Annotated in this window: 58 protein-coding genes and 1 pseudogene (1 of these 59 running past the window's edge); 49 read left to right on the forward strand and 10 right to left on the reverse strand. The window is 38.3% G+C overall.

All coding sequences use genetic code 11. The features are described 5' to 3' along the window. Positions 1–316: 316 nt before the first annotated feature. Positions 317–1066 (reverse strand): type 2 periplasmic-binding domain-containing protein, encoded by a 750-nt coding sequence (locus tag FC89_RS00655; protein WP_057870621.1) that lies wholly within the window; start codon positions 1064–1066, stop codon positions 317–319. Between the two features lie 77 nt (positions 1067–1143). Between FC89_RS00655 and FC89_RS00660 the strand changes: the two genes are divergently transcribed. The 9 genes from FC89_RS00660 (at position 1144) to ispE (ending at position 9827) form a co-directional block, all read left to right on the forward strand. Continuing rightward, the gene (locus tag FC89_RS00660) at positions 1144–2415 is read left to right on the forward strand and encodes a hydroxymethylglutaryl-CoA reductase, degradative (RefSeq protein ID WP_057870622.1); all 1272 of its coding nucleotides are present in this window, start codon (positions 1144–1146) and stop codon (positions 2413–2415) included. Between the two features lies 1 nt (position 2416). Next, complete coding sequence (locus tag FC89_RS00665) at positions 2417–3367, forward strand: hypothetical protein (RefSeq protein ID WP_057870623.1); 951 nt, start codon at positions 2417–2419, stop codon at positions 3365–3367. A 30-nt stretch (positions 3368–3397) separates the two neighbouring features. Continuing rightward, positions 3398–4093 (forward strand): NAD-dependent protein deacylase, encoded by a 696-nt coding sequence (locus tag FC89_RS00670; protein ID WP_057870624.1) that lies wholly within the window; start codon positions 3398–3400, stop codon positions 4091–4093. 95 nt (positions 4094–4188) lie between these two features. Continuing rightward, on the forward strand, positions 4189–6186 hold the full coding sequence (metG, locus tag FC89_RS00675) for a methionine--tRNA ligase (RefSeq protein WP_057870677.1): 1998 nt from the start codon (positions 4189–4191) through the stop codon (positions 6184–6186). Positions 6187–6267: 81 nt separating this feature from the next. Continuing rightward, positions 6268–7032, forward strand: a complete 765-nt coding sequence (locus FC89_RS00680; RefSeq protein ID WP_057870678.1) for a TatD family hydrolase — start codon at positions 6268–6270, stop codon at positions 7030–7032. Positions 7033–7035: 3 nt separating this feature from the next. Next, complete coding sequence (rnmV, locus tag FC89_RS00685; RefSeq protein WP_057870625.1) at positions 7036–7605, forward strand: ribonuclease M5; 570 nt, start codon at positions 7036–7038, stop codon at positions 7603–7605. Further along, positions 7595–8485, forward strand: a complete 891-nt coding sequence (rsmA, locus tag FC89_RS00690; protein ID WP_057870626.1) for a 16S rRNA (adenine(1518)-N(6)/adenine(1519)-N(6))-dimethyltransferase RsmA — start codon at positions 7595–7597, stop codon at positions 8483–8485. The genes rnmV and rsmA overlap by 11 nt, the downstream gene beginning before the upstream one ends. A 91-nt stretch (positions 8486–8576) precedes the next feature. Continuing rightward, positions 8577–8813 (forward strand): Veg family protein, encoded by a 237-nt coding sequence (locus FC89_RS00695; RefSeq protein WP_057870627.1) that lies wholly within the window; start codon positions 8577–8579, stop codon positions 8811–8813. Between the two features lie 132 nt (positions 8814–8945). Next, positions 8946–9827, forward strand: a complete 882-nt coding sequence (gene ispE, locus FC89_RS00700; RefSeq protein ID WP_057870628.1) for a 4-(cytidine 5'-diphospho)-2-C-methyl-D-erythritol kinase — start codon at positions 8946–8948, stop codon at positions 9825–9827. A gap of 272 nt (positions 9828–10099) precedes the next feature. Here the strand turns inward: ispE and argH are convergent, their stop codons facing one another. Beyond that, positions 10100–11497: an argininosuccinate lyase gene (argH, locus tag FC89_RS00705; protein WP_057870629.1), complete on the reverse strand. Its 1398-nt coding sequence runs from the start codon at positions 11495–11497 to the stop codon at positions 10100–10102. Beyond that, on the reverse strand, positions 11494–12726 hold the full coding sequence (locus tag FC89_RS00710; RefSeq protein ID WP_057870630.1) for an argininosuccinate synthase: 1233 nt from the start codon (positions 12724–12726) through the stop codon (positions 11494–11496). The genes argH and FC89_RS00710 overlap by 4 nt, the downstream gene beginning before the upstream one ends. 489 nt (positions 12727–13215) lie before the next feature. Here FC89_RS00710 and FC89_RS00715 point away from each other — a divergent pair, with 489 nt between their 5' ends. The 5 genes from FC89_RS00715 to FC89_RS00735 all read left to right on the forward strand — a co-directional run bounded on the left by FC89_RS00715 (position 13216) and on the right by FC89_RS00735 (position 19197). After that, complete coding sequence (locus FC89_RS00715; protein ID WP_083485371.1) at positions 13216–14391, forward strand: aminotransferase class I/II-fold pyridoxal phosphate-dependent enzyme; 1176 nt, start codon at positions 13216–13218, stop codon at positions 14389–14391. 31 nt (positions 14392–14422) lie between these two features. Further along, positions 14423–15412 (forward strand): D-2-hydroxyacid dehydrogenase, encoded by a 990-nt coding sequence (locus FC89_RS00720; RefSeq protein ID WP_057870631.1) that lies wholly within the window; start codon positions 14423–14425, stop codon positions 15410–15412. 349 nt (positions 15413–15761) lie between these two features. After that, entirely contained in the window at positions 15762–16592 is an 831-nt protein-coding gene (purR, locus tag FC89_RS00725) for a pur operon repressor (protein ID WP_057870632.1), read from the forward strand. A gap of 133 nt (positions 16593–16725) precedes the next feature. Further along, on the forward strand, positions 16726–18138 hold the full coding sequence (gene glmU / locus FC89_RS00730; RefSeq protein WP_057870633.1) for a bifunctional UDP-N-acetylglucosamine diphosphorylase/glucosamine-1-phosphate N-acetyltransferase GlmU: 1413 nt from the start codon (positions 16726–16728) through the stop codon (positions 18136–18138). Between the two features lie 84 nt (positions 18139–18222). Beyond that, positions 18223–19197, forward strand: coding sequence for a ribose-phosphate diphosphokinase (locus FC89_RS00735; RefSeq protein ID WP_057870634.1), 975 nt, complete (start codon positions 18223–18225; stop codon positions 19195–19197). Positions 19198–19282: 85 nt separating this feature from the next. Here the strand turns inward: FC89_RS00735 and FC89_RS00740 are convergent, their stop codons facing one another. Both FC89_RS00740 and FC89_RS00745 read right to left on the reverse strand, forming a co-directional pair. After that, complete coding sequence (locus FC89_RS00740) at positions 19283–20125, reverse strand: aldo/keto reductase (protein ID WP_057870635.1); 843 nt, start codon at positions 20123–20125, stop codon at positions 19283–19285. Between the two features lie 19 nt (positions 20126–20144). Beyond that, positions 20145–20369: a hypothetical protein gene (locus FC89_RS00745; RefSeq protein WP_057870636.1), complete on the reverse strand. Its 225-nt coding sequence runs from the start codon at positions 20367–20369 to the stop codon at positions 20145–20147. Between the two features lie 131 nt (positions 20370–20500). On the opposite strand from FC89_RS00745, the gene FC89_RS00750 reads away from it, so the two are divergent. Further along, positions 20501–21181 carry a DUF6198 family protein gene (locus tag FC89_RS00750; protein ID WP_057870637.1) on the forward strand — a complete coding sequence of 227 codons (681 nt, stop codon included), beginning with the start codon at positions 20501–20503 and terminating at the stop codon, positions 21179–21181. A 167-nt stretch (positions 21182–21348) separates the two neighbouring features. Continuing rightward, entirely contained in the window at positions 21349–22056 is a 708-nt protein-coding gene (gene nagB / locus FC89_RS00755; RefSeq protein ID WP_057870638.1) for a glucosamine-6-phosphate deaminase, read from the forward strand. Positions 22057–22184: 128 nt separating this feature from the next. Here the strand turns inward: nagB and FC89_RS00760 are convergent, their stop codons facing one another. Further along, a complete protein-coding gene (locus FC89_RS00760) occupies positions 22185–23156 on the reverse strand; it encodes a biotin--[acetyl-CoA-carboxylase] ligase (RefSeq protein WP_057870639.1) in 972 nt (323 codons plus the stop codon). 154 nt (positions 23157–23310) lie between these two features. Here FC89_RS00760 and FC89_RS00765 point away from each other — a divergent pair, with 154 nt between their 5' ends. The 4 genes from FC89_RS00765 (at position 23311) to FC89_RS00780 (ending at position 26597) form a co-directional block, all read left to right on the forward strand. After that, positions 23311–24429, forward strand: coding sequence for a YibE/F family protein (locus FC89_RS00765; protein ID WP_420864997.1), 1119 nt, complete (start codon positions 23311–23313; stop codon positions 24427–24429). Next, positions 24416–25174: a YibE/F family protein gene (locus FC89_RS00770; protein ID WP_057870641.1), complete on the forward strand. Its 759-nt coding sequence runs from the start codon at positions 24416–24418 to the stop codon at positions 25172–25174. The genes FC89_RS00765 and FC89_RS00770 overlap by 14 nt, the downstream gene beginning before the upstream one ends. Before the next feature lie 63 nt (positions 25175–25237). Next, positions 25238–26221: a hypothetical protein gene (locus FC89_RS00775; RefSeq protein WP_057870642.1), complete on the forward strand. Its 984-nt coding sequence runs from the start codon at positions 25238–25240 to the stop codon at positions 26219–26221. 10 nt (positions 26222–26231) lie between these two features. Continuing rightward, positions 26232–26597, forward strand: a complete 366-nt coding sequence (locus FC89_RS00780) for a DUF3899 domain-containing protein (protein ID WP_057870643.1) — start codon at positions 26232–26234, stop codon at positions 26595–26597. Here the strand turns inward: FC89_RS00780 and FC89_RS00785 are convergent, their stop codons facing one another. Next, positions 26598–27980 carry an HD domain-containing protein gene (locus tag FC89_RS00785; RefSeq protein ID WP_083485372.1) on the reverse strand — a complete coding sequence of 461 codons (1383 nt, stop codon included), beginning with the start codon at positions 27978–27980 and terminating at the stop codon, positions 26598–26600. Between the two features lie 97 nt (positions 27981–28077). On the opposite strand from FC89_RS00785, the gene FC89_RS00790 reads away from it, so the two are divergent. From FC89_RS00790 to FC89_RS00830, 9 genes are all read left to right on the forward strand, one after another. Next, positions 28078–28515: a YwiB family protein gene (locus tag FC89_RS00790; RefSeq protein WP_235804355.1), complete on the forward strand. Its 438-nt coding sequence runs from the start codon at positions 28078–28080 to the stop codon at positions 28513–28515. Positions 28516–28559: 44 nt separating this feature from the next. Next, positions 28560–29129, forward strand: a complete 570-nt coding sequence (gene rpoE / locus FC89_RS00795; protein WP_057870645.1) for a DNA-directed RNA polymerase subunit delta — start codon at positions 28560–28562, stop codon at positions 29127–29129. A 175-nt stretch (positions 29130–29304) separates the two neighbouring features. Continuing rightward, on the forward strand, positions 29305–30903 hold the full coding sequence (locus tag FC89_RS00800; RefSeq protein WP_057870646.1) for a CTP synthase: 1599 nt from the start codon (positions 29305–29307) through the stop codon (positions 30901–30903). 106 nt (positions 30904–31009) lie between these two features. Then, complete coding sequence (locus tag FC89_RS00805) at positions 31010–31210, forward strand: LBP_cg2779 family protein (RefSeq protein WP_057870647.1); 201 nt, start codon at positions 31010–31012, stop codon at positions 31208–31210. Between the two features lie 302 nt (positions 31211–31512). Beyond that, positions 31513–32790: a UDP-N-acetylglucosamine 1-carboxyvinyltransferase gene (locus FC89_RS00810; protein ID WP_057870648.1), complete on the forward strand. Its 1278-nt coding sequence runs from the start codon at positions 31513–31515 to the stop codon at positions 32788–32790. Positions 32791–32825: 35 nt separating this feature from the next. Next, complete coding sequence (gene rho / locus FC89_RS00815; protein WP_057870649.1) at positions 32826–34097, forward strand: transcription termination factor Rho; 1272 nt, start codon at positions 32826–32828, stop codon at positions 34095–34097. A 103-nt stretch (positions 34098–34200) separates the two neighbouring features. After that, a complete protein-coding gene (locus FC89_RS00820) occupies positions 34201–34452 on the forward strand; it encodes a type B 50S ribosomal protein L31 (RefSeq protein WP_057870650.1) in 252 nt (83 codons plus the stop codon). Between the two features lie 346 nt (positions 34453–34798). After that, on the forward strand, positions 34799–36106 hold the full coding sequence (locus FC89_RS00825; protein ID WP_057870651.1) for an NCS2 family permease: 1308 nt from the start codon (positions 34799–34801) through the stop codon (positions 36104–36106). 255 nt (positions 36107–36361) lie between these two features. Beyond that, a complete protein-coding gene (locus FC89_RS00830) occupies positions 36362–37168 on the forward strand; it encodes a TIGR02452 family protein (protein WP_057870652.1) in 807 nt (268 codons plus the stop codon). 97 nt (positions 37169–37265) lie between these two features. On the opposite strand, the gene FC89_RS12730 is transcribed toward FC89_RS00830, so the two are convergent. After that, positions 37266–37403 carry a hypothetical protein gene (locus FC89_RS12730; protein ID WP_169787468.1) on the reverse strand — a complete coding sequence of 46 codons (138 nt, stop codon included), beginning with the start codon at positions 37401–37403 and terminating at the stop codon, positions 37266–37268. Between the two features lie 133 nt (positions 37404–37536). Here FC89_RS12730 and FC89_RS00835 point away from each other — a divergent pair, with 133 nt between their 5' ends. From FC89_RS00835 to FC89_RS00885, 11 genes are all read left to right on the forward strand, one after another. Then, positions 37537–37986, forward strand: coding sequence for a GNAT family N-acetyltransferase (locus tag FC89_RS00835; RefSeq protein ID WP_057870653.1), 450 nt, complete (start codon positions 37537–37539; stop codon positions 37984–37986). A gap of 59 nt (positions 37987–38045) precedes the next feature. Then, entirely contained in the window at positions 38046–38186 is a 141-nt protein-coding gene (locus FC89_RS12480) for a hypothetical protein (RefSeq protein ID WP_157060621.1), read from the forward strand. A gap of 198 nt (positions 38187–38384) precedes the next feature. Next, complete coding sequence (locus FC89_RS00845; protein WP_057870655.1) at positions 38385–38936, forward strand: LemA family protein; 552 nt, start codon at positions 38385–38387, stop codon at positions 38934–38936. 25 nt (positions 38937–38961) lie between these two features. After that, a complete protein-coding gene (gene htpX, locus FC89_RS00850; RefSeq protein WP_057870656.1) occupies positions 38962–39849 on the forward strand; it encodes a zinc metalloprotease HtpX in 888 nt (295 codons plus the stop codon). A 30-nt stretch (positions 39850–39879) separates the two neighbouring features. Continuing rightward, entirely contained in the window at positions 39880–40662 is a 783-nt protein-coding gene (locus FC89_RS00855; RefSeq protein ID WP_057870657.1) for a hypothetical protein, read from the forward strand. A gap of 198 nt (positions 40663–40860) precedes the next feature. Then, positions 40861–42228, forward strand: coding sequence for a UDP-N-acetylmuramoyl-tripeptide--D-alanyl-D-alanine ligase (locus FC89_RS00860; protein WP_057870658.1), 1368 nt, complete (start codon positions 40861–40863; stop codon positions 42226–42228). A 40-nt stretch (positions 42229–42268) separates the two neighbouring features. Beyond that, positions 42269–43762, forward strand: coding sequence for a degradosome RNA helicase CshA (gene cshA, locus FC89_RS00865; RefSeq protein WP_057870659.1), 1494 nt, complete (start codon positions 42269–42271; stop codon positions 43760–43762). Positions 43763–43908: 146 nt separating this feature from the next. Continuing rightward, the gene (acpS, locus tag FC89_RS00870) at positions 43909–44289 is read left to right on the forward strand and encodes a holo-ACP synthase (protein ID WP_057870660.1); all 381 of its coding nucleotides are present in this window, start codon (positions 43909–43911) and stop codon (positions 44287–44289) included. Further along, positions 44282–45400, forward strand: coding sequence for an alanine racemase (gene alr, locus FC89_RS00875; RefSeq protein WP_057870661.1), 1119 nt, complete (start codon positions 44282–44284; stop codon positions 45398–45400). The genes acpS and alr overlap by 8 nt, the downstream gene beginning before the upstream one ends. 52 nt (positions 45401–45452) lie before the next feature. Beyond that, entirely contained in the window at positions 45453–45710 is a 258-nt protein-coding gene (locus FC89_RS00880; protein ID WP_057870662.1) for a hypothetical protein, read from the forward strand. Positions 45711–45719: 9 nt separating this feature from the next. Then, positions 45720–46088, forward strand: coding sequence for a type II toxin-antitoxin system PemK/MazF family toxin (locus FC89_RS00885; protein WP_057870663.1), 369 nt, complete (start codon positions 45720–45722; stop codon positions 46086–46088). A 113-nt stretch (positions 46089–46201) separates the two neighbouring features. On the opposite strand, the gene cbpA is transcribed toward FC89_RS00885, so the two are convergent. Together cbpA and FC89_RS00895 are read right to left on the reverse strand one after the other, a co-directional pair. Further along, complete coding sequence (cbpA, locus tag FC89_RS00890; protein ID WP_057870664.1) at positions 46202–46837, reverse strand: cyclic di-AMP binding protein CbpA; 636 nt, start codon at positions 46835–46837, stop codon at positions 46202–46204. 139 nt (positions 46838–46976) lie between these two features. Next, on the reverse strand, positions 46977–47939 hold the full coding sequence (locus FC89_RS00895) for an L-lactate dehydrogenase (RefSeq protein ID WP_057870665.1): 963 nt from the start codon (positions 47937–47939) through the stop codon (positions 46977–46979). A 260-nt stretch (positions 47940–48199) separates the two neighbouring features. Between FC89_RS00895 and pth the strand changes: the two genes are divergently transcribed. From pth to ftsH, 9 genes and pseudogenes are all read left to right on the forward strand, one after another. Continuing rightward, positions 48200–48769, forward strand: a complete 570-nt coding sequence (gene pth / locus FC89_RS00900) for an aminoacyl-tRNA hydrolase (RefSeq protein ID WP_057870666.1) — start codon at positions 48200–48202, stop codon at positions 48767–48769. A 12-nt stretch (positions 48770–48781) separates the two neighbouring features. Continuing rightward, on the forward strand, positions 48782–52327 hold the full coding sequence (gene mfd / locus FC89_RS00905) for a transcription-repair coupling factor (RefSeq protein WP_057870667.1): 3546 nt from the start codon (positions 48782–48784) through the stop codon (positions 52325–52327). Then, complete coding sequence (locus tag FC89_RS00910; RefSeq protein WP_057870668.1) at positions 52308–53843, forward strand: putative polysaccharide biosynthesis protein; 1536 nt, start codon at positions 52308–52310, stop codon at positions 53841–53843. Before mfd ends, FC89_RS00910 begins: the two co-directional genes overlap by 20 nt. A 21-nt stretch (positions 53844–53864) precedes the next feature. Beyond that, positions 53865–54122: an RNA-binding S4 domain-containing protein gene (locus tag FC89_RS00915; RefSeq protein ID WP_057870669.1), complete on the forward strand. Its 258-nt coding sequence runs from the start codon at positions 53865–53867 to the stop codon at positions 54120–54122. Positions 54123–54196: 74 nt separating this feature from the next. Further along, on the forward strand, positions 54197–54601 hold the full coding sequence (locus FC89_RS00920) for an FtsB family cell division protein (RefSeq protein WP_057870670.1): 405 nt from the start codon (positions 54197–54199) through the stop codon (positions 54599–54601). Positions 54602–54850: 249 nt separating this feature from the next. Beyond that, complete coding sequence (locus FC89_RS00925) at positions 54851–55357, forward strand: S1 domain-containing RNA-binding protein (RefSeq protein ID WP_057870671.1); 507 nt, start codon at positions 54851–54853, stop codon at positions 55355–55357. Positions 55358–55407: 50 nt separating this feature from the next. Next, positions 55408–56778 carry a tRNA lysidine(34) synthetase TilS gene (gene tilS / locus FC89_RS00930; RefSeq protein WP_057870672.1) on the forward strand — a complete coding sequence of 457 codons (1371 nt, stop codon included), beginning with the start codon at positions 55408–55410 and terminating at the stop codon, positions 56776–56778. Next, positions 56775–57319, forward strand: a pseudogene (gene hpt / locus FC89_RS00935) (hypoxanthine phosphoribosyltransferase). Before tilS ends, hpt begins: the two are co-directional and overlap by 4 nt. A gap of 87 nt (positions 57320–57406) precedes the next feature. After that, positions 57407–57671 carry the beginning of an ATP-dependent zinc metalloprotease FtsH gene (ftsH, locus tag FC89_RS00940; RefSeq protein ID WP_057870673.1) on the forward strand. Its footprint extends 1787 nt past the window's final position, so the window shows 265 of its 2052 coding nt (coding positions 1–265); the start codon lies at positions 57407–57409; its stop codon lies beyond the right edge, outside the window.

The following is a 57671-nucleotide window of genomic DNA, read 5'->3' on the forward strand; positions in this document are numbered from 1 at the left end:
AGGAAGCTGCCGTGCTTAAATAAGACAGTAAAAGCAGTTGACATTTTAAAGTGTCAGCTGCTTTTTGTTTTTTATAAGATTTAGTTGATTTTGTTTGTGTACAAAATGAGTGCCCATTTTGCCAAGAGGTATCCAAAGAATTAAACTCATGATGTGTTAAGGTTCATTATTAAAAATCAAGAGGTATAAATAGGAACTTTTTATAAAATTAGCAATGTCCATGGTGTGGATTCAAAAATAGTTGATGATTAAAATCAAATGTTGCAGAAGATAAAATATCTTTTGAATACAGGTTAATAAAATTCAACTGGTAATTTTATTCTTGAGTGTAATCTTGCAAAAAGTATTTAACAGATAATTCTGCCAATTGACCATTTAATTGCATTTTTTTAAACTTGTTATTAATGGTTGTTCGATATTTCTGGTCTACCATTGCTCCGCTAACACTAGCAGTCAATGGAGGAAAAGCAGCTTGGGTTTCAGTAGTTGATAATAATTCCGGTTGCTTTTTAGTTAAGTAATTGTATTCTAAACTGCTCATGATTCCGGCATGAATCTGGGATTGATCAATCGCTGTTAATAACTTTTTTTCATTAGCATATTTTTTTTGCTTAAGGTGCAGATCACTTAAACTGCTAGGTAAGGCAGTGTGTGCTAGCCCTAATTGATGATGGTATTTGGTTAAATCTTTAGTAACATGTTTTTGATTGACAACTAGAACATTTGGTAAGAACAAGTAATTGATTTTGCTGGTGGTTGTTTGTTGACTTGAAACTCCCAATAATAGTTGTAATTGATGATGGCGAAACTGTTTTTTTAAAGCTTGAGCAGTTCCAGTAACAATGATTGTCTGGTGTTTAGCAAATTTAAATTTTTTGGCTAAGTGGTAATTGAAAGCGAATTGCTGTCTTTGAGTGTAATTTTTAGTTTCGTGAACAACTCCAATTTTGAAGTTAGTTGAGCTGGGATGGTTAGCAAATGAAGAATGGTTAAAAAATAGCCAGCTGCCGCTTAGCAGTGCTAAAATTATAATTGCAATTGTAAGTTGTTTTGCGTGCTTATTCATACCTGTAAATTCCTCCAGAAACTGGCTAGTTAACTTTATTTTTAAGTATAGCAATAATTGATTAAGGATGTATAAAAATGACAAATTTAAGTAAATTTTATCAAAAAACGTGGATGCAGCGACTGCAAGCCTTAATGGATCAGCAATTAATTTCGGTTGAACAACGACAATTATTGGAAAAATCAGCTACTGATCCGGCAGTCGGTGATCAGCAGATTGAAAATTATTTGACACATTACGGATTACCCGAAGGCTTGGCTTTTCATTATTTAATTGATCAACGGCGCTATTTAGTACCAATGGTAACCGAAGAGCCATCAGTTATAGCTGCCAGCAGTCATGGTGCGGCAATTGTTGAAAAGAGTGGTGGCTTTTATACAAAAGTTACTGATCACTTATTATGGGGACAAATTGTTTTTGAACAGGTAGCGAACGCTGAAAAATTAAAGTCGTTGCTTGAACAACAACAAGAAAAGTTACTTCAGATTGCTAATCAAGCTCATCCGTCATTGCAACAGCGCGGTGGCGGAGCGCGGTATCTACGAGTCCGAATCTTAGCTTCAGATCTGGTTTCGCTTGATTTGGCAATTGACACCCAACAGGCGATGGGAGCTAATATGGTTAATTCGATGCTGGAGGCCGTTGCAGATTACTTGAGGGAACAAGTTTCAACACCGGTGTTATTGAGTGTACTGAGCAACTTAGCTGATCAGGCGTTAGCTACGGCTGTTTGCCGAATTCCGGTAGAACTTTTAGCACGACCACAGATAACTGGCCAGCAAGTTGCGCAAAAAATGGCAGCTGCTTCAAGACTAGCACAACTAGATCCGTATCGGGCTGCAACGCATAATAAGGGCATCATGAATGGCGTTGATGCAGTGGCAATTGCTATGGGTAATGATTGGCGGGCAATTGAAAGTGCTGCACATGCTTTTGCTGTAAAAAAAGGCAACTATCGCGGATTAAGTCAATGGCAATTAAAAAGCGATGAGTCAGTACTTGAAGGAACTTTGACGTTACCATTGCCGGTCGGATTTGTTGGTGGTTCAACTAAAATTGTGCCTTTAGTTCAGCTTAATCACCATTTAACAGCAATCAAATCAGTAGGTGAGTTGGAAAAAGTGATGGTCAGCGTCGGTTTAGCACAAAATTTAGCTGCGCTTCAAGCACTTGTTAGTGAGGGTATTCAGCAAGGACATATGCGTTTGCAATTGCGGGCAACCGTTTTAGCTGCGGGAGCACAACCAGCCGAGGTAGCAACTATTGTAACCAAAATGCAGCAATTGCAGCGAACAGATTTGGCAACCGCCCAGAATTTATTGGCAAAAGAACATGAAGGTGAGCATTGAGATGACAGAATTGGATTTACGACCACAAGTACAATCGTTATTAGCAGAAACAAAAGAAAAAATTAAAATACCGATTATCGTTGAAGCAACTGATGCGAAAGTTGATTATGTTCGCCATGATCAAGCAGAACATTTTTTACGAGGCGGTAAAATGATTATTACATTAAAAAATAATCAAGCAGCAGATTTTCTGGTGACGCATGAACTACTGCACATCCAACAATTTAGTGAAAATTTACCGCAGTTACAATTCAATTTAACTAGTGGAGATCTTGATTTAGATAATAAAATTATGGCTGCTGGTTTGGAATTGTATGATACTGTTATGCATTTTCAAGTTTATGCTCAGCAGCGAAAATTAGGAGTTGTAGATCAATCATTGGCTGAAATGTTTTTCCAGGGCTTGTTGGCAACCTTGAAACCTGAGCAGAAAACAGCTGATCAATGGATGGTTTTGCGGACACTCAGTATTTTGGATGGCTTGGTTTTCTTTCAGGGTGATGAGCAGGTTACTGCTAAACTACAAAAATTATATCCGCAGTCCACGCAAGCTGCGCAACAAATGTATCAGCAATTAACAACTAAAAAGATGATCGGGCCGTTAGCTATTCGCCGAGGTATTGTCAAATTATTTCAAGAATTTGATCAGGCGTTGACAATATGGCAGTTGCCGGCAATGCAATTGAATCAGTTTTTAACAATTACACCGGTTTTGAGTTCACGCCAGCTTAAACTACAATTGCGTCAATTGTTTGCATTATATCATGTAGATTTTAAAGAAAATCTACACAACACACCAGCCTATCTAGGTGTTTATCGTCAAGATGACCAAAATTCATTTGTCCTGCCGACACCGACAGTTGAAAAACCAGATGAATTTTTTAAAGCGATTTATCGCTTAACTGTTGCTGATTTTATGAAAAAATATAATTTTGTGTATCAAAAAAGGTAAGTAACTTATTTTTTATTAAGGAGGTAAAAAATGTCGCTGACTACTGAAATCAATAAAGCTGCCAAGATCGTTTTTCTAACTGGTGCTGGAGTCTCTACTCCTTCGGGAATTCCAGATTATCGTTCAAAAGGTGGAATCTACGATAATGGGCAGGAACAACCCGAATATTTGTTAAGTAAAACGTGTTTGGAACAAGAACCAGAAAAGTTTTATCAGTTTGTAACAACTCAAATGTATTATCCGCAAGCTCAGCCGAATATTATTCATCAAAAAATGTCACTGATAACACAAAAAAAATCAGCAATCATTATTACTCAAAATGTCGATGGATTACATGTTAAAGCCGGCGCTAAACGAGTGATTGAATTCCATGGCAGTCTTTATCGAGTTTATTGCCAGCGTTGTGGTCAACGAGTAGATTACCGGCAATATTTACAAAGTATGTATCATATCAATTGTGGCGGCATTTTACGCCCAGATATTGTGTTATATGAAGAACCGATTGCTGCTAAGACATTAGAAAAGGCAGTTGCTGCTATTATTGCAGCTGACTTGTTGATCGTTTGCGGTACATCTCTACGAGTTTATCCTTTTGCGGGCTTATTAGCGTATCGGCAGCCACAAGCTGGTTTAATTGCAATTAATCGTGAGAAACTTGATTTACCAGTGGGCGCTGAACAATTAACAATGGATGCAACTACGGCATTTGAACAATTGCAGATTTGAGTTTTTGTTCGATTGATGGGCAAAATATGCTATACTTACGATAACTATCAATTGAATTCAATAAGGGAATTTAGGAGTGAAAGGACTTGACATCGATGGCTTCGCAGGAAACATTTTATATTACTACCCCGATTTATTATCCTTCGGGTAAATTACATATTGGCAACTCGTATACAACAATTGCCTGTGATGTAATGGCACGTTATAAACGGTTACAAGGATACGATGTTTTTTTCTTAACGGGAACCGATGAGCACGGCTTAAAAATTGAGAAAAAGGCTGAAGAATTAGGGATGTCTCCACAAGCGTATGTTGATCAGATGGCTGCTGGCATCAAACGGTTGTGGAAGTTACTGGAGATTTCCAATGATAAATTTATTCGAACAACTGATGATTATCATGAAAAAGCAATTCAAAAGATCTTTGAACATTTACTTAAAAAAGGTGATATTTATTTAGGCGAGTATCAGGGATGGTATTCAGTTTCAGATGAAGAATATTTTACGGAATCACAGTTGGCTGAGGTTTATCGTGATGAACAGGGCAAAGTAGTTGGTGGCAAGGCCCCATCTGGACACGAGGTTGAATTAGTTCGAGAAGAATGTTATTTCTTCAAAATGAGCAAGTACGCTGATCGATTGGTTAAATATTATCAGGATCACCCGGATTTTATTATTCCTGCGACACGTAAAAATGAAATGCTTAATAACTTTATTAAACCTGGCTTGGAAGATTTGGCGATTACGCGGACAACTTTTAATTGGGGGGTCAAGGTTCCTGACAATCCTAAACACGTAGTCTATGTCTGGATTGATGCACTATGCAACTATATTACGGCGCTAGGCTATGGGACAGACGACGACAGTTTATTTAAAAAGTACTGGCCGGCAGATATCCATATGGTTGGAAAAGAAATTGTCCGTTTTCATACAATTTACTGGCCGATTATTTTAATGGCTTTAGATTTGCCATTACCAAAACATGTAATTGGTCATGGCTGGCTGTTAATGAAAGATGGAAAAATGTCAAAATCCAAGGGAAATGTTGTTTATCCAGAAATGCTGGTTGAACGATATGGTCTTGACGCACTTCGTTATTATTTGATGCGAGCTGTTCCTTTTGGAAATGATGGTGTCTTTACTCCAGAAGATTTTGTCGGACGAGTTAACTATGATCTGGCTAATGATTTGGGGAATTTGCTTAACCGGACAGTAGCAATGATCAATAAATATACTGGTGGAACAATTCCGGCTTTAAGCCGACAAACAGCTTTTGATGAAGACTTGGAAACAGCAGCGACAGCGGCCTTGGAAAAATATCAACAAGAAATGGATCAAGTTCGTTTTTCTAATGCTTTGGAAGCTGTTTGGCAGTTAGTCAGTCGGACTAATAAATATATTGATGAAACCGAGCCATGGAATTTAGCTAAAGATCCAGCAAAGCAAGCTCAGCTTGACAGTGTATTAGCGCATTTGGCAGCTAGTCTGCGAGTGATAGCTGTTCTTTTGCAGCCGGTTATGACTCACGCACCAAAAGAAATTTTTGCTCAGTTGGGAATCAGTGGAACTGAAAGTACAATCGCTGATTTGGATTATGCTGATTTGCCAGCTGGGGCTCAGGTAGCTGCTAAACCAACTCCAATTTTTCCACGACTAGACGTTAAACAAGAAATTGCTTATATTAAATCGAAAATGACTAAAAATGAGAAAGTTAAGGGTCGCAAAGCAATGGCCGCTGCTAAAGAAAAAGCTGTTTTTAATAAAAAAGAAATCCGGTTTGATAAGTTTGACAAAGTTGAATTACGGGTTGCAGAAATTCTGGCAGTTGAACATGTTACCGGTGCTGATAAATTGTTGAAATTTACATTGGATGCTGGTGATCCGGCTCCACGACAAATTTTGTCAGGAATTGCTCAATGGTACCCGCAACCATCAGAGTTAGTTGGTAAAAAAGTAATTGCCGTTGCCAACTTGCAGCCGCGGAAGATGCGGGGAGAGGTTAGTCAAGGAATGTTATTATCCGCTGAATATGGTGATCAAGTTGAATTAATTACTGTTAATTCAGCAATTCCGAATGGTTCATTGCTCAGTTAGCTGATAGTGAAAGATCTTTTCTCTGAGAAAATTCAGAAAAAGGTCTTTTCTTATGAATAAATAGAAAAGATGGTGTAAATGCTGACAATCTTTGACTCGCATACGCATATCAATGATTTAGCTTTTGCTGCGGATTTACCGGATGTTATTGTGCGTGCTCATGCGTGGGGCGTTCAAAAAATGCTGGTTTTAGCCGGCGATTCGGCTAGTTTCAGCCGCTTACAAAAATTGTGGCAGTTGGACCCCAATATTTACGGAGCTGCCGGCTGTCACCCTGAAGATGCTGCAAGATTCAATGAAGCTGAGTTGCTCGATTTAACACAAAAACTCCAGTTACCGCAAATGAAAGCTCTTGGTGAAATTGGATTGGACTATCATTGTTCAGTTGCACCTGAATTGCAGCAGCAGGTTTTTTGGCAGCAGTTGCAATTGGCTAAAGAGCTTAAGTTGCCAGTTAGTATTCATAATCGGGATGCGTTTGCCGATACCTATCAAATTTTGAAAGATGCGCAAATAAGTGATATTGGTGGAGTAATGCATAGTTTCAATGGTAATGCAGCTTGGGCTGAAAAGTTTTTGCACTTGGGAATGTATTTATCATTCAGTGGTGTGGTAACTTTTAAAAACGCAGCAGAAGTTCGAGAAGCTTTTTTAGCAACACCATTAGATCGAATTCTAGTTGAAACAGATGCACCCTATCTTGCCCCATTGCCATATCGCGGTCAGCAAAATGAACCCGGATTTACCCGTATGACAGTGGAATATTTGGCAAAATTGCGGCAATTGCCGGTTGAGCAGTTAGCCGACCAGACCTATCAAAATACATTAAAATTATTAAGGATTTAGATTGTGAAAAAAATAAAAGAAGTGATTGTCGTTGAAGGCAAAGATGACACCAAAAGAATTAAACAAGCAGTTAATGCTGATACTTTAGAAACTAACGGATCAGCTATCAGTTCGCAAACGATCGAGCAAATCAAAGTGTTGCAGGCACGTCGCGGTGTAATTGTTTTTACTGATCCTGATTTTTCAGGTGAAAAAATTCGCCAAACAATTTCGCAACAAGTTTCCGGGGTAAAACACGCTTTTTTGACCAAAGCACAGGCTGTTCCCAAGTTTAAGGGCAGTTTAGGTGTCGAACATGCAACACCGGCAGCGATTTGTGCGGCTCTGGAACATTTATATACGGAAGTACCGGCGGCTGAGCCAGTGGTTTCGCGTGAGTTTTTATGGCAGGCGGGTTTATTATCAGGACCGAGAGCAAAAGAAAAAAGAGCTAAATTAGGTGAAATTTTGAAAATTGGCTATACAAATGGGAAACGGCTGTATGAACGGTTAAATCTATTTCAGATTGATATGCAACAGTTGCAGCAAGCCTTGAAACAAATTCAACAAATGGAGGAAAAGCATGGAAAATAAACGTCCAGCAATTGCTTCACCAACGAGAACAAGGGCGATCATGACGGCCTATGGATTAAATTTCAAAAAAAGTTTAGGCCAAAATTTCTTGACCAATGAAGAATTGCTCAAACAAATGGTTGCCGTTGCTGATATTTCAGCAAATGACGATGTAATTGAAATTGGTCCTGGAATTGGAGCTTTGACCGAGCAGCTGGCATCGAAAGCTCACCAAGTAGTTGCTTTAGAAGTTGATCAGCGGTTATTGCCAGTCTTGGCGGAAACTTTGGCAGACTATGCAAATGTCAAAGTAATTGAGCAAGACGTGTTGCAGGCTGATTTACCAGCTTTGATTGCAGCAAATTTTACTGGTCAGCAGCAACTCAAAGTAGTCGCAAATTTGCCATACTATATAACTAGCCCAATTATTAAATTCTTACTGCAGCAGCCGATTCCTTTAAAAACAATGGTCGTTATGATGCAAAAAGAAGTAGCTGAACGATTAAGCGCCGTCCCGCGCACCAAGTCCTATGGAGCATTATCGGTGCTGGTTCAGTATCAGTGTCAAGCAAAATTAGCAATAACGGTGCCTAAATCATTTTTTGTACCGCAACCAAAAGTTGATTCAGCAATCGTTAAGTTGGTGAAACGTGAAAAAATTGCAGTTCCAGTTAACTCTTGGTCACTTTTTGTTAAAGTTGTCCAAGGATGTTTTGCCCATCGGAGAAAAAATTTAGGCAACAATTTATTAAGTATTATCGGTAAAAAGAAGGTTACTAAAGAACAGGTAGCGGCATTTCTAAATGGAATGCAGTTGTCGGATCGAATGCGTGCTGAAGAATTAACCGTAGAACAATTTGTTGAGTTGACTAACAAATTACAAAAATCGGCGATTCTTTAAAAATTTTCATTTGAATTTTGACTAGCAGTTGTGGTATAATTGCAAATTTTGTGAAACTATGATAAGATTGTTTCACAGAGAGGTGAAAAAAATGCCGGTATCGATCGCTACGATCAAAAACAAATTAGATGATTATTTAGGGAAGCCGTTAACCGTTGTTGTTCAAGCAGGGAGAAAAAAAACTGTCAGTCGTCACGGAGTCTTACGTGAAACTTATCCGGCAGTTTTTGTAATCGAGTTGAACCAAGAAGAAAATGCTTTTGAACGCGTTTCGTATAGTTACACTGATATTTTGACTAAGAATATTCGCTTGGATTTTGAAGATTAATTAAACAGTTTAATTGTTGGACAGCTGAGAGCTTACGCTAGGGGAGCGGAGCTTTTTTTTTGGCGATAATTTTTTGTTTTAAGTAATTGTTTTTTAGTATAATGAAAGAAACAACTTCAAGTAGGTGACTGAATGGAGATAATTGAAAAAGCCCCCGCTAAGCTGAATTTATTTTTAGATACGCCTTTTCGTCACCCGGATGGGTTGCCTGAATGGCAAATGGTAATGACGTCAATTGACTTAGCTGATTATGTCAAAGTTAAACCACGTTCAGCCGATCAGCAGATTTTAGTGGATTCAGATCTAGGTTTTTTGCCGCATGATCAAAGAAATTTGGCTTTTCAAGCGGCTAGAATATTACAAAAACAATTTTCGGTTGCACAAGGGGTCGAAATTACGATCTACAAAAAAATTCCAGTTGCGGCTGGTATGGGTGGTGGTTCTGCAGATGCAGCAGCGGTACTGCGAGCACTCAATTGTGTTTGGAATTTAAAATTAAGTTTAGCTGAATTGGCAAAAATTGGACTTAGAATTGATTCAGATGTTCCATTTTGCATTTATAGTCAAACGGCAGCTGTTAGCGGTAAAGGAGAAATAATTTCACCATTACCGGTATTACCGCCTTTTTGGATTATTTTAGCTAAACCACGAGCCAGTGTTTCAACTGCTGGGATCTTAAAAAAGATTCCGTATGCTGAATTGCCGCATGCGGATTTTAAAAAAATGTTGATAGCTGTTGCAAATCAAAATATTGATTTGATGTTGCCAGCAATGACAAATGTTTTGGAAACAGTAACCGCTCAAAATGTACCTGAAATTTTACGGCTTAAACAAAAAATGGCTGCATTTGGAGCACAAGCAGCACAAATGACTGGCAGTGGTCCAACAGTTTTTGGAATCTGTGAGCATTATTCACGTGCTCAGCATGTTTATAATAGTTTGAAGGGCTTTTGCGATACAGTTCATTTAGTACGACCATGTCAATTACACAGTGATTGTTCACATAGAAACTAAATTGCAACTCTTCAAGCAAATGGAACAAGGACAATTTTTGAAATTGATCTTTGTTTTTTTGATTTTATTGGCATGAATGATTATTTATTCATCAGTCTTTTCTGTGGTACAGCTGGTTTAAATTTAGCGATTTTAACAGAATACAATACATATTAAATCACGATGATTTAGCAATAATAGCCGAAAAAACTAAAATACATCAGACAAATAAAGCTGAAGAATCTAGGGCTAATAATGGCTCTAAAATCTCCAGCTTATTAAAAAATTGATTTTCAAATAGTAGTTTTAGCTTGGGCTAATTCAGCTTGGGCAATTGTTAATTGCCTTTTAATTTGGGTGAATCCAGTTCCGCCGGCAGAATTTCGCCGTTTAACAGCTACTTCGGGTTTAAGCGCTTGATAAACATCATTTTGAATCAAAGGGCTTTGCTGCTGCAGTTCAGTTAAAGAAAAATCCTGTAAACTGCGCTTTTCTTTGATGCCCTTGAGCACCAACTCTCCGACCAACCGGTGGGCTTCACGAAATGGCAAACCTTTAGCTGCTAAATAATCAGCTAATTCGGTTGCGTTTGAAAAGTCGTGTTCAGTAGCATGGCTCAACTTGGCTTTGTTCAAAGTCAGTGTTGCTAACATCCCATTGAAGACCTTAAGACTTGGCAAAATGGTCTTAACAGTATCAAAGACACTTTCTTTATCTTCTTGCAGATCTTTATTGTAGGCCAATGGCAACCCTTTTAATGTAGTTAGCAAGCCGAGCAGATGACCATAAACACGTCCACTTTTTCCACGAATTAATTCTGCCATATCGGGATTCTTTTTTTGCGGCATGATTGAACTGCCGGTTGAATAGGCATCACTGAGACTGATGTAATTAAATTCATAAGAACACCATAAAACGATTTCCTCGCAAAATCGGGATAAATGCATCATCAAGATCGATATATTGCTCAGAAATTCTAGGACAAAGTCACGATCAGAAACAGCATCAAGTGAGTTCTCGTAAATTTTTGAAAATCCTAACAACTCAGCAGAATAAGTTCGGTCGATTGGGAAAGTCGTTCCAGCTAAAGCAGCAGCTCCCAGTGGTGAAATATCAATATGTTGTTGATTAAAAGCTAAACGTTCGGCATCACGTTTAAACATCTGGTAATAGGCCAGCAGATAGTGAGCGTAAGAAATCGGCTGAGCATGCTGCAAATGGGTATAACCAGGCATGAGCGTTGTAACATTAGCAGCGGCCTTGGTAACGATCGTTTGTCGCAGCTGAAAAAGAGCTTTTTGAATCTCGGGCAAACGATTTTTTAAATATAAATGCAAGTCAGTTGCTACTTGATCATTACGACTGCGAGCAGTATGCAGTTTGCCGGCAACTGGTCCAATTTCTTTAGTCAGCAGTACTTCAAGGTTCATATGGATATCTTCATACTGGGTATCAAAAGTTAATTTACCTTGCTTGAGTTGCTGCATTAAAGTTTTTAATCCATTGCTAATCTGCTTGGCATCAGCAGCTGGTAAGATTTTCGTGTGTGCTAACATTTGAACGTGGGCCAAGGAACCCTGCAGATCTTCATAGGCCATTTCTTGATCAAAGCTGATAGAAGCTCCGAATTCTTCAGCTAATTGGTCATTTTCTGCTGTAAAGCGCCCACCCCATGGTTTAGCGACGCTCATAAACTGACACCTTCGTGTTCGCTTTTATCGGTTTTATTTTTAGTTTGAACTTGAGCATAGACTTGGGTTGGTAATCCCCAGAGTTTGATAAAGCCAGCAGCAGCAGCCTGATCGAATTCATCAGCTGAGGTATAAGTAGCCAAGTTTTTATCATAAAGTGAATATGGCGATTTCCGTCCTTCACAGATTGCGTTGCCTTTAAACAGCTTTACCCGCACAATTCCGGTAACATTTTTTTGTGATTCTTTCAAGAATGCTTTCAAAGCTTCCATTAATGGTGAGAACCAGAGACCATTATAAATTAATTCACTGAGTTTTTGCTCAATTACCGGTTTGAAATGGGCAAGGTCATGTTCATTGGTAAGATCTTCCAAATCTTTATGCGCCTTGATTAAAACGGTCGCAGCTGGGCATTCGTAAATCTCCCGGGATTTGATTCCAACAAGTCGATTTTCGACATGGTCGATCCGACCGATTCCATGCAAGCCGGCTAACTTATCCAATTGCATAATCAACTCAGCTAATGGATATTCAGTCCCATTAATTGCTGTCGGAATTCCCTGTTTAAATGTAATTTCAATTGTATCTGGCGTATCAGGTGTTTCTTCAAGTGGGCTGGTCCGATCATAAGCATCTTCTGGAGCACTTGCCCATGGATCTTCCAAAATACCACATTCGTTAGCCCGTCCCCAAAGGTTTTCATCAATAGAATAGGGACTGTCTAAGTTAATCGGCACTGGAATATTATGTTCTTGAGCATAATTAATTTCTTCTTCCCGTGACCAATGCCATTCGCGAATCGGATCTTCAATTTTCATTTCTGGTGCTAAGGCATGGATTCCAACCTCAAACCGGACTTGATCGTTTCCTTTGCCGGTACACCCATGAGCAATCGCTGTTGCGCCATATTCTTTAGCAACTTCCACTAATTTAGTAACAATTAATGGCCGCGATAGAGCAGAAACTAGAGGATATTTATTCTCATAATAGGTATGGCCTTGAAGAGCGATTAAGGCATACTCTTGAGCGAATTCTTCCTTAGCATCAATTGTCAAAGAAACGCTGGCACCAACAGCTAAACCTTTTTCCTTGATCTTTTCGAGATCTTTTCCTTCACCAACATCAATACAACAAGCGATCACATCGTAACCTTTATCTTTTAACCAAGCGATTGAAACTGATGTATCAAGTCCACCGGAATATGCTAAAACGACTTTTTCTTTTTCCATAATGAGAACCTCCTGAAAGTTTTGCTTGTTAAAACAATAACACCAGTATACAAAAAATGCAATAATATTATAAAAAAAGGCCTAAAAAACTTGTTTTTAGAATTTTTATTCATAATAAGTTGGATATTCACTTGGGAATGATTAAAATTTACCTAGAAATGAGGTTGACAAAAACCGTTTAATCGGTTAAATTAGATTTATTCAATTTTAAGGAGTTTTTAATTATGAAAAGTTTGGAATTACCTGCAGAATTGAATACTTATTTTTACTTTTGGTTTTTTCATAAGTGTTTGTAGTCCGAATGGGGGTGCAAACACGTAGCAAGTGATTTGCACCTGTGGAGAAGCTGAAAGCTATTTGATAATGGAATCAAAGCCAAGCCGCACAGATGTTAAAAAAATCTGATGGGCTTTGGTAATCAAAGAAAATTTGCTTAAGCCTGAAGATTAATCTTCAGGCTTTTTATTTTAGAAAAGGAGCTGGTTACAAGTGGAATCATTGGCAAAAAACATGAAAAAGGAATTGGCTTTGCTGCAACCGTCAGATATTCGCAGTTTTGATGAGTTTGCTTCAAAAATTCCGGGAATTATTAAATTTACGATGGGTGAACCGGATTTTAATACTCCTGATCATATTAAACAAGCTGCAATTGCAAGTATTGAAGCTAATCAAACTCATTATGCACATTCAAATGGAGATCTGCATTTGCGTCAGGCAGCAGCCGACTTTTTAGCAGAAAAATATCAGCAGCAATATGATCCGGCTAGTGAAGTTATTATTACTAATGGAGCAACGGAGGCAATCTACACCGCCTTAACCTCGATCCTTAATCCAGGGGATAAAGTTATTATCCCAACACCAACTTTTCCACTGTACATTGCCATAACGATTTTAAATCAAGCCGAACCAATTTTAGTGGATACTAGTGCTACTAATTTTAAATTAACGGCTGAACAATTGAAACAAACGTTGGCTGAGCAGGGGGATAAGGTCAAAGCAGTTGTTTTGAATTATCCTTCAAATCCGACTGGGGTCACTTATCAACAAGCCGAACTTGATCAGTTGGCAGCAGTTTTACGTGGCAAACCAATTTTTGCAATTTGCGATGAAATTTACAGTGAATTGAACTATGATCAGCCACATGCTTCTTTGGCGAATGTTTTGCGAGATCAGACGATCTTAATTAATGGCGTTTCTAAATCACATGCCATGACAGGTTGGCGGATCGGCATTTTATGCGCTCCCAAAGAAATTACGGCCGAATTAAGCAAAGTCCATCAATTTACTATTACTACCACTTCAACAATGACTCAAGCCGCGGCATTGGAAGCACTGGTTAATGGTCAAGATGATTCTCACCCAATGAGAGCAGAGTATCAGCGGCGGCGGGATTACTTGATTGAGAAGATGAATGAATGTGGCTTTACATGTGCTAAACCGCAAGGAGCGTTTTATTTATTCGCTAAAATTCCTGCCGGTTTGATTCAAGATGATAAAAAATTTATTTATGATCTAGCTGAAAAAGCCAAAGTAGCTGTTATCAGCGGCAGTAGTTTTGGTCCGGGAGGTGCCGGCTATATTCGGATTAGTTATGCAGCCAGCATGGATGATATCAAAGAAGCTATGCGTCGTGTTAAAAAATATGTAAATGATCAAACCAAGTAATCAGAGAATAATAATACAAGGAGTAAAAAACATGAAAATTTTAATGTATAGTGTCCGTGATGATGAAAAAGCAGCAATTAAGAATTGGGCTGACAAACACCAAGTTCAAATAGATACGATTGCCCAAGCACTGCATTTAACAACGGCTCATCAAGCGGAGGGCTATGACGGAATTGTTATTCAGCAGCGAGCAAAGGTAGAAGATGGCGTGTATCCGATTTTGCAGCAAGCCGGCTTGCAACAGATTGCCTCCCGAACAGCTGGCTATGATGTAATTAATCTGGCTCTGGCCGCGGCAAGTGGACTCAAAGTTACGAATGTGCCGGCTTATTCACCGCATTCAGTAGCTGAGTTGGCCTTGACCCATACTTTGCGATTAATTCGCAATCTTGAACTATTTGATTTTCGTTCAGCTAAACAGGATTTTCGCTGGGAGGGATTACAGGCAAAAGAAATTCACTCGCTGACAGTTGGAATTATTGGAGCCGGTCGGATTGGTGGTACAACTGCAAAGCTTTTTCAAGCCTTGGGTGCTAGAGTAATTGCTTATGATTTAAAAGAACGTGACGAACTAAAAAGTATTTTAACGTACACTAGTAAAGAAGAATTGCTGCAGCAAGCAGATGTTGTTTGCCTGCACGTTGACTTGAACCCGACTAGTGAAAACTTAATGGACGAAGCAGCCTTTGCGTTAATGAAACCGACAGCTTATTTGGTCAATGAATGTCGTGGGCCGGTAGTGAACACACCAGCGTTGATTAAGGCACTTAAAGCACATCAATTGGCAGGAGCAGCATTGGATACTTTAACTGGGGAAGAGAAGTTCTTTAATGTCGATTTGACCGGTAAAGAGTTGCCAAGTAAAGAATTGATTGAATTGCGGGCAATGCCGAACGTTATTATTACACCACACATTGGTTTTTACACTAATATTGCGGTACAAAATATGGTCGATATCAGTTTAGATGATACTTTAGCTATTTTGCAGGGCAAAAAAAGTTCCCATGAAATTACCGCTTAATAACTAGGAACGATAATTTAAGCGATCGCAAAGTAAAACTTTATTCAGTTTGTGAATAAATATAGTTTAATAAAGCAAGGTTCTCCACTTAATACGAACCATTTATATTTTAAATCAATTGCTGGTTAATCATGATTAATTAACTTAAACCATGATCTTAATCATTGAAAGTTGGCCGAACGTTAATTGTTCCTGATTAAATAACAAAAAAATTAAAAGATTAGTAACAATTAATAATTAAAAGCGAACGTTAAGGATGATTTGTCATGCAAAAACCTAAAAAAAAGCGTATAATATGTAGTTAGATTAATTTAACAGTTATTTGATTTTTTTAAGTGGAGGAGTTAGATTGAAAACAAGAAGAAGTGATCGGTTGATCGATATGACAAGATACTTGTTAGAAAGACCGCATACTTTAATATCATTAACCTTTTTTGCCAAACGGTATGAATCGGCTAAATCATCAATTAGTGAAGATTTAGCAATTATTAAACGAACTTTTAAATTTCGTGGAATTGGAATTTTGGAAACAATTCCAGGTGCAGCTGGTGGTGCACGATTTATTCCGTCTATTGATGAGCAAGAAGCCCGAGATTTTATTCAAAACATGACTGAACGTTTATCAGAAAAAGATCGCTTGCTTCCAGGAGGATATGTTTACCTTTCAGATTTGCTTGGACGACCAGACGTTTTACGGCAAGTTGGTCGGGTTATTGCTCGGCAGTATCTTGATAAGCAAATTGATGCGGTGATGACGGTTGCAACTAAAGGTGTGCCGATTGCTCAAAGCGTTTCCAATTATTTGAATGTTCCCTTCGTTATCTTGCGGCGGGACAGTAAAATAACTGAAGGCTCAACAGTTTCTGTCAACTATGTTTCCGGCTCCAGTGAACGAATTGAAAAAATGGAATTATCTAAGCGTAGTTTAAAACGCGGTTCGCATGTATTAGTGGTTGATGACTTCATGAAAGGCGGCGGGACAGTTAACGGTATGAAGAGCATGATCGAGGAATTTGAGTCCGAGATGGTGGGGATTACTGTTTTTGCCGAAGCTGCTTTTGAGGGTCACCGAATGGTCGATGATTATACTTCATTATTAAAAGTTGACCAAGTTAACACATTAAATAAAACAATCCATGTTAGTGCTGGTAATTATTTGGAAAAGGTTTTTGGAAAATAAGCTTCAATAGCAGTTCGCTTTGGGTGAACTGCTATTTTTGGGTTAAAATGATTTGTGTTGGTTGAGTACCTTGCAGTCACAATCGGTGTAAGGTATCATAATTGAGTAATTATAATTTAGAGGAGATTTTAAAATGTCTGCAAACTATGCGGTTGTTTTGGCGGCTGGTCAAGGAACCCGGATGAAATCAAAACTTTATAAAGTACTGCATCCTGTATGTGGTAAATCAATGGTTGAACATGTGATCGGTCAAATTGAACAATTGAATTTGACACAAATTGTCACGATTATCGGTTATGGTGGTAAACAAGTAAAAGAAGTTTTAGGAAAACGGACAGAATTTGCTGTGCAGCAAGAACAGTTGGGAACCGGCCATGCCGTTTTGCAGGCTGAACAAATTTTAGGAGAAAAAAAGGGAACAACGCTGATTATTTGTGGCGATACACCGTTATTTAAAGCTGCTACATTGGCTGATTTATTTGCCTATCATCAACAGCAAAAGGCAGCGGCAACTATTTTAACAGCAAAAGCTCCAGACCCGACTGGCTATGGTCGAATTATTCGTGATCAAGCAGGAAATGTTGCCAAAATTGTTGAACAAAAAGATACAACCCCAGCTGAAGCAGCAATTAACGAGATTAATACCGGCGTCTACTGTTTTGATAACCAGACATTATTTCAAGCATTGCATCAAGTAACCAATGATAATGCTCAGCATGAATATTATTTAACAGATGTGATTGAAATTTGCCAAAAAAGCGGCCAAAAAGTAGCTGCTTTTGCTATGAAAGATTTCAATGAGTCAATGGGGGTCAATGATCGAGTAGCACTTGCCAAGGCAACTTCATTGATGCGCCAGCGAATCAATGAAACTCAAATGCGTAATGGAGTGACTTTGATCGATCCACAAAATACGTATATTGATAGTGATGTGCAGATCGGTGCTGACACAGTGATTGAACCCGGCGTTGTATTGAAGGGAAAAACAATAATTGGCGAGAACTGTTTGATCGGTGCTCATTCACAAATTACCGCTAGTACGATTGCTGATAATGTAACTATTACCGCATCGGTTTTGGAAAACGCTGAAATGGCTGAAGGCAGCAATATTGGACCTTATAGTCATTTGCGTCCGCAAGCTAAGATCGGCCCACGAGTTCATATTGGTAATTTTGTAGAAGTTAAAAAAGCCGAGATTGGTGCGGATACGAAAGTTGGTCATTTGACATATGTAGGTGATGCTACTTTGGGACGGCACATTAATGTTGGCTGTGGCTGTGTCTTTGTTAATTATGACGGAATTAATAAACATCATACGACAGTTGGCGACTATTCATTTATCGGGAGTTCTTCCAATATGGTTGCACCATTACAGATCGCGGATCATGCGTATGTAGCTGCTGGGTCAACAATTACAGGCGATGTAGCTGCACATGATATGGCAATTGCTCGTGGTCGCCAAGTTAATAAAGCTGGTTATTATGATCGTTATCCAGTTGCAAAAGCGGCTCAACAAGCAGAACAGGCAGAAAAAAGTTTCAAATGATCTAAAAACAATTTATAAATGCGCTTGATTTTAAGACTTTTTTTGCATAAGATTATTAGAGAATAAATAAATATGGAGGCTATCATGTCTGGAAAAAATGCTGAGCCTAAGCTTAAATTATTTGCTTTGAATTCTAACAAACCGTTGGCAGAGAAAATTGCGGCGGCAGTCGGAGTACCTTTGGGAAAAACATCAGTGGATCGTTTTAGTGATGGAGAAATTCGGATCAATATCGATGAAAGTATTCGTGGTGATGATGTTTTCATTATTCAATCAACTTCGGCACCGGTAAACGATAATTTAATGGAATTATTGATTATGATCGATGCTTTACGGCGGGCAAGTGCAGCTAATATCAACGTGGTGATTCCATATTACGGCTACGCGCGGCAGGATCGAAAGGTTAGACCGCGGGAACCAATTACAGCAAAATTGGTTGCTGACATGATAGTAAAAGCAGGTGCTGATCGAGTTGTTGCTTTGGATTTACATGCAGCACAAATTCAAGGATTCTTTGACATCCCGGTTGATCATTTGATGGGAGCACCATTACTAGCAGATTATTTTTTGAACAACGGATTGGAAAAAGATGCAGTTGTAGTTTCGCCTGATCATGGTGGTGTAACGCGGGCTCGTAAATTAGCTGAGTTTTTAAAATCACCAATTGCCATTATTGACAAACGGCGTCCAAAAGCAAATGTAGCAGAAGTTATGAATATCATTGGTTCAGTTGATCATAAACGTTGTATTTTGATTGATGATATGATTGACACAGCTGGCACAATTACTTTAGCAGCCCAAGCACTAAAGGATGCCGGTGCTGATGAAGTTTATGCTTGTGCGACTCACCCAGTGCTTTCGGGTCCGGCGATCGAGCGCTTGGAAAATTCACCGATTAAACGGGTGATTATTACTGATTCAATTAAATTGCCTGAAGATAAGAAAATTGACAAATTGTTGCAGGTTTCAGTTGGTGATTTAATTGGCGATGCAATTAAACGGATTTATGAAAACAAATCAGTTAGTCCATTGTTTAAAAATCGCTTTCACAAGGAATAAGGCACATTAAAAAGAATTGATTAGCTAATTATCAAAATTAGTCGATCAATTCTTTTTTTATTATAGCCAAAACTCAAATTAAGAATTAGAATTCTTGATAAACGGCTGGATCTTGATTTTTATTTCGGCCATTTGGTCGGTCAAGTTGATTGATCTGTTCCATTTCAGAATTGGATAATGAAAAATCAAATAGATTCAGATTGTCGCTTTGCCGTTTAGCAGAACTGGATTTAGGAATGATGCCAACGCCTAGTTGTAATTCCCAACGTAAAATTATTTGACCAACTGATTTTTGCTGATTTTTAGCAATTTGTTGGATAACCGGTTCCTGCAAAACAGCACTGGCACGGCCCAATGGACTCCAAGCTTGAGTAAAGATATTTTTATCAGCATCATATTGGCGTTGCTGCTTTTGTGACCAGTAAGGGTGCAGTTCAATTTGGTTTACGGCCGGTAATACGCCGGTTTCTTTTTCCAACCGGTCAATATGTTCCGGCAAGAAATTTGAAACTCCAATGGAACGAATTAAGCCGAATTTTTGGGCAGCAATCAAAGCTTGCCAAGCTTCGACATAATGATCTTCTTTGGGATTTGGCCAGTGAATTAGATAAAGATCAAAATAATCTAACTTCATCCGAAAAAGTGATTCTTGAATAGTTGCAATTGCTGCTTGATATTGATGATGTCGCCCGGGAAGCTTGGAAGTTACGAATAAATTGCTGCGTGGCTGTTGACTGCGCCGAATTGCTTCTCCGACAGCACCTTCATTTTCATAATTTACGGCATCATCCAATAAACGATAACCGCGTTGAATCGCTTGAGTAATGACGTTGCAACCGCTGGCACCATTTAAAAGATATGTGCCAAAGCCGATTACTGGAATTTGATTTCCGTCATTCAAGGTTATTTCAGGTGCAAGTTTTCCCATAAGAATTCCTCCTGAATCTTTATTTTAATCGTTCGACTAACTGGAAATTTTTGGTTGGCTGGCTATCGTCCTTAGCAGCAGTCGCATCAAAGACAAAATATGACTTGCCATTGTTTTTTTCCTGGACTAACAATAGTTCGTGATTGCTTTTTTGGCGATAAATCTTTGCGGCTACATAAGCTTCATGATAATCAAAACTGCTGGCAACCGCTTGACCGGGATTAAAAAAAACATTTTCACTCATAATTAAAGTCCCCCTTAGTTTAAGTTAACTTAATTGTATCACGGAATAAATAACTGCAAAATTATTCCGATTAACGGGAAAAAAGCTGTATATTAGTATACAGATATCTTATTAGATTTTAGGAGAAAAAAATGACTAAACAAATAGCAGTATTCCCAGCTCATAATCGTTCATCTTTGACGTTGATTTATTTTATTATTTCGATTTGTTTAAATAGTCTCGGTAATGCAATTACGGTGTCTTTAAATTTGGGCAGTGCTTTATGGACAGCCGCTGCGGTTAATTTATCGCATGCAACCAGCTTGCCTTTGAGCTGGCTGTTATTTGCAGAAGGCTTTTTTGCGATTGCTTTGAATATTTTATTACTAAAAGCAATTGACTGGCGTCGAATTTTGGGAAATCTGATTTTTATGTCATGTTTTTCATATTTAGTTGGTTTGGCGGTTAAGCTATTAGCTTTTTTGCCGCTAGTTGACTTGAATATTGTGGCTAAGGTGATTTTAGATTGTTTCGGGATCGTTTTAATTGCAACAGCAATTTCAATTTATCAACGGGTTAATTTAATGCTGCATCCCTGCGATGATTTAATGCAAATTATGCGTTTCAAATTGTGCGGTGGCAATTCAACTAAAGCTCAGTTATTATCATTTGCACTTCCGATTGCGGCAATTTGTCTAACAGTTTTGGTAACCCGTCGATTATATGCAATTAACATCGGTACTATATTTTCTTTAGCTTTTCAAGGATATTTAGTTGGTTTGGCAGATCAGCGAATTTTTCCACATTTAAAGCACCGAAATTTGCATATATAAGTAAAAATAATTATTTTATGTGGAAAATCCTTAAAAAATGCGTGTTTCTATTTACAAACGCTTACATGTTTGGTAAAATAAAATTGTCTTCAGGAAAACAAATCAGTTGTTTTTTTGGTATAGTCCATTTACAATAGGTATATACCAATATTGGAGGCTTATTTACGATGAAAATTATAATTGTTAAGGATCAGCAGCAGGGCGGAGAAAAAGCACTTGAAGTTTTTAAACAGGCATTAGATCAAGGAGCGGAAGTTTTTGGACTGGCAACCGGCAGTACGCCACTAACGACTTATACTGAATTAGTTAACAGTGATCTGGATTTTTCCCAGAAAATTTCACTTAATTTGGATGAATACGTTGGTTTAAAAGCAGATGATCCGCAAAGTTATCATGCTTATATGCAGCAACATTTGTTTAAATTTAAACAATTCAAGCAGTCGTATTTACCACAAGGGGATGCGGCCGATGCGCAAGCTGAAATTCAACGTTATAATGAATTATTAACTAAATTCCCGATCGATCTTCAATTACTGGGAATCGGCAAAAATGGTCACATTGGTTTTAATGAACCAGGGTCTTCTTTTACTGAGCAAACGCGAAAAGTAAAATTGACTCCCTCAACAGTTGCTGCTAATGCTCGTTTCTTTGATTCCGCAGCTGATGTTCCTCAGTATGCTTATTCAATGGGAATTGGTTCAATTATGCGAGCAAAAAAAATCCTATTGGAAGCATTTGGATCTGCTAAAGCAACTGCAGCGGCAGCAATGATCGAAGGTCCAGTCACACCAGATTGTCCAGCCAGCGTTTTGCAGCAACATCCTGATGTAACGGTAATTCTTGATCAAGCAGCAGCAGCGAAGCTAAGCAAATAGTATTAATTCAGGGTAATAAAAAATATGGGCTAAAAGCCAGTAACTTGTGTTCGAACAACTACGGAAACAACGCATTCTCCCTTGTTGTGAAGTTCGTGGCATAAGTATACTGCCTTTTGGCCCATATTTTATTTTAAACGGATCCGTGTAATTTCTCCAGATGAGATATGTTGCCCATCAGCTAAGACTAAGCGTCCCTGATTATCGATATCAACCGCTTGATCGGTGAATTTATGATTTCCTTGGGTGATAGTAACCTGTTGTTGAAGTAAAAAGCAGCGCTGTCGATAAGCAGGTAAGAAATCACCAGTTTGGTAATGTTGATAAAGTTCAAAAAAATGATTCAGTAAAGCAGCAATAAATTGATTACGGGTTATCCCAATTTTACGAACGGCAGCCCGCAAAGATCCAGCAGTCTGTTGTACTGATTCCGGCAACTGATCAATTTCAGTTAGATAGTTGATGCCAATACCAACAATGACCTGACCAATTGAGCGGCTTTCTATGTCACTAACTGCTTCAGTTAAAATTCCAACAATTTTCTTTTGATCCAGCATTAAATCATTGACCCATTTGATTTGTGGTTTTAAATGCAGTTGCTGTTCGATCGTGTAACTAACAGCCAAAGCCGTAGCGGTGGTTAATAATCCGGGATTTAGGATGGTTGCTTGATTTGGCAGCAGAATACTGAGATAGATACCGCTGCGACTAGGACAACTGTAGTTTCTGCCATAACGACCGTAGCCGGCTGTTTGACGGTCACTGAGAATAACTAATGGACTTTTGACTGATTGGGCAACACACAACTGTTTGGCACGCAGATTAGTTGAATCGATCGTCTGATGAAGTTCAAACTTAAGTTGTGTTTGTAAAGCCGGCGTTAAGCCAGCTTGAATGAGATATTGATTTAAAAAACCATCATCTCGATATTCATACCCCAGCCGTCGATGGCTGATGATTGGATAGCCTTTTTTTTGCAATACTTGAATAATTTTCCAGACAGCTGCTCGAGTGATATTTAACTGAGCAGCAATTTTTTCCCCAGAAATGGGTGCTTGGGCTAAAGAAATAAGTTTTAAAACAGCCTGTGTATGATCCAAAACAAACACACTCCTTAATTGAACAATTGTTTAATTGCATTTAGTATAACAGATTCTGGCTTTCATTTTTGCTTAAGAATTAGGCAGTTGCCTTTAACTAGCCAACTGGCAGTGGTATTTTAAGAGCAGTAAGCAAAGAAGTCAGGGTGTGGAGATTTTGTGGCATAAAAAAAGATGGATCAATTATCTTATTTTAGTCTTGCTTGGCAGCGGGCTAATTGTTTTTGCAGCTAAGAATGATGCTTTTTTATATCGACAACCGATTATGCGTATCAGCCAAGTTAAAAATGGTCACCCAGAAAAAACGACTGATGAATACGGTAATCACGATCAGCAGACGCAACAGGTTTTGACCGGAAAAGTTTTAAATGGAAAACATCGCGGAGAAACGTTCACGTTGAAAAATACATTTACCCGGTCACATGCTGAAGATCAGGAGTTTAAAAGTGGTCAAGATATTTTTTTGAATTTGTATAGTAGTAAAGGCAAAAAAACGACAGCAGCGTTTGCCAACTATAAACGAGATGTTTATTTATTTTTATTGGTTTGGCTGATGCTGTGTTTGTTGCTGCTGGTAATGCGAATTAGAGGACTAAAAGCTATTAGTAGTGTTTTAATTAATTTTATACTATTTTTGTTACTAGTAAAATTGGATATTAGTTGGAATATTACCAATTTCTTTTGGATATATGCCGTTGGGGCGTTACTGTTTACAGCCTTGTCATTATTAATTGTTATTGGCTGGAATGAACAAAGCCGGGTGACTTTTGCAGCTGTTACTAGTGGAACAACCGCAGCTTTGGGGTTGGCCGTTTTGGTTATGTGGTTAACGCATGATAATGGTATGCACTATGAGGCTTTGGACTTTGCAACTCAGCAACCCAAGCAGTTGTTTTTAGCATCGGCGTTGATTGGGCTGTTAGGGACAGTTATGGATGCCGCAACTGACATTGTTTCGACCGTGTTTGAACTAAAACGCAGTCAACCAGAACTGGAATTTAAGCAGCTGTTTGCTTCCGGCCGACAAGTTGGCCGTTCGATTATGGGACCGCTAATCAATGTTTTGTTGCTAATTTTCTTTACCGAAACTTTTGCGCTGGCAATATTATATTTTCGAACGGGAAATACGATTAGCTATACATTTCAATGGACAATGTCTTTAGGTCTGGTTCAAGCAATTATTAGCGGAATTGGGATTACCTTGGTTATACCAGCCGCAAGCTTTTTGGCAGCATGGAGATTGGAGTGGAAGCAGCATCATGACAACGCTTAAAATGTTGATTATTGTCTTAGCTATTTTAGTCATATTAGTCGGTGGGAAAAAAGGGTTTATGGCTTTAAGCAGTTTTGGAATTAATTTTTGTTTGCTTTTTTTGAGTATTATTTTGATTGCTGGCGGTTTTCCGCCGGTAGCAGTGGCCGCTTTTAGTGGTATTTGTATTTTGGCAATCACTATTTTTATGAGTGATTGCGGTGAAAAAGAGGCAAATACAGCCTTTATTGCTACTTTGATTGTATTACTATTAATGATTTTGTTAATTGCTCCTTTGGATCATCTGATGCAGATTCAGGGATTTAGTACAGAAGATTCAGAAGAAGTTGAAGCTTTTAATTTAGCAATTGGAATTAGTTTTGAAAGTATTTTATTAGCTACGACCGTCTTGAGCACTTTGGGAGCAATTGCGGAAGCCGCGATTGCTGTTGCCAGTGGAATGCATGAATTAATTATTCAGTCACCAAATATTTCGGCAAAAGATTTGCGGCATAGTGGTCAAATAATTGGTTTTCAAATTATGGGGATGACTTTTAATACCTTATTTTTTGGGATGTTTGGCAGTAATTTAGCATTATTTATTCTTTTGGATAAACTACAGGTGAACTTTGGTTATTATTTAAATTCAAAGATTTTTGTTGGAGAAACTTGTCTGGTGCTGTATTCTGCAATTGCGGTAGTTGCCGTGATCGGAGTCACAATTGAATTGGTGGTTAAAAGAAGTAATGTATTTCAGCAACAGTGATATCTGATATTGAGCATCAGCATGGTATAATTTAATTAAGATGTTGAGAGGGGGATAGCTTAATTGAAATTCAACAAGTTTCGTTTAATTGTCATAACTGGAATGTTTTCATTAGCATTAGGACTTAGCGGTTGTGCAGCAGCTGAAAAGGATCAGTCACATAACAATAAACCGGCTGAAACAGTCAAAACGGTTAATCAACAGCGATATCAGCAGGTATTAAAGGATTTAAAGCATGGTGCTGACCGCCAAGCTTATCATCAACTGCAACGACTGGTTAAATCAGGTGTAGCAACTAAAAAACAGCGACAGTTGCAACGTCAAGTACGTTTGTTGTTGCAAACTAAGAAGGCCCTCGCAACAGTGCAGTTAGATACTGCCGGGAAAGCTTTGACACAGTTATCTGCAACTCAACAACCAGTTGAGATTGCTCAACAAGTTAAGGCATTAAAAAAAGAATTAAGCGCCGCCAAATTGGCGCAAGTCTATTATCAAGAAGTTATTGCGTACTATCAAGCAGGAAAATATGATGCAGCTGGCGGCAGTTATCAGGCCCTTCAAGCCCTTTCGCGCAAATATCAAGCAGTTGCAACACTTCAAGATAAGTCAGCGGAATATGGCAAGCTTATCTCACAAAAACAAGCAGCAGCAACGACAACAGCGGCTGCCAGTACCAGCAGCAGCGCGGTTGCAAGCAGTGGCTATACAAATGCGCGTAACTCTAAGATTGCCAATTCTGAATATGAACAAAAAACAGGCAGTTCTTTAGCAGGGGCAACTAATAGCCAAGTTTCTTCAGTTGTGCAATCATTAACAGATAGTCAAGTTTTGGCTAAGTTTTGGCAGGCTTCACAGATCCCACAAGAAGCGGGAGATCAATATTATGTTAAACAGTTGAACGATCAAAATTATCAAATTGAAATCAGACACACCAGTCCGTCAAATGCGGCTGTTTCAAATTTAAAGGGCATGTATCAGTTTGATGTTGCAACAAATGTTGTTACCAAACTTAATGAAATTACTGGAGAGTATGTTAGGATTAATTAGGTAAAAGACAATGAATAACTTGAAAAAAAATTATTATGTTAAAACCACTGCCGTGTTGCAATTGATCGGAGTGATTGCAGCAATCGGTGGTTGGTTGATTCGACAGCCGCTTTTATTTTCTAATATTTTATTTTTAATTGGTTTATTTTTAATTTGTATTTCGATTATTGATGTTTTGTTGGGAGCTCACCTATTAGCCGGTTGGTTTCGGCATAAAAAAAAGGGAGAAACTGATGAAGAGTATCGGAAAAATAAGTTGAATTTAAAAAAAGTAGCGGAACTAAAAAATAAGCCAATCCAGATTCACCGAATTGGAATTAGCGGTTTGATCTTAGGAGTGACTTATATTGTATTGGCAATCATTATAACTTGGTAATTAAGCTTGACTGGCTGGATCAACTAGCCAGTCATTTTTTAAATAAGCTTGAAAATGCTGGTAAAGTTTTGGATTGGTAGATGTTAGCTGCAGCATTTGTTTAGGAAAGAAGAAGCGCTCATCGCCTAAGAAACGGCCGGTAATTGCTTTGACTAGGTTGCTGATTTCCGATAATTCAACTAGACTACCATCATCGCGCATTAACTTAATTTGAGTGACTTGATGATTTTTACCAGGTTCATAGATATCATAGGGCAGGTCATAACAATTATTAGTAGCTGTATAGTAGTGTGGATCAAAACCAGCCTCTGCGACTAAAGCCTGTAATTTTGGAATCAGATATTGCGTTGATTTCGCAAAGCGAATTGATTTCAGCGGTTTGCGATTTAAAAACCGTTTAGCCAAGTCGCTTAAAATTGGATCCTGGTTGTCGCACCAGTCAATGAAATAAGTGTTTAAGACCCCATCATCGAGTTTTAGATAATCAGTTAACGAAAAATGATCCTCGAAAAAAGGTAGCAGTAGATGAGGCGTGTTTTCTGCTTGAAATTGCTGGTGTTCAAAAAGCCATTTAGCCCGTTGTAACAAATGGTTTAAGATAACTTCCATTGAACGGGAAACCGGATGAAAATAAACTTGTTGGTACATTTGGAAGCGGCTGATAATGTAATCTTCTACAGCATGCATGGCACTGATATGGAAAGTTATTCCGTTTTGATAAGGGCGCATCATGCGCAAAATCCGTTGCAGATCGAAAGTTCCGTAATTAGTACCAGTGTAGTATGAGTCGCGTAATAAGTAATCCATCCGATCGGCATCGATTTGGCTTGAAATCATTTGCACGACCTGCTGATTAGGATAAGTCTTTTGGATGACACTAGCTACTTGCTGAGGAAAGTCATCACTGACACGGCGCAAGACTTGATTAACTTCCGTTTCAGGGGATGTCAGGATTGCGGCCGTCAGTTGTTCATGATCGGTAGCAAAAATATGTTCAAAAGTATGTGAGTATGGTCCATGACCAATATCATGCAGTAAAGCTGCGCATAACGCGACTAAACGTTCATGATTATCCCATAGACCGTCTGCTCCTTTTGAAGGATAGTTTCTTTGAAAAGTATCACAAATTTGTCGTGTGATCTCGTATACTCCGACTGAGTGAGTAAAACGGGAGTGCTCTGCTCCATGAAAAGTGCTGCTGGCAGTACCCAGTTGTCGAATTCGGCGTAATCTTTGAAATTCTTTAGTATTGATCAGGTCTAAAATGACTGGTGATTGAATATAAATATAACTATGAATCGGATCGCGGAGAACTTTCTCACGCGGTAATAATTGATCACGATATGCGGTAATGATGATCACTCCTTTTTTTCTATTATACATTAAAACAATTTTTTGAGCTGCTATTTGGCGGTTGAAAGCAGTTTATAATTACAGTTATTAAGATAAATGCTATAATTAAAATGACAATATTTTGGAGGTGAAGACTTTGGAAAAAGGCACACCAATTCTGATCCATCTAACAACTACGCGAGAACAAGCGGGCGAGGTCAGCGAATACAAAAAAAAATTCTCCGGTCAGGTTTTTCAAATTGGGCAGTCGCTATATCTACGGTATGTTGAAACCCAGTCGCCGGAAAAAGTGATTGTAACGTTTAAAATTATTGATGAGGACAGCATTCAGCTAACACGAAAACGAGCTGGATTAAAATTGCAGTTGTTTTTTAAAGATAATCATCGAGTGGCTGCAACCTATCAAACATCATATGGTGTAATTCCAATTGAAACAGTGACGCCGCAATTGCAGATTTTGCTACAGGCAAGTCCATTAGCTGGTGTAATTAGAATTGATTATTTATTATATAATGGCGAAGAATTATTAGGTAAATACAAAATAAGATTGCAATTTACAACTTGAAATTGTATCATGAAGATTAGACTGTTGAAAGGACGTGTACCAAGGTGGAATTAGAAAAATTCAAAGATACTGCACAAAATGAATTGTCAATGATCGAGGTAGCTCACGAAATTTTAGAACAGCATGGTGATGTAATGCCATTTGCTGACTTGACAAACCAAGTTCAGACCTTTTTAGGAAAAAGCGATGAAGAGATTCGTGAACGCCTTTCACAATTTTATACGGACTTAAACATTGATGGCAGTTTTATTTCTCTCGGAGATAATCTTTGGGGATTACGTTCTTGGTACCCATACGATTCAATCGATGAGGCGGTAATTCATGTTGAAGACGATGAAGATGAGGATAATCATGAAAATCGACGCCAAAAAGTCAATGCGTTTATGGATGATGAGAGCGACGAAGATAATGATGATGTAATTGACTATGATGATACAGAGGATGCAGCTGATAGTGATGATGATTTTGCAGCTGATGATTCAGAATTGAAGGAATATAGTAAAGATCTAAGTGATATTGATAACAGTGATGATGCAGCCGATGATGAATTACCTGATGGAATTGAAGGTCAGCTTTCAGAATTAACTGATGATGATCTTGACGATGATGAATAATTTTTCCTTGACGATTGGGTTTTAGTTTTGTAAAATTCTTATTGGGCACCTCGCATTTAATTGTTGAGGTTAGTTGTACGTCAAACCGCAAGCTCCCTATTCAAAGTGAATAGGGAGCTTGTGTTTTGTTATTGACACAGCTCGTCTCTAGAAAACTAACCAAAGGAGATCAATGATGACCAAATATATTTTTGTTACCGGTGGAGTCGTTTCATCTTTAGGAAAGGGAATTGTAGCTTCTTCACTTGGCCGTTTGTTGAAGAATCGCGGATTAAAAGTGATGATTCAAAAATTCGATCCATATATTAATGTGGATCCAGGTACAATGAGCCCTTACCAACATGGAGAAGTTTTTGTAACCGATGATGGTACCGAAGCAGACTTGGATTTAGGACATTATGAGCGATTTATCGATATTAATTTGAACAAATATTCAAATGTAACTACTGGAAAAATATATTCAGAGGTTATCAGAAAAGAACGCCGGGGTGATTACTTGGGAGCTACTGTCCAAGTTATTCCGCATATTACCAATATGATCAAGGAAAAAGTTACCCGTGCCGGTACAACAACTGATGCAGACGTAGTAATTACTGAAGTTGGTGGAACGGTCGGCGATATTGAGTCATTACCTTTTCTGGAAGCATTGCGGCAGATGAAAACAGATGTCGGGAGTGAAAATGTTTTATATATTCATACGACTTTGATTCCGTTTTTGCGGGCAGCAGGCGAAATGAAGACTAAACCGACGCAGCACAGTGTCAAGGAATTGCGCGGCTTGGGAATTCAGCCGAATATTTTGGTAGTTCGGACAGAAAAACATATTTCCGAAAGTGTTCGTAATAAGATCTCTAATTTCTGTGATGTTGAACCAGAAGCGGTTATTGAATCCGTTGATGTTAATACTTTATATGAAATTCCACTTAATTTGCAAAAGCAGCGAATGGATGAAATTGTTTGTCAAAAGTTGCATTTGCAAACACCACCAGCCGATATGACGAAGTGGAAACAATTAACAGCACGAGTAAATAGTTTGGACAAAACGGTTAGAATTGCTTTAGTTGGCAAGTATGTCAAACTACCGGATGCTTACATTTCAGTTAATGAAGCACTGAAACATGCCGGCTATGCAATTAATGCCAAAGTAGAAGTTGAACATTTAGATTCAGAGAAAATTAATGCTGAAAATGTGGCTGAAGTTTTACAAGGATTTGACGGAATTACAGTTCCTGGCGGTTTTGGTAATCGTGGATTAGAAGGAATGATTCAATCAATTCGATTTGCGCGCGAACAAAATGTGCCTTATTTAGGAATTTGCTTGGGAATGCAAATGGCTTGTATTGAATTTGCACGTGATGTTGTCGGTTTGAAAGATGCTAATACTACCGAAGTAGCACCTAACTGCAAAAATAAGATTATTGACTTAATGGCTGATCAGGAAGATTTAGAGGAAATGGGTGGCACCCAGCGGTTGGGATTATATCCTTGCAAACTGAAGCCCAACACGGTTGCTGCAGCTGCCTATGATAACCAAGATGTCATTCAAGAACGTCACCGCCATCGTTATGAATTTAATAATGAATATCGTAAGAGTTTCGCTGAACATGGTTTGACTTTCTCAGGAATCTCACCGGACAACCATTTAGTTGAAGTTGTTGAATTATCAGATCATAAATTCTTTGTGGCATCACAATATCATCCGGAATTTTTATCACGTCCGCAGCGTCCAGAAGGTTTATTCCGGGCATTTATTGCTGCAAGTGCAGACAAATAGGCTTAGTTTGATAATTTCAAATACCTTTACAAAGATTCTGACCGCAGATTAAAAAAATATGTTATCCTTAAATAGATAACTCAATTAAGCTGCGAGGTGAATTTTGATGGATAAGGAATCAGTAGATTCATTGGCTGAAAAGATTGTGACTTTCCAAGAAAAGTTTCATTTGACGGATACAGAAATGTCTTTGAAAAGCCATTTGCCGGTAGAAAAAATCCACGGAATCAAGCAGCAGATCTACCAGCCGCAAGCCGATGAAAAACAAGTACTATTGAACTTTATTACTAACTATCAAGCAAAGTAAGTATTTGTGATACGGTAGTTAGTATCATTATTTAAGAAGGGATGCGGCAATTTGTTGCATCCCTTTGTCCTTGCCTGAAAGCAGCTTAAATTTAATTTTTAATACCAGTGAAGCAATTATTGAAGCTTTTTTTAATTTTTGATGAGTATTTTCAATGTTTTGCTTCTAATAATTGAAACCTGGCAAGCAATCTTGTATGATAAATTAAGGCCTCTTGCTAGTCGAAGCGATTATAATATTCGACTTTACATGAATGCCGCTACACTGATTGTGATTTGAATGTGAGTGGAGAATCTTTAAAAATGAAAAAAATGATAATTAACGGTGGTCAGAAGTTGTCAGGGGAAGTAACAATTGGTGGTGCTAAAAATAGTACAGTTGCTTTGATTCCGGCCGCTATTTTAGCAGATACCCCGGTGAAATTTGATTCAGTTCCAGATATTTTAGATGTTCATAATTTAATGTTGATTTTAAGTAAAATGAATGTTCTTTCCAGCTTTTCTCATGGAGAACTAGAAATTGATCCGACACGGATTAAAAATGTACCCTTACCAGGTGGTGCGATTCGTAGTTTGCGAGCATCATATTATTTTATGGGAGCTTTACTAGGCAAATTCGGACAAGCTTTAGTTGGCTTTCCTGGAGGAGATAACATTGGTCCCCGTCCGATTGATCAGCATATTAAGGGATTTCAAGCTTTGGGTGCAATTGTTGAAGAAAGAAATGATGCAGTTTGCATCAAAACTACTCCTGATGGATTGCATGGAGCACGAATTTTTTTTGATATTGTCTCAGTTGGAGCAACAATTAATGTTTTGTTGGCTGCGGTTCGGGCAAAGGGAACCACGATTATTGAAAATGCTGCCAAAGAACCAGAAATTGTTGATTTAGCAACCTTTTTAAATAATATGGGAGCGCAGATTCGCGGAGCGGGAACCGATGTAATTCGAATCAAAGGAGTTTCAAGCTTAAAAGCAACGAATACGCACACGATTATACCAGACCGAATTGAAGCAGGAACGTACTTGGCTTTTGCCGCCGCCGCTGGTAAGGGTGTGCTAGTTAAAAATGTGATTACTGAGCATTTGGAACCCTTTATTGCCAAGTTAGTTGAAATGGGTGTTTATTTAGAAGTAAATGAAGATAGTATTTATGTTGAAGGTGGCCGTAATTTATCGCCGGTAACGATTAAAACGGCACCATTCCCTGGTTTTGCAACCGATTTACAGCAGCCGATTACACCGCTTTTGATGCAGGCAAATGGCTGCAGTAAAATTATTGATACGCTATATCCGAAAAGAATTAAACACATTCCGGAAATGCAGCGAATGGGTGGAAAAATCGTCAGTCAAAATGGTATTATTTCAATTAAACATTCAACTGATCTTACCGGAACCACTGTTGAAGCAAGTGAGATTCGGGCTGGAGTTGCACTAGTCGGATTAGCTTTAATGGCTAAAGGGACGACCGTTATTAATAAAGCAGATAATATTTTGCGCGGCTATGAGAGAATTGTCGAGAAAATGGCAGGACTTTCAGTCAAAATTAAAATTATTGACGAAGCAGCTGTTCAGGAATAATTTAGGAGCGAAAAGTTACGGATAATCTAACTTTAATTGATTTACGAGAAAAGACTCTCAAGGAAATTTATAATTACGCTAAAGAATATAAAATTCCGTACTATAGTCAAATGAATAAAAAGGAATTGACCTTGGCTGTTATTCGAGCTCAAGCTGAAAAGCAGGGCTTTTATTATATGTCAGGTGTTTTAGAGTTGGCCAGAGTAGATGATGGGTACGGTTTTTTACGGCCGATTAATTATGGTCCTTCGCAAGAGGATATATATATTTCGGCTTCACAAATTCATCGTTTCGGTTTGCGTAACGGTGATTTAGTTGCGGGAAAAGTTCGTCCACCCAAACCCAAGGAACGTTACTATGGTTTAATGCATGTCGATAGTGTTAACGGCAAACACCCAGAAGAAGCAAAGGAGCGACCACATTTTCCAGCTTTAACAGCAATTTATCCTCAGCAGCAAATCAAATTGGCAACAACTAGTCAGCAATTGTCAACGCGGCTGATCGATTTGTTTGCTCCAATTGGTTTTGGTCAGCGTGGTTTGGTCGTAGCACCGCCTAAAGCTGGGAAGACAAGCCTGTTAAAAGCGATTGCTAATGGAATAGCAGAGAATTATCCCGAAGCTAAATTGATGGTTTTACTAATTGATGAACGTCCAGAAGAAGTAACCGATTTAGAACGGACGGTTAATGGTGAAGTTATTTATTCGACATTTGATCAGCGTCCGGAAAATCATATTCGCGTGGCCGAATTAGTTTTGGAACGGGCGATGCGTTTAGCAGAAGATAAGCAAAATGTTGTAATTTTGCTGGATTCATTAACACGTTTGGCACGCGCCTATAATCTGGTTGTCCCACCAAGCGGTCGAACCTTGTCAGGTGGAATTGATCCGGCAGCTCTATTTAAACCCAAGAAGTTTTTTGGAGCTGCGCGTAATATTGAAGAGGGTGGCAGTTTAACAATTTTAGCAACGGCATTGGTCGACACTGGCAGCCGGATGGATGACGTAATCTACGAGGAATTTAAAGGTACTGGTAATCAAGAATTACAATTAGCTCGCGAATTAGCTGAGCGACGAATCTTCCCGGCAGTTGATTTGAAAAAATCAGGTACACGGAAAGAAGAATTGTTATTAGATCCAGCCACTTTGAAGTTCTTAGTTCAATTGCGTCGTAACAGTTCAGCAGATTGGCTGCGTGACAGCGAGCAGATGATTAATATGATGAAAGAAACGCAATCTAACCAAGAATTAATTGCTAAAGTGAAAACTGTTTGGTCACGATCAAGGTTTAATAAAAAACGGCGTTAATAAAGTTGCGTTGTAACTGGTTTTATGATAATATTTGATTTGTTGTATTATATTAAGGTTAACTCTAGTTCAGCAAATGAATTAGGGCAAAGGAGAGTTTCAAATGAAAAAGGGTATTCATCCAGATTATCATCCAGTAGTTTTTCAAGATTCAGCTACTGGTTATAAATTTTTGTCTGGCTCAACCAAGAATGCAAAAGAAACTATTGAATGGGAAGACGGTAAGACTTACCCATTGATTCGTGTTGAAATTTCTTGCGACTCACATCCATTTTACACTGGACGTCAGAAGTTTACTCAGGCTGATGGTCGTGTTGATCGTTTCAACAAGAAATATGGTTTGACCAGCAAATAAAAAAATCCCGTAATCGGGATTTTTTTTTGTTGAAATTTAGAATAAACGAAGTCCTTATAAAGCGGTCAAGTGCGAGATAAACTAATATCTTGGATGGACCGCTATTATATTTTTATTGGCGATTTTTTATAAGCGATATCGCCTTTAATGCAGTGGTCACTATTTACTGAAACCTGTTCAAGTGAAGATGCAAAGTTGTTTAATTTCAGTGTTTTTAGAGCAGAATAAACTTGAAACTTATGATTTTGAATAAAGCTGGTTTACATTTATTTAAAGTTATAGTATAGTAAATAACGTTCTTTATTGCATATAGATACCGATAATGTTCGGAAAAGGGGCAAGAATTGTGAAAGAAAAGATCGAAAATTATTTTAGCTTAGCCGAATTAGGAACAACTTTTAAAAGAGAGTTGTTAGCCGGATTTACAACTTTTATTTCAATGGCTTACATTCTTTTTGTAAATCCGAGCGTTTTAGGTGCTGCTGGGATGAATAAAGGAGCTGTTTTTACTGCTACGGCTTTAGCTAGTGCTTTGGGATGTTTGATGATGGGATTTTTATCAAAATATCCAATTGCGACGGCACCAGGCTTAGGCGTTAATGCCTTCTTTGCTTACTCAGTATGTATTGGGATGAAAATACCGTGGCAAACAGCGTTAGCAGGAGTTTTCATTGCTTCAATTATCTTTTTGATCATTACAGTTTTTAAACTGCGGGAATTAATTATTAATGCAATTCCAACTGATTTGAAATATGCGATATCAGGTGGAATTGGTTTATTTATTGCTTTCATTGGTTTAGCTGATGGAGGATTGATCGTTGCTAATAAATCAACAATTGTTGGTTTGGGAAGTTTTTCTGGGACCACTTGGTTAACGGTTTTTGGACTGGTTTTGACTGCGATTTTGATGGTTAAACGAATCCCAGGCGGAATTTTTATCGGGATGGTTGCAACTTCAGTTTTAGGAATTATTTTAGGTATGATTAAATTACCAACGCAATTTTTCTCAATGGCACCCAGCTTGAAACCGACTTTTTTAGTTGCACTTAAACATGTCGGTGATATTAATTCACTGCAATTGGTAGTGGTTGTTTTGACTTTCTTGCTGGTTACGTTTTTCGATACAGCGGGAACTTTGGTTGGCTTGGCTCAACAAGCAGGTTTTATGAAAGATAATAAAATGCCGCGAATTGGCGAAGCGTTGATGTCTGACTCAACCGCAATGCTGGCTGGTTCTTTATTAGGAACATCACCGGTGAGCACTTATGTTGAATCTTCAGCTGGAATTGCTGTTGGGGGTCGTTCGGGAATAACAGCTATTACAACCGGTATTTTGTTTATTTTTGGACTGTTTTTCTCACCACTGCTATCTGTAGTTACTACTCAAGTGACTGCACCGGCTTTAATTATTGTCGGTGTTTTGATGGCCCAGAGTATGAAGAACATTAAGTGGGAAAAATTAGAAATTGCTATTCCTTCATTTATGATTTTACTGGGAATGCCGTTGACCTATAGCATTTCAGATGGCTTAGCATTAGGTTTTATTGCTTATCCAATCACGATGATAGCTGCCAAACGTGGCAAAGAAGTTCATCCGATCATGTATATTTTGTTTTTTGTATTTATTTTATTTTTCTGGATTCTCAGCCAATAATAACAAAAATTTTAATTGTAAGAAGGACTTCCACGATTGGTCTTTAATCAACCAAAGTGGGAGCCTTTTTTAATGAATGAGCAGAGTTACGGAAAGATTATTTTCGCAAGCTGATCTTTTTAAAGCTGTTTCCAGCGATAGTAAGTATAAGCTAGTAGTTACAGTAAACATCAAAATAGTAAAGTTAAAAATAGATTAGAAGTGATTGGTGTGTTATGATAATAATTGAAAGAAAATTTAAGGTAGGCAAAACAAGTGACAAATTTAACACCAACGGATTACCGTAATATTGCGCATCATACGATGAATTTGTATCAGGTTGAAATGAACGGCTTGCCGCAACACTCCAAGTTAGTAAAACAATTATTAGTTCCCAATAAAAACAGCAGTCAAAATCAAACTAGAATTTTCGTTAAAAATGAAAACTTATTAACGCGGCTGAAAAAAATTCCTGTCGGAACTAAGATCGGTATTTTAAGTTTTGCGAGTCCGATTATAATTGGGGGTAATTTTAAAGCGGGAATCAATGCTCAAGAGCAAACAATTTGCCGTAACTCTTATCTGTATCCGGAATTATTGCAATTTCGTCGCGAATATTATTATTATAATCAACAACATGAAAACCAGGGCTTTTACAGTCGACGTATGATTGTATCGCAGCAGGTCAAATTTTTGCGTGATGAGACAGAGATGAACTATCTACGGCCGGCTAGAATGATTGATGTAGTCAGTATGGCTGCACCAGATGTTTCATTAATGAAAAAGAAACATTATCCAATATCACAACGTGAATTACGAGCTGACTTAAGGTGGAGAATTACCCAAATTTTACGCCAATTTGCGGCTTTGGGCGATCAAGATTTAATTTTAGGAGCTTTTGGCTGCGGCAGTTTTGAAAATGATGCGTGGATGGTGGCAAAAATTTTTCAACAGCAGCTCACAACAACTGAATTTGCGACAGCTTTCAAAAATATTTATTTTTCAATAACCGATTTAAAACAAACGGCAGTGTTTACAGCTATTTTATCGGAACATCCACGACCTTTAGTTGATCAGAAATAGAAAGTAGTTCCAAACAGCGGTAAACAAAAAGAGTTCAGAAAATTTTCTGAACTCTCCTTATTGTTTAATGAGGACAGACTTAGCTGGGACTCATTAATTATTTGGTTAACTTTTTGGCATCGGCATCTAGATGTGCAAAACCGGAACCACTCTTCTTTTGAGGATGTTTTGCGCGGTCTTCTAAGGCTTTTCGAGCTAATGCTTTGCGTTCTTCTTTACTCAATTTGTTTGACAACTGCAATCGCCTCTTTCCTTTGAAATCCACACTGTGCAGAAGAATTTATTCTACACTTCTTATTTTAGTCCTCTGGCTGGAAATTTCAATTGTAGACTGGCAAAATTAATAATAAGTTACAGGGGGAAAATTAATGACAATACTAGTTAAAACAGTTCATGGTGATTACGGATCGATTTATCAAGCAGCAGTTGCTATTAGAAAAGAAGTTTTTATTCAGGAACAAGGAGTAGCACCTGAATTAGAATTGGATCATGAATCACAGGCAACTTATTTTGTGATCTATGTTGATGATCAAGCAGCGGCAACTGCGCGAGTAATGGTCGAAAAAGATGGTGCTTGGCATCTTCAACGGGTGGCAACTCGTAAAGCTTATCGTGGAAGAGGATTGGCAAGTAAACTGATAATGAAGATTGAAGCATTAGCGATGCAAAAGCAAGTTCCTTATTTAACTTTGGGGGCGCAAGACCATGCACAGACTTTTTATCAGCAGTTGGGCTTTAAGGTTGTCGGTACCGGTTTTTTGGATGCTGGAATTGCGCATCACCAAATGCAAAAAAAATTAATTTCCAAAACTCATTGAATGATCTAAATGTTTGACCTTGTTTAAAAAGAAAATAGTGCTATAATCTGTAGTATGCGATGAGTCGAGAAGAACCAGGTAATGATTTTCATTATTTTGCTGTGGCAATTAATGGTTCAAATCGAAACGGAACACAGATACCAGCGGATTTTCTGGTGTGTTTGCTGCAAACATTGTGGAGTGGATTGCAGCTGCCTTAATTGGGTACCGTTACTTAAGCCGGGGCAAAACATTTGTTTTGTACCCGGCTTTTAGTTTGAGAGTATTAATTATTAAACAATTTGGCATTTATTTGTTTAGTAAATCATTAAATTACTTTATTCTAGCTAATTTCTCTGTTATGATTATTTAAATTGATAGGTAGTCTGCAGGATACGGATTTAATTTGGAGGGAAAAAATGATCTGGATTATAATTTTGATTGTGGTAGTTTTAGCAGCAATATATATAGTTATCTATAATGGTTTACAAAAAGCAAAGGTTTATACCGAAGAATCATGGAGTCAAATTGATGTCCAACTTAAACGACGCAATGATTTGATTCCCAACTTAGTTGAAACAACTAAGGGTTATGCTAAACATGAACGTGAAACTTTTGCTCAAGTAGTTGAACTGCGAAATCAATTGATTGATGTGCCGGCAGATCAGCAGCAAAAGAAGATGGAATTGTCAAATCAATTAAGTGAATCATTGAAATCAATTTTTGCGTTGGCGGAAAGCTATCCAGATTTGAAAGCTAATGAGGAATTTACCAAATTGATGGAAGAATTATCTAATACAGAAAACAAAATTGCGTATTCGCGCCAATTATTCAATTCGAGTGCAGCTGCTTATAATCAAAAACTGCTGACTTTCCCGTCTAATTTTATTGCCAAAATTCATGGAATGGCTAAGGTAGCTTACTTGGAAGTTCCAACTGAAGAAAAGGCAGCACCTAAGGTTTCATTTTAATAGTTGATCAAAGGAGCAGACAAGAATGTTATTTAATCAAATCGCCCAAAATAAGCGACGAACATTTTATGTGATGTTAGGATTTTTGCTGCTGGTAGCTTTAATTGGAGCCTCATTGGGATATGTTTTTTGGAACAGTGCTGTTGCTGGCGTCATATTGGCCATTGTTTTGGGAATCTTTTATATGATTTCAATGCTTGCACGATCGACTGAAATTGTGATGAATATGAATCAAGCAGTTGAGATAAAATCTGAAGAAGAGTTTCCCGAATTGTGGCATATTATTGAAGATATGGCTTTGGTTGGCAAAGTACCAATGCCACGAGTTTTTATTATCGAAGATCCTAGTCCGAATGCTTTTGCAACTGGAAATAATCCAGAACATTCAGCAGTTGCTGTCACCCGGGGCTTATTGGATCGCTTAAATCGAGAAGAACTCGAAGGTGTAATTGCCCATGAAGTTTCGCATATCAGAAATTATGATATTCGCTTACAGACGACGGCATTAGCTCTAGTTGCGGTGATTTCAGCTTTAGTTAATCTTGGTGGTAATTTTTTTTGGTGGGGCGGCGATCGACGCCGTGATAATGACAATAACGGAACTAATGTTTTGGTATTATTGTTATCGGTTTTGGTGCTTATTCTTGGCCCATTAGCAGCAACTTTGGCCCAAATGGCATTATCCCGTAATCGTGAATATTTGGCTGATGCTTCAGGAGTCGAATTGACACGTAATCCTCAGGGGTTAATTAATGCTTTACAGAAAATATCAGTCAGTGAACCGATGAAAAATGCTGATCCAAGCAGTTCATCGCTGTATATTGCCAACCCGTTCAAGGATAAATCATGGACTCATTTGTTTGATACCCATCCGCCAATTAAAGAACGGATCGCTCGTTTAGAAAGAATGTAACCATTTTAAAAGTGAAACAGGGGAAAAGAAATGCGCAATGATATTGTATATGTGCATCTTGATAAAGTATCACATTTGACGCTAACTTATGGGATTGGGATTAGAGATTTTATCGGTGGTATTCCACATCTGCCGGAAAATGTCCTTTCATTAGCTCCCGTCGATCCAAATCAGGAAATTGATATCTATTCAGGCTTCAATATGTACATTGGTGTTGAAAACGTTAAAGCATTTTTGTTGGATCGGACACTTAAAAATTTACGTTGGATTGATTTTGATAATTCGTTTGATTTAGAATCGTTAACTCCGCAAGAAGTTTCTGAAATGTTATACTTAGGACACGCTTTTACGCATCTGAAGTCACCATTTTACTATAAGTTGCAGAATAACTTTGTTTATCTGACTTTACCAAATGGGGCCAATAAAGTTTATTATCGTTTTTTACCGAATTTCTATCACGTAATGATTCAAGCTTTAACCGATCATTTGGGACGAGCATATCGTGAAAAGCGAACTTTTTTACGCCTGAGATACCACATTCAGGAGATTCCTGCGGCATTAGCGAAGCAACTATTACCGCTTTTGATTAGCGGAGCAGTTTTTGATTTTGGAAATTTAAAATTACAGGGACCAGAGCTGACAGTACCGATTTTAGCTGCACCTGATTCGGTTTATCAGCTAAAGTGGCATGAACCAACAATGATGATTGAAAAATCAAATTTAGTTGGTCGGCTTAAGTATCAAATGAATACAGGGACCTGGGATTTAATTGTTTTATCACCAGAAGCTTTTGAGGATAACTTGAACTTTTAGACTTTTAAGGATACTGATCAACTATTGCTTGAATATAAATAGTAGCAATTTACCCTTCAGCAGTTTTTCAATCAACTGAAGGGTTTTGCTATTTTTAACGGATAAGTAATTTGTGATACAATAACAAAGGTCAATTAAGTGATAATGCTCAGCTGATGACTGAATAAATATTGCTTGCAGTGAAAGGAAGTTTTATCAATGAAGATGCGACTAGCAGAAATTGCGAAAGCACTGAAAGTTACACCTGGAGAGAATTGGGAAGAAATAACAATAACGAGTGTCTCTTTTGACACGCGCAGCTTACAACCAGGTGCTTTATTTATTCCACTAGTTGGAGATCATGATGGTCATGATTATCTTACGCAGGCAATTGACAAAGGCGCGGCTGCGACTTTATGGCAAACTGACCATCGATTACCGGCTACTGATTTTCCGATTTTACCGGTTGCAGATACTTTAGCAGCATTGCAAAAATTAGCAAATTATTATTTAATTAAAATTAACCCGCAAGTTGTTGCTGTTACTGGTAGTAACGGAAAAACAACAACCAAGGATATGATTGCTGCAATTTTGGAAACTGGTTTTAATGTTCAAAAAACGCATGCTAATTTCAACAATCAAATTGGAGTTCCAATGACGGTTTTGGGAATGGAGCCTAATACAGAAGTATTGGTTGTTGAAATGGGAATGGATCATTTTGGAGAACTGGATCATTTAAGTCGCTTGGTTGAACCGGACATCGCAATTATTACTATGATCGGTGAAGCGCATATCGAATTTTTTGGCACACGCGATAAGATTGCTGATGCTAAAATGGAAATTACTCATGGACTCAAAGAAGACGGCTTATTGATTTATAATGGTGATGAACCGCTTTTGCGCGAACGAACAAAAGAATTATTGCAAACCACCAAAACTTTTGGTGAAGCGGCTAATAATGATTATCAAGCACTAAATATCGTTGGTGATGAGCAGCGTACAAGCTTTCGGGTAGCTTGCTGGCCGGAAGAAAACATTACGGTGCCAATGATTGGCAGTTATAATGTTAATAATGCGCTGGCAGCACTGGCAGTTGGTGATTATTTTCATTTACCAGTTGAAAAGATGATTGCTGCATTAACTGAGTTTCAAGCAACAGCTAATCGGACTGAGTGGCTTGTTGGGAAAAAGCAGGAACGAATTTTGAGTGATGTTTATAACTCTAATCCAACAGCTGCTCATCTGGTTCTTAAAGCTTTTTCGCAGGCTCCGACTAGCGGCCGGCGTTTTGTTGTTTTGGGTGATATGTTGGAGTTGGGAGCAGCAGCAGCTAAATTACATGCTGGATTAGCAGCTGATATCGACCCAGCTCAAATTGACGAAGTTTTTTTATGTGGCAGTCAAATGGCTTCTTTGGCTCAAGCTTTGCGAGATAAGTTTGATTCAACTCGGCTGCATCTTTATGCTAGCAATCAAAAAGCAAAATTGATAGCTGATTTGACAGCGGTGATTGAACCTGCTGACTTGGTATTGTTAAAGGGTAGTCATGGAATTCATTTGGAAGAAGTACTGGCTGCCTTGCGCTGATCAGATTTAATTTTTAATAAAATTTAGGAGGAAATATTTTTTGAAATTTACAGAACTTGGTCTTTCGGACTACCTGTTAAAGGCAATTAAACGTAGTGGATTTGAGGAGGCAACTCCCATTCAGGAGCAAACAATTCCACTAGTACTGAAAGGCGACGATGTAATCGGCCAGGCCCAAACGGGAACTGGAAAAACAGCAGCTTTTGGCTTGCCGATTTTGGAACACATTGATGTTAAACTCAATCAAGTTCAGGCTTTGATTGTGTCACCAACACGAGAGTTGGCGATTCAAACGCAGGAAGAACTTTTTCGATTGGGTAAGGATGAAAAAGCTAAAGTTCAAGTTGTTTATGGTGGGGCTGATATTCGTCGGCAGATTCATTCATTGAAACGGGCACCACAAATTTTAGTTGGTACCCCAGGACGGCTGCTTGATCATTTGCGTCGGCGGACAGTTGATTTATCAAATGTGAAAACAGTTGTTTTGGATGAAGCTGATGAAATGCTGGATATGGGTTTTGTTGAAGATATCGAAAGTATTATTAAAGAAATCCCAGCTGAGCGACAAACGTTATTATTCTCAGCTACAATGCCACCGGCGATCTTAAAGATCGGTGAAAAATTCATGCAGGATCCGCAGATCGTCAAGATTAAGGCTAAGGAATTAACGACTGACTTAGTTGATCAATTTTATGTGCGTGCCCGTGATTTTGAGAAGTTCGATGTTATGACCCGAATTTTTGATGTCCAATCACCGGAATTAACGATTGTTTTTGGTCGGACGAAGCGTCGAGTAGATGAGCTCTCAAAGGGCCTGGAAGCTCGCGGATATAATGCTAAAGGAATTCATGGTGATTTGTCTCAACAACGCCGTATGAGCATTTTAAAGCAATTTAAAGCTGGAAAATTAGATATCTTGGTGGCAACTGATGTAGCAGCTCGTGGTCTTGATATTTCAGGCGTAACTCATGTTTATAACTATGATATTCCGCAAGATCCTGAGAGTTATGTTCATCGAATCGGCCGAACAGGACGTGCCGGGCATCATGGTGTTTCGGTAACATTTGTAACACCAAATGAAATGGATTATTTAAGAGTTATTGAACATTTAACTAAAAAACGCATGAGCCCGTTAAAGCCACCGACCGAACAGGAAGCATTTATCGGTCAAATATCGTCGGCGGTTGAGCAAGTTGAAGATTTGCTTGAAAATACTGATACGACTAAATTTAACGCTCAAGCAGAAAAGTTGTTAGCTAAGCATTCAGCAACTGATTTGACAGCCTTGTTATTGAATGAATTGACACATGATTCAGCAACCGAGGTTCCGGTAAAAATTACGCCAGAACGTCCATTACCACGTCATAAACACAATAATAAGAATTTTAAAGGCGGCTATAAATCCCGTGGTGGCCGCAGCCGTTATCAAAGAGATAATCATCGACAATATCATTCTAAAAAGGATAAAAGTCGTGATAAATTTAATCGGCAACATTCAAAGAAACGACAATTTACGATTAAACATGCGGACTAGGGAATAGCAAGCAGAAGTTTTAAGGGCAGCTGGCGGCCAACCAGTATGCTCTTTTTATTTTAGAGTTTTTTGCTTGACTAACTTGTGGTAAGATTGCAGATGAGCATCAGAAAACAAAGACTAAGCAATGAAATGGTGGCTATAAAATGATTTATGGAATTGGAATTGATTTAACAGAAATTGATCGGGTTGAACATGCTTGGAAAAAAAATTATAATTTTGCTAAGCGGGTATTAACTCCGACAGAATTGGAAATTTTTGCTAAATTAGGCAATCACCGTAAATCTGAATTTATTGCAGGTCGTTTTTCGGCTAAAGAATCATTCGCTAAGGCTTTTGGTACGGGAATTGGATCAGCAGTTGCTTTTCAGGATTTGGAGATTATTTCAACAGCAACCGGTAAGCCGGTTTTTACCCGTTATCCACGAGCAACTGACTTTCAGGTTCAAATTTCGATTTCTCATACGGCAGCTTTAGTAATGACAGAAGTGATTCTTGAAAAGAAGGAGAAGATAGCTAATGGTTGAAGCATGGCATCGGCCAACTGAGGCAATCATTGATTTGAGTGCAATTAAAGAGAATATAAAATTAGAAAAAGGGTTATTAAAAAAACCACAACAATTGTTTGCAGTTGTTAAAGCAAACGCTTATGGCCATGGTTTGATACCAGTAGCATTTGCGGCCCAAGCAGCTGGAGCAGATGGCTTTTGTGTGGCAGTTATTGATGAAGGCTTGGCTTTGCGGCGAGCAGGCATTACTAAACCAATTTTAATTTTGGGAGTTAATCCAGCTGCAACAGCACCGTTACTGGCGGCAAATAGCTTAGCTGTGGCGGTTGACAGTTTGGAGTTTTTAAAACAAGCTGCTGTAAGTTTGCATGCTCAGCAGTTGAGATTGGCAGTACATTTAGCCTTGGATACTGGAATGAGCCGAATTGGTTTTAAAACAACTGATGACTTGGCTGCAGCTGTTGATTTTTTGCGAACTCATACAAAAGAATTTGATTTTCAAGGAATTTTTACCCATTTCGCTACTGCGGATGCAGCTGAAGCAGATTATTACCAACAGCAATTAAAAAAGTTTAAGCAATTATTAACGGTTGTTGATCCATTACCAACTTATGTGCATGTAGCAAATTCAGCAGCGTCTTTATGGCATCAAGCTTGCGGTGGAAATATGGTACGCTTTGGGGTTTCAATGTATGGTTTAAATCCTTCGGGTCATGTGCGTAAGTTACCAGCAGCTTTTAAACCGGCGTTAAGTCTAGTTAGCGAGTTGGCGGCAGTCAGAGAAATTCAAACTGGTGAATCGGTTGGTTATGGGAAAACCTATACAGCTCAGCAAACCGAATGGATTGGAACAGTTCCGCTAGGTTACGCTGATGGCTGGTTGCGGCGCATGCAAGGTTCAAAGGTTTTGATTAATGGTCATAGTTGTGAGATTGTAGGTCGTGTTTGTATGGATCAAATAATGGTACGTTTGCCGCAACGCTTGCCGGTTGGAACTAAAGTCACCTTAATTGGCAAAGACGGGCAACAGCAAATTACTGCGCAGCAAGTGGCAGATTACGCACAGACGATCCATTACGAAATACTTTGTGGAATTTCTGAGCGAGTACCACGTAAGTACCTTGATTAGATTTAAAAGAAAAATTAAAATAGAAGAAAACGGGAGAAAGCAGGGGTAGCTGATGGTTTATCAAAGTGAAGATGAACAATTTGATTCGGGACTTTTAAAACAGCAAGAACGTTTAGCAATTTATTGTGATTACTACGCAATTGATCAAGCTGAAATTAAGCGTGATCCGGCTCTATTAGATTATATTGTCAGCCACCAGCAGATTCTCGATGAACTAATTTCCGGTTATACTGAAATGGGGCCAATTAATCGTCAGATATGCGATGAATTTGTTGATTGCGAATGTGATGACGAAAATAAAAATAGTTAGGAGGAGCGTATGATAGTTAAAGATGTCAAACGAGGTGATATTTTCTTTGCGGATTTATCACCGGTGGTTGGATCGGAGCAAGGAGGGAAACGTCCGGTGCTGATTATTCAAAATAATATCGGCAATCGTTACAGTCCCACGGTTATTGTGGCGGCAATAACTGCTCAGATCCAAAAACCTAAGATGCCGACGCATGTTGGTTTACGGGCGGCTAAAGTTGGGATTGAACGTGATTCTGTTGTATTACTGGAACAGATCAGGACAATTGATAAGCAACGTTTGCAAGATAAAATAACCCATGTTGCTAATAAAGAGATGCAACAGATCGATCAAGCCATTTGTGTCAGTTTAGGGCTGACCGATATACATAAAAATTAGTTGAATCTTAATTATATAAAATATTTAGTAATTAAAAATATATCCTGTAACCAGCATGATTGTTGCTGGTTGCAGGATATATTTGTATATCAAGTAAAATTTTCGAAATTTGGTTATGAGTTAAGGTCCTCGATCTCAACAACTTTAAAACTTCTGCGTTCCAGATTAGCGACAATTCGTTTCAAACGTTCTGGTTCGACACCTGACGGCAAAGTAAACAATACGCGACGAACAATACTTTGAGCCTGCACATCTAAAGTGATACAACTGGCAATAGAAGTATATTTGGTGATAATCTTTGACATATCAACCAGATCGCCCCGTTCACCCAATGAAAGAACTGTTAAAACGTAGCTACCCACATTGACGTTCCAAGATTGAGATAACATATTCAACAAGCTTGAGTGTGTCAAAATTCCGTAGAAAAAATTGTGCTCATCTAAAACAGTGATATAGGGCAAATCTTTAATTGTGAAAAAGACTTTAAAAAAAGCTGAGTCTAGGGAAACAAATTTTGTAGCATTTTTTAATAAATAAGTTACTGGCAGCTGCATATCGCCTCCACGGGATTTATGACGATAAATATGCATTTTATAGATATTACCGCGAAAAATCTGTCCAGTTTTATCTAGAATTGGAACGCAGCGAAAACCAGAAGTTTCCAGTATTTTTAGAGCTTGTTCGAGAGTAACATCTTCTCGGACAGTTGTTAAATGGTCTTTGGGCTTAATTAATGATTTAAATAGCATTTAGCTTTCTCCTCCATGATTAAAACATTCTAATTTATCTTAGCATATTTTGGCTTTAAAAGGAGAATAGTTTTTAATAAAATTGTTAAAAAAAACCAAGACCGCAGCCTTGGTTTAAAAATATTTAATTATAACTTACTTATTTTTTTAAGTTGTTTAAACCGTCATTCAAAACTTGTTTCAAAGTTTTGGCAGAATCAGTCATTTTCTTTTGTTCTTCGTCATTTAACGGAACTTCAAGAATCCGATCAAGACCGTTGCCATTAACAACAGCTGGGGTACCGATATAAATATCGTTTAAACCATATTGACCGTTCATATAAGCTGAAACTGGCAAAACAGCATCTTCATCACGTAAGATAGCTTTTGAAATACGTGCCAAAGCAGTTGCAACACCGTAGAAAGTAGCACCTTTTTTACTGATAATTACATAAGCTTTGTTACGAACGTCATCTTCAACTTTGGCTAATTCTTCTTTAGTAACACCATTTGCTTTGGCCCAGTCAAGAATTGGAAGACCACCAACGGTTGCTGCTGAATATGCAGCAAATTCTGAATCACCATGTTCACCCATAATGTAAGCATGAACTGAACGAGGATCATGAACGCCCAGTAATTCACCTAAAGCAACACGAAGACGAGAAGTATCCAAAGAAGTACCAGAACCAATGACACGATTCTTTGGAAAACCAGAGAATTTCCAAGTTGCGTATGTTAAAATATCAACTGGGTTAGCAGCAACTAAGAAAATACCACTGAAACCTGAGTCAACGACCGGTTTAACGATACTTGAAAGAATCTTCAGGTTCTTGTTAACCAAGTCAAGCCGAGTTTCACCTGGCTTCTGTGGAGCACCAGCAGTGATAACAACTAAATCTGCATCTTTGCAGTCAGAATATTCTGCTGAATAGATTTTCTTAGGATATGAGAGTGCGGTTGCATCAGCTAAGTCAAGCGCATCGCCTTCGGTACGTTCCTTAACAACATCGACAATCCCAAATTCTTCGGCAACTCCTTGGAGAGCCATTGCATATGCAAAACTAGAACCTACGGCGCCATCGCCGACTAAAATAACTTTTTGATGATTTTGTGTTTTTGACACAGTTCTTCATCCTTTCATAAATGAACTTAATGACACACCGATAGTATACCACTTTTTTCTGAAAAATGTGAAGCAGTTTTCAAACATTTTTTTCAGTTAAAAACCCGTCTGTGGTATACTATTCGCTGATAATGCATGGTAAAACAGCTGTTATGTGCAAAATTGTACAGTTGATTTCAAACAAAAGATAATTATTGCAGAAATTAGCGAAAATATTTACAAAATACTACGAAAACACCAAGGAAATGGAGTAATAAATAATGAAACTTGTAATTGGTCTGGGAAACATTGGTAAAGAATATGAAAAGACGCGACACAATACCGGTTTTATGGTTTTGGATCAGTTAGCCGAACAAGAAGGTCTGGCTTTTTCCGGTCCCCGGCAAGAAGCTATGCTGACTAAATGGTTTTATCATCAGCAAACAGTTATTTTAGCCAAACCAACAACTTACATGAATGAATCGGGCCGCAGCGTGGCAGCATTATTGAAATATTATGATTTGAGTCCAGCTGATATATTGGTAATTCATGATGATATGGATTTGCCGACTGGTCAATTAAGACTACGGCAAAAAGGATCTGCTGGCGGGCACAACGGAATTAAAAGTATAATTGCGGCTGTTGGTGATGAAAAATTCAAACGGCTTAGGATCGGAATTGACCATCCAGAACGTCAGACCGTGGTAAACTGGGTATTGTCAAGGTTTTCCAAAAATCAGCAACCAGAGATTATGAATGGACTTGATCAGGCGATTGCAGCCATAAAGTTTTGGCTGGAAACCGATGATTTTTCCCAGACAATGAATGAGTTTAATCACAAGGAGAAGTAGTAGCTTTCAATAATGAAAATTGAAGAAATCTTTTTAAAATTACCTGAAATTTCAAATTTAATTACCACTCTAGGTAATACAACAAATGAAAATTTTTTATTAACTGGAATTCAACCAGCAGTTAAACCATTGCTGCTGCAAACTTTTTTGCGGCAACTTAAAAAACCGCTTTTAGTAATTGAAGATACATTAAATCATGCTCAGACACTAGCTGATGAACTGACGGCTTTATTGGGTGCCGAGCAAGTGAACTTTTTTCCAGTCGAAGAAACGCTGGCGGCTGAATCTGCTGTTGCCTCTCCTGAATTTAGGGCAGCTCGAATTCAAACTTTGGCTGCGATTCAAAAGGCTAAAATAACAGTGACTGCTGTTAGCGGAATTACCTATCCGTTGTTAGCTCCTGAGCAATGGCGGCAGCAGATCAAGTTTCTAAAAACTGGGATGGAATTGGATTTAACAGAATTTATTGCTTTTTTAGAACAAAATGGTTATCAACGGCAGCAACTAGTGGCAAAACGTGGAGATTTTGCAATTCGTGGTTCAATTATTGATTTTTATCCGTTTACGCAACTGAATCCGATTAGAATTGATTTATTTGATACAGAAATCGACTCAATTCGTGAATTTTCAGTAAATGATCAGCGAAGTTTGCAAAACTTGTCTGATGTTGAAATTTTACCAGCCAGTGAGTATCCGTTAACTGCTAAACAGCAAAAATTTGCTTTAAGTACTTTAAAAAAGCAATATGAAGCAATAGCAGCTAAGGCAGTTCAAAAAGATTTTCGTGAAAATTTGAGCGAGACTAATCAGAGATTAACAGCTGCTTTGAACACGGGCAGTTTACCAGCTTGGGCGGCAGCTTTTAAACGGGAACTTTTATTGGAAAAATTTTCTTTATTGGATTATCTGCCGACTGATGGGATGGTTCTTTGGGATGATTTACCACGATTGGTTGAGAGTCAGCGTCTCCAACAGCAAGAGCAGGCAGCTTGGGAAACTAATCAGCTGACTAGCGGAAAGTTGTTTGCAGCTAATCAGCCAGTACCATTAATTAAACAGTTGCAGAAACAAGATCAGCATAATTCAATTTTCTTGGCGCTTTTTCGTAAAGGCATGGGTCAGTTGACATTTGCACTGATTGCTGATGTTCAAGTGCGGATGATTCAGCAATTTTTTGGTCAGATGCCATTATTAAAGAATGAATTGCAGCGTTGGAAGAAACAGCAGCAGACAGTTGTGTTTGCAATTAATGATCCTGAAAGAATTAGAAAAGTTCAGCAGACGTTGCTTGATTTTGCAATGCCGATTGAAATAAACACGGCTAAAAAGCTTGAGCTTGGGCAGCCACAGTTGATTCAAGCAGGTTTTAGACATGGATTTGAATTACCACAACTTAAGTTAGTAATTGTAACTGAAAGCGAGCTGTTTCAGAAAGTAAAAACCAAACAGCCACGCCGGTTAACAATGGAAAATACTGAACGTCTAAAAAGTTACACTGATTTAAAAAAGGGCGATTACGTAGTTCATATTAATCATGGGATCGGTCGTTTCTTGGGAATCAAAACTATCAGTGATCGTGGCAAACACCAAGATTATCTAACGGTTGAATATCAAGATGCTGGCAAATTGTTCGTGCCGGTTAATCAGATTGATCGAATTCAAAAATATGTTTCAGCTGAAGGCAAATCACCGCATTTGAATAAACTCGGTGGCAGTGATTGGGCTAAAACTAAACGGCGAGTAGCTGCTAAAGTTGAAGATATTGCTGATGAATTAGTTGAATTGTATGCCAAACGGGCAACGGAAAAAGGGTATGCGTTTTCACCTGATGATGAATTTCAGCAAGAATTTGAAGCAGCTTTTCCATATACTGAAACACCTGATCAGTTGCGAAGTGCTAGGGAAATTAAACATGATATGCAGCGAAGCCGTCCAATGGATCGTTTATTGATCGGTGATGTTGGTTATGGCAAAACCGAAGTAGCCCTAAGAGCTGCTTTTAAGGCTGTTCAAGATGGGAAGCAAGTAGCCTTATTGGTTCCAACCACGGTGTTAGCTCAGCAGCACTATGAAACAATGCTGAGTCGGTTTGAAAATTTTCCAGTAACGATCGGCATATTGTCACGATTTCGGACCCAGCAGCAAGTTAAAAAAACTTTAAGTGAACTAGCAGCTGGACAGTTAGATATTGTAGTTGGAACTCATCGACTGTTGTCAAAGGATGTTAAGTTTAAAGAACTCGGCTTGCTGATTATTGATGAAGAGCAGCGTTTCGGGGTAAAGCATAAAGAACGAATCAAGGAATTACGGTCGTCAATTGATGTCTTGACATTAACCGCTACACCTATTCCGCGAACGTTAAATATGTCAATGCTGGGAGTTCGTGATTTGTCAGTGATTGAAACGGCACCATTAAATCGTTTTCCAATCCAAACTTATGTAATTGAGCAAGATTATGGTTTAGTTGCAGATGTTATTCGTCGTGAAATCAATCGTGGTGGACAAGCATTTTATCTGCATAATCGAGTTGCAGATATTGAACGGACGGTTACTGAACTGCAGACAATGCTGCCGGAAGCTAGAATTGGCTATATTCACGGACAGATGTCAGAAGCGCAACTAGAACGAATTTTGCTGGATTTTATAAATGGTGAATACGATGTTTTAGTTACAACAACAATTATTGAAACCGGGATCGATATTCCCAATGTCAACACATTGATTGTAGAAGATGCTGACAAAATGGGATTGGCACAGTTATATCAGTTGCGTGGAAGAGTCGGGCGCAGTAATCGAATAGCTTATGCTTATTTTATGTATCGGCCCGACAAGGTTTTAACGGAAGTCAGTGAAAAACGTTTAGAGGCAATCAAGGATTTTACTGAACTTGGCTCAGGTTTTAAGATTGCCATGCGTGATTTAGCTATTCGTGGTGCCGGCAACTTGCTTGGAAGTCAGCAGCATGGTTTTATTGACTCAGTTGGTTATGATCTGTATGTTCAAATGCTTAAAGACGCAGTAGCCAAAAAGCAGGGCAAACAGCTGCGTGTAGTTAGTGATGCAGAAATTGAATTAAATTTGGAAGCTTATCTACCAAGTAGCTATATTGCTGATCCGCGTCAAAAAATTGAAATTTATAAGCGGATTCGACAGCTACAAAATCAAGATCAATTTGATGAAATTCAAGCGGATCTGTTGGATCGCTTTGGCGACTACCCGCAACCGGCGGCTAATTTGCTAGAAATTGGTAAATTGAAAATGTTGGCTGATCAGGCACAGGTTAAATCAATTCAGCAAACAGAAAGAAAATTTACGATTTTGTTTACTGAAAACTTCAATAAATTTTTGACAGCACGTGATGTTTTGGCCGCTTTGGCGCAGACTAATCTAAAAGCAACTATTAAAAATGAAGCTGGACACTTTAGCGTTGTTTTATATCAGCAACCAACAATGGAATTACTGAAAGTTATTGCTGAATTTGAAAAGTTATTTGCTTTTTTGATAAAACAACAAGCAAAAGAAGCGAAAGGGAAGAGGAATGGGACAAAAGAGAAGTGAGAGCTTACTGCTGCGCGGTACGGTTTGGTTGGCAGTTACTTCGTTGATTGTTAAAATACTGAGTGCTGTTTATCGGATTCCCTTTCAAAATATGGTAGGTAATATCGGCTTCTATATTTATCAGCAGGTATATCCGTTTTATGGAATCGGAATGACTTTTGCTTTGACTGGCTTTCCAACTTTTATTTCAAAAAAAGTTGCCCAAGAAAGTGATGAATTCCAAAAAAAGGTAGTTGCCAGAAATTATTGGTATTTGTTGTTGGCTTTTGGCTGCTGTTTATTTGGCGGGATGCAGTTGTTTGCAACTAGAATTGCAAGCGGGATGGGCGACCCACGATTAACAGTTGTGATTCAAAATGTTAGTTGGATGTATTTATTATTGCCTTTTCTAGCTGTTGGGCGCGGTTATTGTCAAGGGAATCTTGATATGGCAACGACTGCTCATTCACAATTAGTTGAGCAACTGATTCGAGTTGGCGTTATTTTAGCTGCGGCTTATATTGGAATAAAGCAGCATTTATCATTATATCTAATAGGTAGTTGGGCGATCTTAGGAGGAACGTTTGGTGCGTTAGCAGCTTCAATATTTTTTTGGCCGGTTTTTTGGCGAAATCTACGGTCGGTAAAAATGACCGTCAGCTTTAGTGAATTAAAAAAGTTAGCCCAATCTTTGTTTTCTGAAGGACTTATTTTTTGTTTAAACGCGGCGTTACTGATTTTGTTGCAATTGATTGATTCATTTACGTTGAAAAAATATTTGCAAACAACTGGTTTACTTCCGGCAGCAGCTGCGTCTTTGAAAGGGGTCTTTGATCGCGGGCAACCATTGCTCCAACTAGGATTGGTAATTACTAATGCAATTGCGGTTAGTTCTTTGCCAACATTGGTTAAACAACAGCAGCGACAAAATGAAAAAGTATTGAAATTGCGGATTAATCAGTTATTTCAATTGGCTTTGTTATTTGCGTTAGCGGCGGCTGTTGGTTTAGCAGTTCTAATGCCGCAAATCAATTGGGTGTTGTTTGGCAGTACGCAAGGTTCTTGGGCTTTAACAGTTAATAGTTTAACTATTCCACTGGTAACAATAATCACTTTGGACAATGTATTGCTGCAGATTGAAGAGCAACAATCAGCGGCCTTAAAAATTATTTTGCTGATTATGGTTGCAAAATTAATTTTTAATCGACTATTAATTGCGCCATTGGGTATCAATGGTGCGGCTTGGGCCTCGGTTTTAAGTTTATTATTGGGAACAATTGTTGCTGGGAAATTGGAAAAAAAGACCGGTTTTTCGTATCTAAAGGATCACAATTGGTTGTGGAAAATGAGTGGAACGTTGATTTTAATGGGAGCTGGTACTTATTTAACGGCTGATTTAGTGCAGCAAACAGTTAGTTTTTCCCGTCATGGAAGTTTATTGATTTTATTAGTGGCAATTCCAATAGGGGGAGCAATATTCTTTCTATTAGCTTTTTGCCTGCATATTCTGGATTGGAAATTATTAAAACAGCATTGAGTAATCTGAGGAGGAAATTAAATGCGAGTAGATAAGTTTTTGAAAATTTCGCGTATTATTAAACGGAGAACGGTCGCTAAACAAATAGCCGATCAAGGTCGTATTCTAATTAATCAAAGGCCGGCTAAGTCGGCAACAAATGTTGCTGTTGGCGATGAATTAACGATTAATTTTGGCAATAAAACATTAGTGATCAAGGTAACGGCTTTAACTCCTAATGCCAAAAAAGCAGAAGCTGGTGGATTGTACGAAATAATCAGTGAAACTTCTAAAAATTAGTTTTATCACTTTATTAGACGTAGGAAACAGCAGTTTGCTATAATTAACTGCGAATAGATCGGAGATGAACTTGTTTGAAGAGACAGCAAGATAGCAAAATTAAAATTTTAAATAATTCATATTTTGAACAGCAGCATCAGCAGGCACAGTTGCATGCGGGCAAATTACACACCAAACGAGTTCATCACCGAAGAATGGTAGTTATTATTGGCTTTTTTGTGATCTGTTGTTTATTTTTAGGAGGGCAAGTGTTAAGAACTCAACATTTGACGTCTGGTTTATTACAACAAAGAAGAGTAGCTGATGACAAGTTAACCAAGGTCAAGCAGCAACGCAGTGATTTGAAACAACAGACACGTCAATTGCAAGATGATGATTACTTGCAAAAACTGATTCGCGAAAAGTATTATTACAGTAAAAACGGCGAAACAATTTATAATTTGCCAAGCAGTAATAAAAACGGTGAGCAGAACAAATAAACCGATAGCTTGTTTTTTTAAGAATTATGGCTTGTCTGGTTTGAACGGTTTATTTCAGTTAGTATTGAAAATTGAGTAACAATTATAACAATAGCCATTAAAAAATTTACTCTATTATACTGTTGAAATACCAGTTTTTCTTAATTAAGGACTTAGATAAAACTAAATCAATTGTTGTTAAATTTGTTGCATACAGGGTCAGCCGTGTTATACTAAAGTGTATACAATTTAAGGAGGAACAGCTTTTTTATGTCAATTGAAGTAGGGGCGAAAGTCACTGGCAAAGTTTCAGGAATCACCAATTTTGGTGCATTTGTTGATTTAGGCGGAAGAAAAAATGGTTTAGTTCATATTAGTGAAATATCTGATAAATATGTTAAAGATATTCATGATGTTTTAAGCGTTGGTGACGAGGTAACGGTTAAGGTCCTTTCAATTGCAGCAGACGGCAAAATTGGTTTATCAATTCGCAAAGCTGCTGAAAAAAATAGTGAAGAAGCACACGAAAATTATCCTAAACACAATCATGTTGAAAGACACCATAATTCGGGCAATCGTGGTGGGGTCAGTGTTAAAACTCATCCGCATAATTATGCTGGAAACTCGAAAAATCAAAACTTTCATAAAAGTGAAAGTAAACCAGAAGATTTTGATTCACTATTAGCCGGATTTTTAAAAGAAAGCGAAGCTCGATTGACTTCACTTAAACGAAATACAGAAGGTAAACGCGGTGGCCGCGGCGGGCGTCGCAGTTAAATTAAATTGATTGTCCGGAAGGGCAATTTTTTTTTAGCGGAGTGATTTTAATGGATATGATGAACAGATTTCAGCAGAATTTTGTTAAATTAAATCAGGCTGAAAAAGTTTTGGCGGCCGTTTCAACTGGGGTTGATTCAATGGTAATGCTGCAGTTATTGCTGAAATTACCTAAAAAAATTAGACCGCAAGTTTCAGTAGCTTATGTGAATCATCGTCTTCGTCCAGCTAGTGCTCAGGAAACCGAATTTATTCGTAGTTTTTGCCAAAAGCATCATTTGCCGCTTTTTACAACCGATTGGTCACCGCAGCAGCATCCAGCTCATGGAATCGAAGCTGCTGCTAGGGATTTTCGCTATAAGTTTTTTGCGCAGATCATGCAAAAACAAGGAATTAGTGAACTTTTAACAGCACATCATCAAGATGATCAAGTTGAAACATTTATGCTGAAACTAATTCGTGGAGGGCAACTGCAGCAATTAACCGGAATTGCTGCTCGCCGATGTTTTTCAGCGCAAGCTGGCAGTTGGATTTTAAGACCAATGTTGCCTTTTTCTAAAGCTGAGATTCGGGCATATGCAGTTGAACAGCGAATTAAGTACTTTGAGGATGAAACTAACTTTGAATTGAAAGTTTTGCGCAATCGATTGCGCAATCGATTTATTCCCGAATTAGTGGAGGAAAATCCACAATTTAAAGAGCATATAATTAACTATCAGTCACAATTAGCCTGCTTGCAAGCGGCAATGAAACCATTATTGGAACAAAGATTACAGACAATTAAAACGGCGAAACATACCTATTCGTTAACCAACTGGCAACAACAACCACTTGCTTGGCAACAATTGTTACTTGAAAAGATTTTGAGTATTCCGACTGCTAAAATAACTCATGGACAACAGCAGCAGGCAAGCGAACTTTTAAATAATTCTCAAAAACCGCAAGGAAGAATTGATTTAGAAGGAAATTGGCTGTTCTTTAAAGAATACGATCATTTCGGCGTAACTTATTCGCAAGCAAATTTAACGGCTGTTTCAACTGACTTTTGCCAGCAATTACGATTGGGGGAATGGCAGCACCTTGAAGATGGCAGTCAAGTTGGACTTTTTGAATGGAATTCAGGAATGCTGCATCCAAAAGATCTGGTTTTCAGGTTACCAACTGATCAGCGATTTCCATTGCAAATCAGGCATCGCCAAAAGGGTGATCGACTAGTCACGGCGGTGGGTAAGCAAAAGGTCAAGAAAATTTTGATTGATCTTAAGTTATCAAAAGTACAGCGAAGCAAATTATGGATAGTAGCGGATAAAAAAAATCGACCGATCTGGTTGGTTGGAGTAAAACGCGGGTATTTGTCAGAAGCAGCTGTAAATGGTAGAATGCTATACATGATAATTTTTAGGAACGAGGTTGCTTTATGAACAGCGATATCAAGGAAGTTTTATATAGTCGAGAACAAATTCAAGAAGTTTGCAAGCAATTAGGTACAAACTGACAAAGGATTATCAAGGGAAAAAGCCTTTAGTTATTTGTGTTTTACGGGGTGCCATTATGTTTATGGCTGATATTGTTCGTCAGATTGACACATACGTTGAGCTGGATTTTATGGATGTTTCCAGTTATGGTAATGAAACGGAATCTTCCGGTTCGGTTAAGATTATCAAAGATTTGGATGTTTCGGTTAAAGGGCGCGATGTCTTGATCGTAGAAGATATTATTGATACTGGAAGAACCCTTACGTGCTTAGCCAGCCTGTTGAAACACCGGCAGGCTAAATCAGTTAAGATCTGTACATTATTGGATAAACCGGATCGACGCGAAAAAACAATTTCTCCCGATTATGTCGGTTTTCAAGTACCTAATGAATTTGTTGTTGGTTATGGTCTAGATTATCAGGGCTTTTATCGTAACCTACCATATGTTGGAATTTTAAAACCAACCGTTTATAATAAGAAAAATTAATAGTCAATAATGGTCAAGTGTGCTATTATCTATTTGATAGCCGTCTTTACATAGGGGCAATTAGTCGTTAGTTCAAGGAGGAAGCAAATGAACAATAAAAAGAATGGGCTTTTTAAGAATAGTCTGTTTTATATTGTGGTTTTCCTTGGGGTCATGGGGATGTTATATTACTTTTTTGGTGGTAAAGCAAACTCCCAATCTCAACAAATCCAATCGAGTCAATTCATTACAGAGCTTAAAAAAGATAACGTTAAAAATTTCACACTACAACCGGCTGGAAGTACTTATAAGGTAACCGGCACGTATCGTCATGCTAAGAAGACATCTGGTTCTTCGAGTTTTGGCGGATTGG

The organism is Liquorilactobacillus ghanensis DSM 18630, assembly GCF_001435235.1.
In the GTDB taxonomy this organism is placed as follows: Bacteria; Bacillota; Bacilli; order Lactobacillales; family Lactobacillaceae; genus Liquorilactobacillus; species Liquorilactobacillus ghanensis.

Coding starts and splice junctions, on each gene's coding strand:
- cbpA (WP_057870664.1), bottom strand. CDS start 46,837: ATGCTATTTAAATCATTAATTAAGCCCAAAGACCATTTAACAACTGTC.
- FC89_RS12480 (WP_157060621.1), top strand. CDS start 38,046: ATGAGTCGAGAAGAACCAGGTAATGATTTTCATTATTTTGCTGTGGCA.
- FC89_RS00835 (WP_057870653.1), top strand. CDS start 37,537: ATGACAATACTAGTTAAAACAGTTCATGGTGATTACGGATCGATTTAT.
- FC89_RS00805 (WP_057870647.1), top strand. CDS start 31,010: ATGGATAAGGAATCAGTAGATTCATTGGCTGAAAAGATTGTGACTTTC.
- glmU (WP_057870633.1), top strand. CDS start 16,726: ATGTCTGCAAACTATGCGGTTGTTTTGGCGGCTGGTCAAGGAACCCGG.
- FC89_RS00880 (WP_057870662.1), top strand. CDS start 45,453: ATGGTTTATCAAAGTGAAGATGAACAATTTGATTCGGGACTTTTAAAA.
- FC89_RS00780 (WP_057870643.1), top strand. CDS start 26,232: ATGAATAACTTGAAAAAAAATTATTATGTTAAAACCACTGCCGTGTTG.
- nagB (WP_057870638.1), top strand. CDS start 21,349: ATGAAAATTATAATTGTTAAGGATCAGCAGCAGGGCGGAGAAAAAGCA.
- FC89_RS00800 (WP_057870646.1), top strand. CDS start 29,305: ATGACCAAATATATTTTTGTTACCGGTGGAGTCGTTTCATCTTTAGGA.
- FC89_RS00915 (WP_057870669.1), top strand. CDS start 53,865: ATGCGAGTAGATAAGTTTTTGAAAATTTCGCGTATTATTAAACGGAGA.
- alr (WP_057870661.1), top strand. CDS start 44,282: ATGGTTGAAGCATGGCATCGGCCAACTGAGGCAATCATTGATTTGAGT.
- mfd (WP_057870667.1), top strand. CDS start 48,782: ATGAAAATTGAAGAAATCTTTTTAAAATTACCTGAAATTTCAAATTTA.
- metG (WP_057870677.1), top strand. CDS start 4,189: ATGGCTTCGCAGGAAACATTTTATATTACTACCCCGATTTATTATCCT.
- tilS (WP_057870672.1), top strand. CDS start 55,408: ATGGATATGATGAACAGATTTCAGCAGAATTTTGTTAAATTAAATCAG.
- pth (WP_057870666.1), top strand. CDS start 48,200: ATGAAACTTGTAATTGGTCTGGGAAACATTGGTAAAGAATATGAAAAG.
- FC89_RS00820 (WP_057870650.1), top strand. CDS start 34,201: ATGAAAAAGGGTATTCATCCAGATTATCATCCAGTAGTTTTTCAAGAT.
- acpS (WP_057870660.1), top strand. CDS start 43,909: ATGATTTATGGAATTGGAATTGATTTAACAGAAATTGATCGGGTTGAA.
- FC89_RS00660 (WP_057870622.1), top strand. CDS start 1,144: ATGACAAATTTAAGTAAATTTTATCAAAAAACGTGGATGCAGCGACTG.
- FC89_RS00720 (WP_057870631.1), top strand. CDS start 14,423: ATGAAAATTTTAATGTATAGTGTCCGTGATGATGAAAAAGCAGCAATT.
- FC89_RS00770 (WP_057870641.1), top strand. CDS start 24,416: ATGACAACGCTTAAAATGTTGATTATTGTCTTAGCTATTTTAGTCATA.
- FC89_RS00665 (WP_057870623.1), top strand. CDS start 2,417: ATGACAGAATTGGATTTACGACCACAAGTACAATCGTTATTAGCAGAA.
- FC89_RS00855 (WP_057870657.1), top strand. CDS start 39,880: ATGCGCAATGATATTGTATATGTGCATCTTGATAAAGTATCACATTTG.
- htpX (WP_057870656.1), top strand. CDS start 38,962: ATGTTATTTAATCAAATCGCCCAAAATAAGCGACGAACATTTTATGTG.
- FC89_RS00750 (WP_057870637.1), top strand. CDS start 20,501: ATGACTAAACAAATAGCAGTATTCCCAGCTCATAATCGTTCATCTTTG.
- FC89_RS00810 (WP_057870648.1), top strand. CDS start 31,513: ATGAAAAAAATGATAATTAACGGTGGTCAGAAGTTGTCAGGGGAAGTA.
- FC89_RS00745 (WP_057870636.1), bottom strand. CDS start 20,369: ATGAGTGAAAATGTTTTTTTTAATCCCGGTCAAGCGGTTGCCAGCAGT.
- FC89_RS00670 (WP_057870624.1), top strand. CDS start 3,398: ATGTCGCTGACTACTGAAATCAATAAAGCTGCCAAGATCGTTTTTCTA.
- FC89_RS00740 (WP_057870635.1), bottom strand. CDS start 20,125: ATGGGAAAACTTGCACCTGAAATAACCTTGAATGACGGAAATCAAATT.
- rsmA (WP_057870626.1), top strand. CDS start 7,595: ATGGAAAATAAACGTCCAGCAATTGCTTCACCAACGAGAACAAGGGCG.
- FC89_RS00710 (WP_057870630.1), bottom strand. CDS start 12,726: ATGGAAAAAGAAAAAGTCGTTTTAGCATATTCCGGTGGACTTGATACA.
- FC89_RS00925 (WP_057870671.1), top strand. CDS start 54,851: ATGTCAATTGAAGTAGGGGCGAAAGTCACTGGCAAAGTTTCAGGAATC.
- FC89_RS00885 (WP_057870663.1), top strand. CDS start 45,720: ATGATAGTTAAAGATGTCAAACGAGGTGATATTTTCTTTGCGGATTTA.
- ispE (WP_057870628.1), top strand. CDS start 8,946: ATGGAGATAATTGAAAAAGCCCCCGCTAAGCTGAATTTATTTTTAGAT.
- FC89_RS00845 (WP_057870655.1), top strand. CDS start 38,385: ATGATCTGGATTATAATTTTGATTGTGGTAGTTTTAGCAGCAATATAT.
- FC89_RS00910 (WP_057870668.1), top strand. CDS start 52,308: ATGGGACAAAAGAGAAGTGAGAGCTTACTGCTGCGCGGTACGGTTTGG.
- FC89_RS00695 (WP_057870627.1), top strand. CDS start 8,577: ATGCCGGTATCGATCGCTACGATCAAAAACAAATTAGATGATTATTTA.
- argH (WP_057870629.1), bottom strand. CDS start 11,497: ATGAGCGTCGCTAAACCATGGGGTGGGCGCTTTACAGCAGAAAATGAC.
- FC89_RS00785 (WP_083485372.1), bottom strand. CDS start 27,980: ATGTATAATAGAAAAAAAGGAGTGATCATCATTACCGCATATCGTGAT.
- FC89_RS00860 (WP_057870658.1), top strand. CDS start 40,861: ATGAAGATGCGACTAGCAGAAATTGCGAAAGCACTGAAAGTTACACCT.
- FC89_RS00655 (WP_057870621.1), bottom strand. CDS start 1,066: ATGAATAAGCACGCAAAACAACTTACAATTGCAATTATAATTTTAGCA.
- FC89_RS00735 (WP_057870634.1), top strand. CDS start 18,223: ATGTCTGGAAAAAATGCTGAGCCTAAGCTTAAATTATTTGCTTTGAAT.